This is a genomic window from Corynebacterium lujinxingii (assembly GCF_014490555.1).
Classification (GTDB): Bacteria; Actinomycetota; Actinomycetes; order Mycobacteriales; family Mycobacteriaceae; genus Corynebacterium; species Corynebacterium lujinxingii.
Genome location: NZ_CP061032.1, coordinates 1 through 57671, shown reverse-complemented (window position 1 = coordinate 57671; position 57671 = coordinate 1). Strand labels below are relative to the sequence as shown.

The 57671-nt window shown below is 63.5% G+C and carries 42 protein-coding genes, 3 tRNA genes and 1 pseudogene (1 of these 46 running past the window's edge); 24 read left to right on the top strand and 22 right to left on the bottom strand.

The features are described 5' to 3' along the window. Positions 1-635, top strand: partial view of a globin domain-containing protein gene (locus IAU68_RS00230; RefSeq protein WP_171193098.1) — the 3' portion only. Its footprint begins 538 nt before the window's first position; 635 of the gene's 1173 nt are visible here — the last part of the coding sequence; its start codon lies beyond the left edge, outside the window; it ends in the stop codon at positions 633-635. On the opposite strand, the gene IAU68_RS00225 is transcribed toward IAU68_RS00230, so the two are convergent. After that, positions 632-1315 carry a helix-turn-helix transcriptional regulator gene (locus IAU68_RS00225; RefSeq protein ID WP_171193097.1) on the bottom strand — a complete coding sequence of 228 codons (684 nt, stop codon included), beginning with the start codon at positions 1313-1315 and terminating at the stop codon, positions 632-634. The two genes, IAU68_RS00230 and IAU68_RS00225, sit on opposite strands and share 4 nt — an antisense overlap. A gap of 117 nt (positions 1316-1432) precedes the next feature. Here IAU68_RS00225 and IAU68_RS00220 point away from each other — a divergent pair, with 117 nt between their 5' ends. Next, on the top strand, positions 1433-1816 hold the full coding sequence (locus IAU68_RS00220) for a cupredoxin domain-containing protein (protein WP_187767827.1): 384 nt from the start codon (positions 1433-1435) through the stop codon (positions 1814-1816). On the opposite strand, the gene IAU68_RS00215 is transcribed toward IAU68_RS00220, so the two are convergent. The 3 genes from IAU68_RS00215 to IAU68_RS00205 all read right to left on the bottom strand — a co-directional run bounded on the left by IAU68_RS00215 (position 1794) and on the right by IAU68_RS00205 (position 4528). After that, a complete protein-coding gene (locus IAU68_RS00215) occupies positions 1794-2990 on the bottom strand; it encodes a copper oxidase (protein WP_171193095.1) in 1197 nt (398 codons plus the stop codon). The genes IAU68_RS00220 and IAU68_RS00215 overlap by 23 nt on opposite strands. Beyond that, entirely contained in the window at positions 2983-4362 is a 1380-nt protein-coding gene (locus tag IAU68_RS00210) for an MFS transporter (RefSeq protein WP_171193094.1), read from the bottom strand. The genes IAU68_RS00215 and IAU68_RS00210 overlap by 8 nt, the downstream gene beginning before the upstream one ends. Before the next feature lie 79 nt (positions 4363-4441). Then, positions 4442-4528: transfer RNA gene (locus tag IAU68_RS00205), tRNA-Leu, on the bottom strand. A 166-nt stretch (positions 4529-4694) separates the two neighbouring features. On the opposite strand from IAU68_RS00205, the gene IAU68_RS00200 reads away from it, so the two are divergent. From IAU68_RS00200 to IAU68_RS00160, 9 genes are all read left to right on the top strand, one after another. Beyond that, positions 4695-5588 carry a DUF3662 and FHA domain-containing protein gene (locus IAU68_RS00200; protein WP_231699042.1) on the top strand — a complete coding sequence of 298 codons (894 nt, stop codon included), beginning with the start codon at positions 4695-4697 and terminating at the stop codon, positions 5586-5588. A gap of 16 nt (positions 5589-5604) precedes the next feature. After that, on the top strand, positions 5605-6054 hold the full coding sequence (locus IAU68_RS00195; RefSeq protein WP_171193092.1) for an FHA domain-containing protein FhaB/FipA: 450 nt from the start codon (positions 5605-5607) through the stop codon (positions 6052-6054). Further along, positions 6051-7418, top strand: a complete 1368-nt coding sequence (locus tag IAU68_RS00190) for a PP2C family protein-serine/threonine phosphatase (RefSeq protein WP_171193091.1) — start codon at positions 6051-6053, stop codon at positions 7416-7418. Before IAU68_RS00195 ends, IAU68_RS00190 begins: the two co-directional genes overlap by 4 nt. Then, positions 7415-8755: an FtsW/RodA/SpoVE family cell cycle protein gene (locus IAU68_RS00185; protein ID WP_171193090.1), complete on the top strand. Its 1341-nt coding sequence runs from the start codon at positions 7415-7417 to the stop codon at positions 8753-8755. The genes IAU68_RS00190 and IAU68_RS00185 overlap by 4 nt, the downstream gene beginning before the upstream one ends. Continuing rightward, a complete protein-coding gene (locus IAU68_RS00180; RefSeq protein ID WP_171193089.1) occupies positions 8752-10194 on the top strand; it encodes a penicillin-binding transpeptidase domain-containing protein in 1443 nt (480 codons plus the stop codon). Before IAU68_RS00185 ends, IAU68_RS00180 begins: the two co-directional genes overlap by 4 nt. Next, a complete protein-coding gene (locus tag IAU68_RS00175; RefSeq protein ID WP_171193088.1) occupies positions 10194-11705 on the top strand; it encodes a serine/threonine-protein kinase in 1512 nt (503 codons plus the stop codon). Before IAU68_RS00180 ends, IAU68_RS00175 begins: the two co-directional genes overlap by 1 nt. A 2-nt stretch (positions 11706-11707) precedes the next feature. Further along, positions 11708-13765 carry a Stk1 family PASTA domain-containing Ser/Thr kinase gene (pknB, locus tag IAU68_RS00170; RefSeq protein WP_171193087.1) on the top strand — a complete coding sequence of 686 codons (2058 nt, stop codon included), beginning with the start codon at positions 11708-11710 and terminating at the stop codon, positions 13763-13765. 33 nt (positions 13766-13798) lie between these two features. After that, positions 13799-14074: a cell division protein CrgA gene (crgA, locus tag IAU68_RS00165; RefSeq protein WP_171193086.1), complete on the top strand. Its 276-nt coding sequence runs from the start codon at positions 13799-13801 to the stop codon at positions 14072-14074. A gap of 429 nt (positions 14075-14503) precedes the next feature. Next, the gene (locus IAU68_RS00160; protein ID WP_171193085.1) at positions 14504-15895 is read left to right on the top strand and encodes a hypothetical protein; all 1392 of its coding nucleotides are present in this window, start codon (positions 14504-14506) and stop codon (positions 15893-15895) included. Here IAU68_RS00160 and IAU68_RS11585 read toward each other — a convergent pair. The 3 genes and pseudogenes from IAU68_RS11585 to IAU68_RS00145 form a co-directional block, all read right to left on the bottom strand. Then, positions 15783-16226: pseudogene (locus IAU68_RS11585) on the bottom strand (catalase-related domain-containing protein); the annotation flags it as partial. The gene IAU68_RS00160 and the pseudogene IAU68_RS11585 sit on opposite strands and share 113 nt — an antisense overlap. Positions 16227-16561: 335 nt before the next feature. After that, positions 16562-17224: a rhomboid family intramembrane serine protease gene (locus IAU68_RS00150; RefSeq protein WP_171193083.1), complete on the bottom strand. Its 663-nt coding sequence runs from the start codon at positions 17222-17224 to the stop codon at positions 16562-16564. 94 nt (positions 17225-17318) lie between these two features. Beyond that, positions 17319-17840: a peptidylprolyl isomerase gene (locus tag IAU68_RS00145; protein ID WP_171193082.1), complete on the bottom strand. Its 522-nt coding sequence runs from the start codon at positions 17838-17840 to the stop codon at positions 17319-17321. Positions 17841-18108: 268 nt separating this feature from the next. Here IAU68_RS00145 and IAU68_RS00140 point away from each other — a divergent pair, with 268 nt between their 5' ends. Next, entirely contained in the window at positions 18109-19068 is a 960-nt protein-coding gene (locus tag IAU68_RS00140; RefSeq protein WP_171193081.1) for an endonuclease domain-containing protein, read from the top strand. Between the two features lie 233 nt (positions 19069-19301). Here IAU68_RS00140 and metE read toward each other — a convergent pair whose 3' ends face one another. Beyond that, positions 19302-21554 (bottom strand): 5-methyltetrahydropteroyltriglutamate--homocysteine S-methyltransferase, encoded by a 2253-nt coding sequence (gene metE, locus IAU68_RS00135; RefSeq protein WP_171193080.1) that lies wholly within the window; start codon positions 21552-21554, stop codon positions 19302-19304. 14 nt (positions 21555-21568) lie between these two features. Continuing rightward, positions 21569-22504: a methylenetetrahydrofolate reductase gene (locus tag IAU68_RS00130; RefSeq protein WP_171193079.1), complete on the bottom strand. Its 936-nt coding sequence runs from the start codon at positions 22502-22504 to the stop codon at positions 21569-21571. A 270-nt stretch (positions 22505-22774) separates the two neighbouring features. On the opposite strand from IAU68_RS00130, the gene IAU68_RS00125 reads away from it, so the two are divergent. After that, a complete protein-coding gene (locus tag IAU68_RS00125; RefSeq protein WP_171193078.1) occupies positions 22775-23518 on the top strand; it encodes a hypothetical protein in 744 nt (247 codons plus the stop codon). Positions 23519-23524: 6 nt separating this feature from the next. Here IAU68_RS00125 and IAU68_RS00120 read toward each other — a convergent pair whose 3' ends face one another. Further along, on the bottom strand, positions 23525-24088 hold the full coding sequence (locus tag IAU68_RS00120; RefSeq protein ID WP_171193077.1) for a TetR/AcrR family transcriptional regulator: 564 nt from the start codon (positions 24086-24088) through the stop codon (positions 23525-23527). Between the two features lie 91 nt (positions 24089-24179). Between IAU68_RS00120 and IAU68_RS00115 the strand changes: the two genes are divergently transcribed. From IAU68_RS00115 to IAU68_RS00100, 4 genes are read left to right on the top strand one after another with little or no spacing between them, the layout of a single operon-like run. After that, positions 24180-24794 (top strand): hypothetical protein, encoded by a 615-nt coding sequence (locus IAU68_RS00115; protein WP_171193076.1) that lies wholly within the window; start codon positions 24180-24182, stop codon positions 24792-24794. Beyond that, the gene (locus IAU68_RS00110; RefSeq protein ID WP_171193075.1) at positions 24791-26884 is read left to right on the top strand and encodes a YhgE/Pip domain-containing protein; all 2094 of its coding nucleotides are present in this window, start codon (positions 24791-24793) and stop codon (positions 26882-26884) included. Before IAU68_RS00115 ends, IAU68_RS00110 begins: the two co-directional genes overlap by 4 nt. A 46-nt stretch (positions 26885-26930) precedes the next feature. After that, positions 26931-27350 (top strand): hypothetical protein, encoded by a 420-nt coding sequence (locus IAU68_RS00105; RefSeq protein WP_171193074.1) that lies wholly within the window; start codon positions 26931-26933, stop codon positions 27348-27350. 1 nt (position 27351) lies between these two features. Beyond that, positions 27352-28833 carry a cutinase family protein gene (locus IAU68_RS00100; protein ID WP_171193073.1) on the top strand — a complete coding sequence of 494 codons (1482 nt, stop codon included), beginning with the start codon at positions 27352-27354 and terminating at the stop codon, positions 28831-28833. 43 nt (positions 28834-28876) lie between these two features. Here the strand turns inward: IAU68_RS00100 and IAU68_RS00095 are convergent, their stop codons facing one another. The 4 genes from IAU68_RS00095 to IAU68_RS00080 form a co-directional block, all read right to left on the bottom strand. Then, complete coding sequence (locus IAU68_RS00095; protein WP_171193072.1) at positions 28877-33445, bottom strand: hypothetical protein; 4569 nt, start codon at positions 33443-33445, stop codon at positions 28877-28879. 323 nt (positions 33446-33768) lie between these two features. Continuing rightward, complete coding sequence (locus tag IAU68_RS00090; protein WP_171193071.1) at positions 33769-38145, bottom strand: hypothetical protein; 4377 nt, start codon at positions 38143-38145, stop codon at positions 33769-33771. Positions 38146-38612: 467 nt separating this feature from the next. Further along, positions 38613-38685: transfer RNA gene (locus IAU68_RS00085), tRNA-Ala, on the bottom strand. 16 nt (positions 38686-38701) lie between these two features. Beyond that, positions 38702-38775, bottom strand: a tRNA-Ile gene (locus tag IAU68_RS00080). A gap of 859 nt (positions 38776-39634) precedes the next feature. On the opposite strand from IAU68_RS00080, the gene IAU68_RS00075 reads away from it, so the two are divergent. Further along, entirely contained in the window at positions 39635-40780 is a 1146-nt protein-coding gene (locus tag IAU68_RS00075; protein ID WP_171193070.1) for a hypothetical protein, read from the top strand. Positions 40781-40846: 66 nt separating this feature from the next. Here IAU68_RS00075 and IAU68_RS00070 read toward each other — a convergent pair whose 3' ends face one another. Next, positions 40847-41191, bottom strand: coding sequence for a DUF3566 domain-containing protein (locus tag IAU68_RS00070; protein WP_171193069.1), 345 nt, complete (start codon positions 41189-41191; stop codon positions 40847-40849). A 3-nt stretch (positions 41192-41194) separates the two neighbouring features. Beyond that, entirely contained in the window at positions 41195-43753 is a 2559-nt protein-coding gene (gyrA, locus tag IAU68_RS00065) for a DNA gyrase subunit A (RefSeq protein WP_171193068.1), read from the bottom strand. 61 nt (positions 43754-43814) lie between these two features. On the opposite strand from gyrA, the gene IAU68_RS00060 reads away from it, so the two are divergent. The 5 genes from IAU68_RS00060 to IAU68_RS00040 all read left to right on the top strand — a co-directional run bounded on the left by IAU68_RS00060 (position 43815) and on the right by IAU68_RS00040 (position 47386). Further along, a complete protein-coding gene (locus IAU68_RS00060; protein ID WP_171193067.1) occupies positions 43815-44027 on the top strand; it encodes a CopG family transcriptional regulator in 213 nt (70 codons plus the stop codon). Beyond that, positions 44024-44287 (top strand): TetR family transcriptional regulator, encoded by a 264-nt coding sequence (locus IAU68_RS00055; RefSeq protein WP_171193066.1) that lies wholly within the window; start codon positions 44024-44026, stop codon positions 44285-44287. The genes IAU68_RS00060 and IAU68_RS00055 overlap by 4 nt, the downstream gene beginning before the upstream one ends. 207 nt (positions 44288-44494) lie before the next feature. Further along, on the top strand, positions 44495-46348 hold the full coding sequence (locus tag IAU68_RS00050; RefSeq protein ID WP_171193065.1) for a YPDG domain-containing protein: 1854 nt from the start codon (positions 44495-44497) through the stop codon (positions 46346-46348). 10 nt (positions 46349-46358) lie between these two features. Continuing rightward, positions 46359-46781, top strand: coding sequence for a hypothetical protein (locus IAU68_RS00045; RefSeq protein WP_171193064.1), 423 nt, complete (start codon positions 46359-46361; stop codon positions 46779-46781). Positions 46782-46951: 170 nt separating this feature from the next. Continuing rightward, positions 46952-47386 (top strand): DUF6918 family protein, encoded by a 435-nt coding sequence (locus IAU68_RS00040; RefSeq protein WP_171193063.1) that lies wholly within the window; start codon positions 46952-46954, stop codon positions 47384-47386. Between the two features lie 104 nt (positions 47387-47490). Here IAU68_RS00040 and gyrB read toward each other — a convergent pair whose 3' ends face one another. Beyond that, positions 47491-49608, bottom strand: a complete 2118-nt coding sequence (gene gyrB, locus IAU68_RS00035; protein WP_171193062.1) for a DNA topoisomerase (ATP-hydrolyzing) subunit B — start codon at positions 49606-49608, stop codon at positions 47491-47493. 122 nt (positions 49609-49730) lie between these two features. After that, entirely contained in the window at positions 49731-50315 is a 585-nt protein-coding gene (locus IAU68_RS00030; RefSeq protein WP_171193061.1) for a hypothetical protein, read from the bottom strand. 234 nt (positions 50316-50549) lie between these two features. Here IAU68_RS00030 and IAU68_RS00025 point away from each other — a divergent pair, with 234 nt between their 5' ends. Then, a complete protein-coding gene (locus IAU68_RS00025) occupies positions 50550-51731 on the top strand; it encodes an IS1249 family transposase (RefSeq protein ID WP_171193060.1) in 1182 nt (393 codons plus the stop codon). A gap of 354 nt (positions 51732-52085) precedes the next feature. Here IAU68_RS00025 and IAU68_RS00020 read toward each other — a convergent pair whose 3' ends face one another. The 4 genes from IAU68_RS00020 to dnaA form a co-directional block, all read right to left on the bottom strand. Continuing rightward, positions 52086-52685 (bottom strand): DciA family protein, encoded by a 600-nt coding sequence (locus tag IAU68_RS00020; RefSeq protein ID WP_171193059.1) that lies wholly within the window; start codon positions 52683-52685, stop codon positions 52086-52088. Further along, complete coding sequence (gene recF / locus IAU68_RS00015; RefSeq protein WP_171193058.1) at positions 52669-53850, bottom strand: DNA replication/repair protein RecF; 1182 nt, start codon at positions 53848-53850, stop codon at positions 52669-52671. Before recF ends, IAU68_RS00020 begins: the two co-directional genes overlap by 17 nt. Positions 53851-53859: 9 nt before the next feature. Further along, a complete protein-coding gene (gene dnaN, locus IAU68_RS00010) occupies positions 53860-55059 on the bottom strand; it encodes a DNA polymerase III subunit beta (protein ID WP_171193057.1) in 1200 nt (399 codons plus the stop codon). A 665-nt stretch (positions 55060-55724) separates the two neighbouring features. After that, positions 55725-57290 (bottom strand): chromosomal replication initiator protein DnaA, encoded by a 1566-nt coding sequence (dnaA, locus tag IAU68_RS00005; protein ID WP_171193056.1) that lies wholly within the window; start codon positions 57288-57290, stop codon positions 55725-55727. Positions 57291-57671: the final 381 nt, after the last annotated feature.

Sequence of the window (57671 nt, the reverse complement as noted above, 5' to 3'; positions counted from 1 at the left end):
ACACCGTGACCGCGTTCACCATCGAAGGGGATTTCTCCGCGCCGAAACCGGGCCAGTACACCTCGATCGGGGTCAAGCTCGACGACGGCGCCCGCCAGCTGCGCCAGTACTCGATCATCGACGGCGACGCATCCCACTACCGCATTGCGGTGCAGACGGACGGCGAAGTCTCGTCCTTCCTGCAGAACCGCGTCGCAGTCGGTGACACCGTCGATGCGACGCTCGCCGCCGGCGACCTCGTCCTGCGTCCGGGCGATAACCCGATCGTGCTCATCTCCTCCGGCATTGGTTCGACGCCGCTGACCGGCATCCTCACGCACCTGGTCAAGCACAACGATCCGCGTCGGGTGACCTACGTGCACTCGGACTCATCGGAAGCCACCTGGGCGCAAGCGCAGGAAAGCCGCGACCTGGTGGCCGCGCTCAACGACGGCTCTATCCATCCGTTCTTCCGCGACAGCGGTGAGCGCGTCGACATCGACGTGATCGACGTCGCAGGCGCCGACGTCTACCTCTGCGGCGGGACCGGCTTCTTGCAGTCGCTACGCGACGACCTTGCCGCCCTCCCGGATGACAAGGCCCCAGCGAACGTCTTCTACGAGTTGTTCAGCCCGAACGACTGGCTCGTGTCCTAGTCCTGCCTGGTGAGCCGGGCACCGCACTCCCCCGGCCTGTCGTGGGGGCGCAGTTTCACCTCAATGCCGCCGACGTTCCGGTCGAGGAAGCCCTGGTGCAGCGCACAGATCACGGGCGCGGGCCGGGTGTTCTGCTCGGTGATGAACGGGCACGCGTTCAGGCCGATCTCACGCATCTTCGGCGTGGTCGCCTCCTGGCGTTTCACCGGGTCGAAGCCCATCTCGCGCAGGATCTCGGATGTCTGCACTTCAGCGGTGTCCAGGTCGGTCGCCGGTGCGGCGCCACGGTCTTCGTTGAACTGCTCGGCCCACTGGCGGCCGATGGCGTGGGCGCTGGAGGTGTCGTCGTCGGGAAGCTGGCTTGCCAGCACCTCCACCAGCGCGACCATGGCACGGGACGCGCGATCCGTGCGGGGCACGCGGGCGGTGTAGGCGTGCGACGGGCGGCCGCGACCGCGAGCGGGAATGACGCGGCGGGTGATCACCCCGGCGGCCATGAGCTCGTCAAGGTGCCCGCGCACGGTGTTCGGGTGCATGCCGAGGGATTTGCCGATTTGCGCGACCTGAACGCCTTCCGGGTGGGCCTGGATCTTCTGGAACACGTCGACCTGCTTCGCGCTGAGCTGACCCAACGCGGTGACCAGGTCACCAGCCGGTCGCGGTCCCTGCCTGCGTTCCATATGTGTTCTCCCGGACAATGTTCAAAACAACTTGATCATACGTCTACCTGAGTTGTAGTACAACTCTAAAATGGTGGGCTCTACAATAGTCGTATCAAACAGGAAGGAGCTGTGGCAGTGGCGCGTGTGGATACGGTGGCGTGGGCGGTCGTCGCAACGCTTGTCGCAGGCACGGCATCGGCGGCCGCTGTGGTGCATTCGCGTGCCGACGACATCCCCACCGGCGACGACGTCATCACCGTCGACGTGGATGTGGACCGCATGCGGTTCATCCCCGACCGGGTGGAGGTGCCCCGTGGCACGAAACTCGTGGTCAACCTGACCAACTCCGGTGAGGAGGAGCACGACCTGAAGGTCGGCGAGGGCCACTCGGGCCGGCTCGACCCGGGCGAGACCTCCACCGCGTACTACGGCGAGTTCAACGTGGACGCCCTCGGCTGGTGCACCATCGCCGGGCACAAGACGATGGGCATGACGTTTAAGGTCGACGTGACGCCTTAATCACCGCCACCTGCGCCTTCACCGCGCGGGTCAGCAGCGGGATGAACGCCACGAGCACGCCGAAGGCCACAAACGACAACACGATCCGCGCGTAGGAGTTGCCGACGATCAGCCACGCCAACAGCGCCGCGTTGAATAGGCCGACGCGCAGGTAGGCGCCGCGGTCAAGTTCGGCAAGCCCCGCCTTCACCGCCGTCGGGCCGCCGCCCATGGTGGTCGGCATGAGGTAACTCATCGTGCCGATGAGCAGCTGGGCTGCGAACCCGAGCAGCAGCGGCAGCACCGGGGCGTCGCCCGTGCCGCCGAACAGCAGCACCGCGAACCAGGCCAGCCCGCCGATGAGCCACCCCACCGCGAACAAAGCCGACAGACCGGGGTAGGTCACGCGGCCGCGCGGTTCGCGGAACACCGTGAGCGCGTTAGCCACAAACCCCTGATAGAGCCACACCCAGCCGGCCAGGATCACCACCGTGCCCACACCCGCCAGCCACGACAGGCGCGCGAGCGAACCGGCGGCGGCCACCGCCACGCCCACGCCTGCCAGCATCAGCGCTAGCCCGACGCGGTTGTGCCCGCGGGTGCGCCACATCGCCGGGAACAGGATGCTCAGCGCGCCCATCGCGGCAAACCCGCCGAACCCGCCGACGTTGACAAACATGTGCGCCTGACGCACCGCGCCGTGCCACTGCCCTGGCAGCCCCGCCGCCACCGTTGCGCCGAACAACGCGCCCACCGGCAGGCAGCACGCAGAGGCCACGAAGCCCAAAACGCCGGCGTTGCTTCGCTTCGCGCTTTTTACCTGCCCGGCCAGGACCACCGCGTGCCAGGCCACCATCACCCCGACCACGAGCGCGCCGATCCAGGTCAGCCAGAACCAGCGCGCGACCTGGCCGATCAGCACCGCCACCGTGCCGGCGTTGAAGAGGTAGGTGCGGGTGAGCTGGGCGGGGCGGGCGTCGTCGTCAAGCCTTTGCCCCAGGAAGCGCTCGGTGAGGTTTTGCGACCACAGCAGGATCGAGTTGCCCAGAATGCCGAGGGTGAAGATGTGGATGAGCAGCCAGTTCCCGTCCGGGATGAACGGGTGGGCCAGGCCCGCGAGGATGAACACGGCCATCCAGATGCTCACCGGTTTCGACGCCTTGCGGTGCCAGGCGCGCGGGTTCATGTCAGGCAAGGACTCCTCCAGACTTCGGGTTGCCGCGGAAACACCACACCGTGGCCAGGCACAGCGCGGCGGCGCCGATCGCGAGCACGACCAGCACGTTCACGTACGCGTCAGTATAGGTCGCACCATTGTTCAGGCCGCGCTGCAGCAGCGACCCCGTCAGCGCCACGGTGGTCAGCGTGCCGAACTCGTAGGAGACCTCCTCCACACCCGCCGCCATACCGGAGCGGTTCATCGGTGCCGCGCCAATGATCGCGATCGAGGACACACTCATCACCGACCCCGCCGCCAGGCCCAGCAGCGCAAGCGCGGCCACCTCCAAGGCGATGCTTTGCGACGACGCCCCCACCCCCAACGCCAACGCCCCCACCACAGCCGCCGCGAACCCACCCGAGATCAGCGGCATGAAGCCGATCTTGTGCAAAAACGCCCCGCCGAGCGTCGACGCCGGAATCGCCGCCAGCGCCATCGCAGCGACGGTGGTGCCGGCCTTCAGGGGCGTGAAGTCGTCGATAAGCAGCAGCTTCTGCGTGGTCATCAACTCCGCGCCAGCCATGACGAACATCCCGCCCGCCGCCGCGAGCACCCCGCCGGTGAACATGCGCGAGCGGAAGATGTCGAACGTGAGCAGCGGGTCTTCGAGCCTTGCTTGACGACGAACAAACAACCACGCACCGACCACACACGCCACAACCGCTCCGATGAGCAGTTTCGTGCTTTGTGTGTTGGCGGTCTGTTTGATCGCCATCGTCAGCCCCGACAGGGCGATGAGCGAGTACACCGACGAGATGACGTCCCAGGATTTGCCCGGATCCGGCATGTTCGGCGGCGCGAGCATGAACGTGAGCACGATCGCGGCGGCCACGATGGGCACGTTGATGAGGAACACCGACCCCACCCAGAAGTGCTCCAGCAGCGCGCCGCCGACCACCGGGCCCAATGCGCCGCCGACGACCGCGACCGCGCCCCAAATGCCGATGGCGGTGTTGCGCTCGCGCTCATCCGGGAACGTCAAGCGGATCAGCGCGAGGGTGGCCGGCATCATCACCGCAGCACCCACGCCGAGCAGGGCCCGGGCGGCGATGAGTTCCCCAGTGCCCGGTGCGAACGCCGCCGCAAGTGACGCGGCGCCGAAGATCACGAGGCCGATGAGGAACATTTTGCGGTGACCGACTCTGTCGCCAAGCGTGCCAGTGCCCAAAAGGAGGCCGGAGAGCGCCAGCGGGTAGGCGTTGATGATCCATAGGCCCTCGCTGGGGCCCGCGCCCAGGCTGCGCTCCAGGGCCGGCAGCGCCGTGTACAGGATCGAGTTGTCCAGGCCGATCATGAACAGACCGAGCGATACGACGGCGAAAAAGCCCCAGCGCTGCGCTTTGGTCATGGGCCGATGCTACCGCGGGGATGTGGTGTGTTTGCCCGGGCAAAGCGAAACGCCCCGACCGGGGTGGTCGGGGCGTAAATGGTGCCCGGGGGGGGACTTGAACCCCCACGTTCTTGCGAACACTGGCACCTGAAGCCAGCGCGTCTGCCAATTCCGCCACCCGGGCGGGCGACTTGATCAATATAGAACGCCCTGGACAAAAACTACAAACCCGCAGGATGGACGGGATTTCGAGCGTGATTCCGGCGTTTGCGGATAGGTCGTGTCGTGGTGGGCACCTATACTGTCCGAGTTACTTAAATTCGCATGTGAAGAAAGGAGGTGCGCAGGAAGTGGCAGTGATGGACAGGCTGGCAAAGCTGGATAGTTCGCTGCAGCGTGGCTTGGACAATTCCATGGCGGCGCTGTTCGGCGGCAAGGTTGTGCCGGAAGAGATCGAGGTTCTGGTCAAGCAGGAGGCACAGGACTCGCTGGTGGTCACGGATAGGGACGAGTATGTCGCCCCGAACGTGTACGCGGTGGGTGTGTCTTCGAAGGACCTGGAGAACCTGTCGCAGAACCGTGATCTTCCTGCGGACCTCGCCGATCAACTCATGCGGTTCGCGCGCAATAAGCAGTGGTTCTTGGATGGGCCGGTTGTGGTGCGGATCGCGGAGGAGTCGGGTTTGAGGACGGGCCAGCTCCGCGTGTCGTCGTATATCGACACGATGCCGGATGTGGTGAGCGGATTCGACGCCATTGTGGCGGAGCCGAAGAAGCGTTCCCGCGCCTCACGCTCGCAAGTTAAGGAGGATGCAATGTCCGAGCCGAATACCGCCAACCCTGCAAACGGCGGCGACGCGAATGCCCAGAACGCGACGGTGAGCCTGCTGCTGCAGGATGGCTCGTCGCGCACGTACTTGGTGCACGAGGGGTCCAACATTTTGGGCCGTTCCAACGAGTCGGATTTCCGTCTGCCGGATACGGGTGTGTCGCGTCAGCACGCTGAGATCACCTGGGACGGCCAGGTGGCGGTGCTGGTGGATTTGCAGTCCACGAACGGCACGACGGTCAACGACGAGCCGGTGGATAACTGGATGCTGGCGGACGGCGACGTGATCACGCTCGGCCATTCCAACATCGAGGTCCGCATTGTGGGCGGCCAGGATGAGCTGCGTGTGGATGCGAACCAGCCGGAGTTCACGGATTCGGTGTCGCACCCGAGTACTGAATACTTCCAGTCCTAAAGCCAGAGGAGAAGAGATGGATTCCACGGTGATCCTCAGCGCCCGGTTCGGCCTGCTGGCGCTGTTGTGGGTGTTCATCCTGCTGGTGATGTGGACGCAGCGGAAGGATGTTGTGTCGGTGGGTGGGGCGGCTCGTCGTCAAGCGGTCGCTTCTGCGCCGGCCCCCAGGGAGAAGGCGCGAACCATTGCGGTTGTTGCGGGCCCGTTGAAAGGCTCGCACATGGAGATTGCCAGCTTGGAGGAGTTCACTGTCGGCAGGGCTGGCGATAACGACTTCCAGCTTGGCGACGATTTCGCGTCGTCCCGTCACGCGCGCCTGTTCCGCCGGGGCAGCGACTGGTTTGTGGAGGACTTGGATTCAAGAAACGGCACCTTTGTCAACGGGGTGCGCATTGATCAGCCCGAACGGGTCACTGTGGGCATGGATATGAAGATGGGACGCACGATTGTGAGGCTAATGCCGTGAAGCTCGCGCTAGATTTCGTCGCCGCGTCCGATCGCGGCCTGGTCAGGGGCAACAACGAGGATTCCGCGTACGCGGGTCCGCACTTGCTTGTGCTTGCCGACGGCATGGGCGGCCACGCAGCCGGCGAGGTCGCCTCCCAACTCATGGTGGAGCACCTCGAACACCTCGACCGCGACCCGGAAGACGCCGACATGCTCGCGCTATTGGGCGCGGCGGCGGAGGACGCCAACGCGTCGATCGCGGAGTCGGTCGCGCAGCACCCGGAGCAGGCCGGCATGGGCACGACGCTCACGGCCACCATGTTCAACGGCCGCCAGTTCGGCCTGATTCACGTGGGCGATTCGCGCGGCTACCTGCTGCGCGACGGCAAACTTACGCAGCTGACTGTGGATGACACGTTCGTGCAGTCGCTTGTCGACGACGGCAAGCTCGCCCCCGAGGACGTCTCCACCCACCCGCAGAAGTCGCTCATTTTGAAGGCCTACACCGGCCGCGAGGTCGAGCCGCACCTGGAACTGATCGAGGCAAAGCCGGGCGACCGCATCCTGTTGTGTTCCGACGGGCTGTCGGACCCGGTCACGCGCGAGACCATCCAGGTCGCACTCGGCGACGGCACGCCCGAGATGGCGGCCCAGCGGCTCATCGAGTTGGCGCTGCGCTCCGGCGGGCCGGACAACGTCACCGTGGTGGTGGCGGAAGTCGTCGAGGCCGCCGACGGTACCGCAGCGCCCGCAACCCGCGCCGCGGTGAAAGCTGGCGCGTTGGTGCCGGCGGGTGAGGATTCGCACCCGGATTCGTCGGCAAGTAGGGCGGCCGCGCTGCTGCGCAAGTCCGAGACGATCACCCCGGACTACAACCGCGCGAAGACGCAGGAGGCGAATTCCGCCGACGAAGACGAGGAGTCCCACACACCGGCTAAGGCGAAGCAGCCGGGCACGGTGTGGCCGTGGGTCGTCGTCACGCTTGTGCTGCTTCTGGTGCTGGTCGTCGGCGGCGCGATGTGGGCGAAGGACCGCACGGTGGACGAGTACGCGCTGACCGTGAACGAGGCGAACGAGTTCGTCGTCGAGCACACCTCGCGCTCCAACCCGTTCGCCGAACTCGAAACCGAAGCCCTGCAACACGCGTGCCTGAGCGAGAAGGGCGACCTGCGGGTCATCGCCGCGAACTCCACTCCGGATGACTGCCACGTGTTCAACGTGGGCGACTTGCCGGAGGATCAGCGGGCTTCGCTTAGCGACGACACCTTCACCGGCTCCTACGACGACGTCTTAGGCCGCCTCAACGAGTTGGCCGACGACGCGCTGCCGGGCTGCGTGGATAAGCAAACCCCCGAGGACAACAAGTGCCGGGAGGTCGAATGAGCCGCCTGACCGCGCGCAGCCGTGAGTTGCTGCTGCTTGTCTTCGCCACCGGACTGTTGCTGCTCATGTTGTTCGGGCTGGAGACCAGCCAGGGCCGCACCCTGTCCACCGAGATGCTCTACATCGTCGGCGGGTTTATCGGCGTCTACGCCATCGCGCACGTGGCCATCGCGTTTTTGGCCCCGCATGCGGATCAGGTGATGCTGCCGACCGTCGCGCTGCTCAACGCGGTGGGACTCGTGGTAATTTACCGCATTGATCTGGCCGAACGCCCCGGATATGGGCCCCTGGCGGAGCGGCAGATGCTGTGGTCGCTCGTCGGCGTGGGCCTGATGGTGCTGACGTTGATCGTGGTGCGCGAGCACCAGGCACTGTCGCGGTACTCCTACCTGCTGGGACTTCTGGGCCTGATCCTGCTTGCGCTGCCGCTGGTGTGGCCGCAGCCGGAGGGCACCGACGCCCGCATCTGGCTGTGGCTCGGCCCGTTTTCCATCCAGCCGGGTGAGTTCTCCAAGATCCTGCTGCTCATCTTCTTCGCGCAACTGCTCGCGCAGAAACGCGCACTGTTCACCGTGGCCGGCCGCCGGTTCCTCGGCTTCACCTTCCCGCGCCTGCGCGACCTCGCCCCGATCCTCATGGTGTGGGCGATCGCGATTTTGATCATGGCGGTCTCCAACGACTTCGGCCCTGCCCTCTTGTTGTTCGCCACGGTGCTGGGCATGGTCTATTTCGCCACCGGGCGCGCATCCTGGCTGGCGATCGGTCTGGCGCTGGTGGCCATCGGCGGCTACGCGGTGTACCAGGTCAGCTCAAAAATCCAGGAGCGCGTGGCCAACTTCATCGACCCGTTCTCGGACTTCGAGGGCATCGGAAACCAGCCGGCCAACGCGCTGATCAGCCTGAGCTGGGGCGGCGTGACCGGCACCGGTCTGGGCTACGGGCACCCGGAACTCGTCCCGGTGGCGCACTCCGACTACATCCTGGCCGCCATCGGCGAGGAGCTCGGCTTCGTCGGCATCGCCGCGGTGCTTTGCCTGTTCGCCGTGTTCATCACCCGCGGGTTCCGCACGGCGATGCAGGTGCGCGACACCTACGGCAAGCTGCTCGCCTCCGGCCTCGCACTCACGCTTGCGATCCAGATCTTCGTCGTCGCGGGCGGCGTGTCCTCTATGCTGCCGATGACGGGCCTGACCACGCCGTTCATGTCCGCCGGCGGCTCGTCGGTGATGGCCAACTACATCCTGCTGGGCCTGCTGCTACGCATTTCTAATAGCGCGAACCGCCCGCCGGAGTACGACGAGGCAACCCAGCGACGTGAGGTGGTGGGCGCGCGATGAACAAATCCATCCGCTTCGGCGCGGTCGTCTCGCTGCTGCTGATTCTGGCGCTGTTGGTGAACTTCACCGTCGTCCAAACCATGCGCGAAGACGAATACGCCCAGGATGCGCGCAACTCACGCATCGTTATGGACCTGAAGAAGATCAACCGCGGCAACATCACCGCCGGGGACCTGACGCTGGCAGAGTCCTTCAGAAACGAAGACACCGGCTACTACCAGCGCGCGTACCCGAACATGCCGTGGTCGTTCGCGCCCGTGGTGGGCTACGCCTCGGACCAGTTCGGCACTGCGCAGATCGAGTCCGGGTTCAATGGGGATCTCACGGGTGACAGTGGGTCGTCGTCACGCTTCATGCGCACCGGGCTCGAAGACGCGAAGAAGGGCGACAACGTCCAGCTCACCCTCGACCCGAACCTGCAGGCCTTCGCGTTCGACCAGCTGGCCAAGCCGGGCTACGAAGGCGCCGTGGTGGCCATGCGACCGTCGTCAGGCGAGGTGCTCGCGATGGCGTCGGCGCCGAGCTACGACCCGAACGCGATCGTGAACCCGGCCTCCGCCGGCGACGCGTGGGGCAATGTGAACAACGACCCAGGCAAGCCGTTGCTCAACCACGGCACGCAGGACCAGCTGCCGCCGGGCTCGATTTTCAAGATCATCACCACCGCGGCGGGCTTGCGCAACGGCTACACGCCGGACTCGCCGCTGACCGGTGACGCGCAGATCATGCTGCCGGGCACCGACGTGCCGCTGACCAACTACGGCGGCCAGGCCTGCGCCGGCGGCGGCCAGGTGCCGTTGCGCACCGCGTTCGCCCTGTCCTGCAACACCGCGTTCGTGCAGATGGGCCTGGACATGGGGCCGGACGCGCTGCGCGACGCGGCCGCCCGCTTCGGCGTCGGCCAAAACTACGACCTCGGCCTGCCGAACGCGGCCGGTTCGCTCGGCGACCTGCCCGGCGCGGCCGAACTCGGCCAGTCCGCTATCGGCCAGCGCGACGTCACCATGACCGCGCTGCAGGCGGCCGTGATGGCGGCGTCGGTGGCGAATAAGGGCCAGCGCATGGCGCCGTTCGTCGTCAAGCAAGTGCGCGACGAGGACGGCAAGGTTTTACGTGAAACAAAACCGAAGTCGCTCGGCGAGGCCGTAACGGAAGAGGAAGCGGCGACGATCACCGATTTGATGTTCGGCTCCGAGCGCGCCACCTGGGGCTACGACGGCAACGGGTTCGCCTCGAAGACCGGCACCGCCGAGCACGCCGAGGGCGCCGCGCCGCACGTCTGGTACGTCGCGTTCGACCCGCAGAAGGACGTCGCGGTGGCCGTTGTGGTGAAAAACGGCGGCAACCTGGGCGAAGGCGCCACCGGCGGCCAGGTCTCCGGACCGATCGGCCGCGCCGTGCTACGCGCCGCACCTGCACCCGTGGAAGGAGATAAGTGATGAACACCGAAAACCGCGAGGAACTGCAGAAACTTGTCGGGAGCAACTACGAGCTCCAGTGGATCATCGGCCACGGCGGCATGTCCACGGTCTGGCTTGCCGACGACCACAGCCACGAGCGCGAAGTGGCCATCAAGGTGCTGCGGCCGGAGTTCTCCTCCAACACGGAATTCCTCGAGCGCTTCCGCAACGAGGCGATGAGCGCCCAAGGCATCAACTCCGACAACGTGGTGGCCACCTACGACTACCGTGAGGTGGAAACCGACGGCGGGTTCACGGTCTGCTTCATCATCATGGAGTACATCCGCGGCGAGTCGCTGGCGGACCTCATCGCGCGCGAAGGCCAGCTCACCGAGGACGTCGCGCTCGACGTGCTCGAGCAGGCCGCCCACGGCCTGGCGGTGATCCACCGCATGGGGCTGGTGCACCGCGACATCAAGCCGGGCAACCTCATGATCACCCAGAACGGGCAGATCAAGATCACGGACTTCGGCATCGCCAAGGCGGCCGCCGCAGTCCCGCTGACGCGCACCGGCATGGTGGTCGGCACCGCGCAGTACGTCTCCCCGGAGCAGGCGCAGGGCATAAAGGTCACCTCCGCGTCCGACGTGTACTCGCTCGGCGTGGTGGGCTACGAGATGCTCTCCGGCAAGCGCCCGTTCAGCGGCGACTCGTCCGTCTCGGTGGCGCTCGCGCACGTGTCCGCCGAGCCGCCGGCGCTGCCGATCTCGGTGTCGGCCCCGGCGCGCGAACTCATCGAGATCGCGCTGCGCAAGGACCCGGGCAACCGCTTCCGCGACGGCAACGAGTTCCAGTTGGCCATCGCCCAGGTCCGCCAGGGGCTTCGCCCCGCCCAGCCCGGCGGCAACACGCAGGTAGTCGCCATGGAGCCGTCGGCGACCGCGTCGACGCAGATGCTGGCCAACGTCGCCAACGAGCGCACCTCCCGCCCCGAGGGCTCTTACCCGCCGTCCGCCGCCCGGGCCGTTGCTTCTCGACGACCCCCCGCCGCCCCACAAGCCCCCGTCCGCGCAGCCAACCCGACGCGCAACAGGCCCGAGCAGGAGAAGAAGTCCTCGGCTGGGCCGGTCGTCGCCACGCTGCTGGGTCTTGCGCTGCTCGGCGTAGGTGCCGCGTGGGCCTACACCTCGGGCGCGTTCGACCGCTTCACCGGCACCACCACGCCCACCCCGACCCCGACCGTGGCCACGCAAACCGAAGTCGAAGACGAAGAAACCGAGACCGTGGAGACCACCACGCACCACGAGCGCACGACGATCACCGAAACCCATGCGCCGGGCACCTTGCGTTTCGACGAACCACCCGAGGAGCACAACGCCCCCGAGCCGGCCCCGGTCGAGCCGGAGCCCGAGCAGCCCGCGCCGGTGGAGTCGACACCGGCGCCGGTGCCGTCGGCAAGCGTTGCTCCCGAAACCACGCAGCAGGCCCCCGCGCCTGCACCTGGTATAGAATTGCCAAATCTTGAGAACTTGCTCGGAGGTGGCAGGTAAAAATGCTGATCGCTGACCGGTACGAACTGGGCGACATCATCGGCACCGGCGGCATGTCCGACGTGTACGGCGCCACAGATGTCGCACTTGGGCGCGAAGTCGCCGTCAAAATGCTGAAAATCGACATGGCGCGCGACGAGAACTTTCGTGAGCGCTTCCGTCGTGAGGCGCAAAACTCCGCGCGCCTGAACCACGAAAATATCGTCGCGGTGTACGACACCGGGTCGGTGGAAACCTCCGGTGTGGACGTGCCATACATCGTCATGGAGCGCGTCAACGGCATGAACCTGCGCGACATCGTGCGCAACGAAGGGCCGCTGAGCCCCGAGCGGGCAGCGCGGTTCCTACTGCCGGTCACGCGCGCGCTGCAGGCCAGCCACGACGCCGGCATCATCCACCGCGACATCAAACCGGCAAACATCATGGTCACCAACACCGGCGCGGTGAAGGTGATGGACTTCGGCATCGCCCGCGCGTTGGACGACTCCACCTCCGCGATGACGCAGACCTCCGCCGTCATCGGCACCGCCCAGTACCTCTCCCCCGAGCAGGCCCGCGGCAAACAGGCCGATGCGCGCAGCGACATCTACGCGCTCGGCTGCGTGATGTACGAAGCCGTCACCGGCGAGCCGCCGTTCGAAGGCGAATCCCCTTTCGCCGTGGCCTACCAGCACGTGCAGGAAGACCCGGTGCCGCCGTCGGAACGCATTTCCACGCCGCTGACCGACAACGAGGCCGTCAACGTCGACTCCGTCATCCTCACCGCGATGGCGAAGCACCCGGCGGACCGTTACCAAACCGCCCTGCAGATGGGCGACGACCTCGAGCTTCTCGAGCACGGCAACGTGACCACCGCGGCGCGCAACCACCTCTCCGCGGCCGAGCAGGACGCCGGCCATACGGTGGTTGTGGGCGATGCGGTTCGTGAGCCGGCCCCGGCTCGTCGAGAAGCGAAGGCCCCGGACGCCGAACGCCAGTCACGCTACGCGGACCACCGCGCCGCGCACGAAAAGACGTCGAACAACACCTTGAAGTGGCTCGCGGCGCTGTTGAGCCTGCTGCTTATCGGCTCGGTGTCCTGGTTTGTCTACGACTACTTCTCCGCAGACGACGACCCTCAGGCGCCCGCGCAGGAAAAGATGGTGCAGATCCCGGACCTGACCGGCAAGCCGCGCAACGAGGCCATCGCAGAACTTGAACGTCTCGGCTTCCAGGTCTCCGTGATGGACGAGCCGAACCCGGACATCAAGCGAGGCGACGTCATCTCCTCCAACCCCGCCGCAGGCTCCGAACTGAAGGCTGGCACCCCGGTGAAGCTCACCGTCTCCTCCGGCAGGGAGATGACGGACGTGCCCGACATCACCAACCTCACCACGGACGAGGCGGTCGAGGAGCTGAAGAAGGCCGGGCTCGAACTGAACCCGAACGTGCGCCGCGAAGCCAGCGACAACATCCCCGAAGGCGCCATCTTGAGCCAGCAGCCGGCCGGCGGCACCCAGATTGCCAAGGGCTCGCGCATCGGCATCACCGTATCCTCGGGCCCGGACATGGTGCAGGTGCCGTCGCTGGTCGGCCTCAACGTCGAGCAGGCCACCGCGACCCTGTCGTCGCTGAAGCTGCGCTCCACCGTGACCAAGGTCGACTCCGAACGCCCCGAGGGCGAAGTCCTGGCCGTGGCCGGCGAGAACACCGACGTGGAGACTGGCACCACCGTTGAGCTACGTATCTCCAACGGCATGCTGATGAAGATGCCGAAGATCACCCGCATGGACCCGACCGAAGCCGAGCGCATCATGCGCGACGCTGGCTGGAGCGGCCGCCTCGTTGAAGGCCCGACCGTGGCAACAGGCGCGCTTGTCGACGCCGGCCTGATCGGCCACCAAGAAATCCCCGCCGGCGACGTGGTGCGCAAGGACCAGGCCATCGGCTACAACCTGTGGAAGTTCGACGCCGGCGTCCTCCTGCCGCAAAATAACGCAGCAGGTGCCGGGGCTGATACAGTTTCACCCCAGAACGCAGCAAACGCGGTACGTGGCGTGGAGCGCAGGCTCGGCCTGTAGCCCAGACCCGACACGACGACATGGAGAACAACGATGCCTAAAGCGAAAGTAACTAAGGACGCTGTCCGCCCGGTCAGCAGCACCTCCACCGGCGCGTCCCGCACTCCCGTCAAGGTCAACACCGGCGGCACCCCGATCTGGTACAAGGTCATCATGTTCGGCCTGATGATCCTCGGCCTCGGCTGGCTCATCGTGTACTACCTCGCCGGCGACCAGATCCAGTTCCTAGCCCAGCTCGGCCCGTGGAACTACGGCATCGGCTTCGCAGGCATGATCATCGGCCTGCTCATGACCATGGGCTGGCGCTAGCGCGCGGTCTAGCGCGGGGCGTGGCGGGTTTTCCCGTCGCGCCCCGTTTTTGTTTGCCGTGCTTCGGCCTTGCTCGGCAGATTTCGAACTGTAGTTTTCGAACTCTGCGGGTGTGAGGGCGATTCGGAAGCACGCGACCGGTGCACCGTCCGACCCTGCCCGTTTGGACCCGAACGTGTGGGTACGTGTTGTTTCCCCGGGTCAAGCCGTGAATATAAATACCGCGCCCTGTTGCGATGATCGCACCTATTCCGGGTTGTGGATAAAAGCATGTTGACCGGGGCGTTTGGTCGTCGATAAGCAATTAGTTCGACCCCGGATTGGGTAGATTGTTCAACAATCCTATGCAGTCGTCCTTACAAGGGACTAAGACTTTTATGCGAGAGCACCCGCTCACCTCTGTCCAGTTCCCGAGAAAGGAGCGCCCCCGTGCGCGCAATCCGTTCCGCCGTCGCAGCGCTGGCCGCCATCGCCATCGCAGGCTCCGCCGCGACCGCAACCGCCCAGACCTTCGAGGAGTCCTACCCGGAGACCCCGGCAACCAACTCCGACCTGCCGATCATCCACACCTACCGTGGCTCGGACCACCTCAAGGCCAACATCCTGAACCCGCGCCCGGTGTGCAACTCCACCGAGGACTACCGCACCGTGGTGTACAAGGTGAAGGACAACTTCCTGCCGGTCGGCACCATCTCCACCACCAACCTGTCCGACAACACCATCCCGCTCAAGCAGGACCTGTCGCGCACACAGACCATCGAGGCGTCGGTCAACGGCTCCAAGACTGAGACCCTGACGCTTGGCGGCTCCGGCTCCAAGGACGGCATGCAGGGCAACATCGGCTACTCCATCGCCAAGTCCCTCGGCTGGGACGTCTCCGGCTCCCTGTCCTGGTCCGTCGGCCAGTCCATCGGCCCATACGACGTGCCGGCCGGCAACACCGGCGAGGCCACCTACGGCTTCCGCACCGTCACCATGACCGGCACCCAGCAGCGCTGCCGCCCGAACGGCACCTGGGCCACCCCGACCGCCTGGGTCGCCAACATGCCGGTGAAGAACGAGGTGCGAGTGAAGAACTACTCCACCCCGGCCGGTTCCTGGGCACCGAACAAGGGCGCACAGGTCACCACCCCGGTTGAGAACCCGAACCCGGCGTACAACGAGGACGTCGAGAAGATTGAGACCGGCGCGAACCTCGACGACGTGACCAAGGTCGACGACGAGGCCGCAGCAAACGTGACCAACGACGACATCACCGACGAGGGCACCGCGGTTATCGACGAGGTCGAAGAGACCAACACCGACGAGATCACCGAAGTCATCGACGACCAGGAGGGCGTGGTCCGCGACCTCGACCTGCAGCCGTACTTCACCACCTCCACCTGGAAGGCGTCCGGCTTCGCCGGCTCCGTCGCACTGCGTGTGAAGAACGTCGGCGACAAGCGCTACTGGGGCGAGTTCCCGGCCGTGACCTTCCGCGTCGAGGTTGAGACCTTCGCCGGCCCGGAGGGCGTCGACCGCCTGATTACCACCACCAAGTACAACGGCACCCACGTCCGCGACCTAGGTTACGACTTCGACCGCGGCGTGCGCACCTTCGAGGTCACCATGTCCAACCCGGTCAACTCCGGTGACGACATGCTCCTCGCAGCCTTCTCCTTCGGCGACGGCAAGACCAAGGAAGGCCGCCTGCACAACACCATGAAGGTCACCCAGACCGGCCGCCTGGCTGGTGACACCTCCGCGTACAACGACCAGGAAGTCTCCTCCCTGGACGCGACTGTCTCCGACTTCGGCCGTCAGGTCCGCGGCACCTTCTAAGCCCGCACGTTAAGAAAGCCCGTTGAGTCTGTTGCAGACTCAACGGGCTTTGCTCTTCGACGTCCTGGTTCTTAATCGCCATCATCTTGTTGGTGATGTTGTGCACGAAGCGCTCCTTCTCCGCGTCGTCAAACACGTCGCGGTAGAGCGTGCCAGCCTGGCCGAAGTCGTCGTCCTCGGCGTGCTTGACGTACGCCTCGCGCACCAGATCGGTGTCGTGCGGATCCGGGTTGATGTAGAGGTTCTCCGCCTGGCCGTAGTCGGTGAGGTTGGAGGAGGAATCCTCGTTGTTGTCCAGGTAGCCCGCGCCCTTCTCGGTGCGGTTGGTACTGGGACACATCCTCAGTGATGTGCAGCTCGCCCAACTGCGTGGTGCGGCCCTTGCCCGCGGGGCGCTCGCCCTTTGCGACGATCTCGTCCGCCTCGCTTTGATCAGCCATCAATCTGTCGTGGCACGGACGCCATCCAGCCTAGAGATTTCCATGCGAGCGCGTTCTATCCACACCTGTGGATAACTCTGTGCACAACTCCACAGGACAGGCGCTTGTGCTGGTTCTTATTCGAAAATGCCAGGTTTCTCCGGCGTGTCGCTCGAACTGTTCGACGTGTCGTTCGACTAACAACACCCGTGTAGTTCTCCACATTGTGGACAACTCCTGTGGATAACTAGTACACAGGAGTTGTCGATGGGATCGTCAACCCCCAAATCACCGGCACTGCCAGCACCAACGCGGCCCACGCGGCTATCCACCGGGTGCGCATGCTTGACGACGTCAACGGCCACGCCATCACCAGCCCCACCACAAGCCCACCCATGTGCCCCCACAGCGACACCGACTCCGAGATCAGCGAATACACCACATTCACCGCCACGAGGGTGAGTGGGGCTTTCAGGTCGGTGGATCGTCGATAAGCAACTGCGATGAGCACCGCCATCAGCATGTAGAGCGCCCCCGACGCCCCCGCGGTCGGCGTGGTGAAGTTGAACGCGAGCACGCTTGCCGACGACCACAGCACCCCAGCCCCATACGCCACCGCATACGGGCCCGTGCCGACGAACCGCTCCACCTCCGCGCCAATAAGCACCAGCATGAACATGTTCAGCGCGAGGTGCGTGATGTCCAGGTGGAGGAACCCCGCGGTCAGGGTGCGCAGGTAGCCCCACTCGAAAACCATGGGGCCGAACAGGACCGTGCTCTCCCCCACCGGCGAATCCCAGATCACGTCCGTGATGCTGCGGGCCTGAATGGCGGTGACCACGAAAACCAACGTGCACAGCGCGGCGATGGCGGTGGTGGCGGGCGCGTTCTTCAGCGTGTTGCGGAGCATGCTGTTCAGGGTACTTCGGGCACGGAAAAGCCCCCGCCGGTTGGCGAGGGCTCTTAGGTGCTTGCGCAGTTATGCGGTCTCCGCGGTTATGCGGTTACGCGACCTCGACGGACTCGATCACGACGTCCTCCACCGGGCGGTCCATGCGGCCGGTCTGGACGCCGGCGATCTCGTCGACAACCTTCTTCGACGCCTCATCGGTGACCTCGCCAAAGATGGTGTGGCGGTTGTTCAGCCACGGGGTCGCGTCGACGGTGATGAAGAACTGGGAACCGTTCGTACCCGGGCCAGCGTTCGCCATGGCCAGCAGATACGGGCGGTCGAACTGCAGCTCCGGGTGGAACTCGTCAGCGAACTGGAAGCCCGGGCCGCCGGTGCCGGTGCCGGTCGGGTCGCCACCCTGGATCATGAAGCCCGGGATGATGCGGTGGAAAATCGCGCCGTCGTAGAACGGGCCCTCGTTGGTGCCCTTCGCGTTCTTGGCGGAGTACTCCCGGTCGCCGGTGGCCAAGCCCGTGATGGTCTTCACTGTGTTCGGGGCATGGTTGCCGAACAGATCGATCACGATGTCACCGTGATTCGTGTGCAGAGTCATAGTTTGCGTCTTCTGAGTCATGGTGACCAGGGTACGCGGGTTCGCCCGGGCGGGGGTTCGCCGGGTCGCCGGCGGGGCGTGCTGGGCTGTCTTGGGCGGTCCTGGACTTTGATCGCAAACCCAGCGAATTAGTCCCAGCGAATCGCCGAAAATTGCCGATTCGCTGGGACTGGATCGCTGGAAACTCGATCGGAGCTCTTGGTTAGCGCGTTGCTCTTGTGCATCGGCTCCCCAGCGGATACTTTTGATCCAGCATCATCGACCGGGGGGTCATATGGTTGGGGAAAAGTTGACAGATTTGCTCGTCGGCCAGGCGGTCGCCGAGGCGGAAGCATGCGTGAAGGTTTCATCGCGTCGATACGTGCGCGTCGACGCGTGGAACGCGCTGCGGCCGTACGAGCGCGAGTACTTACGCTGCTACGCAGCAGGTTCATCGGCCCATCGCTCGGTGTTGGTGAGTCGCTCGGCCGCCCGCTTGTTGAACATGTGGACCATCCCGGACGGCAAGGAAGTCATCGAGCTGGCACAATCGCACGGTACGCCACCATCAACGAAAGACTGGCCCGATGGTCTGCTTTACCGTCACATGCGGATCCCCGAATCGGACGTCTACTTCATCCACCGGACCGACCGCATCGGTGCGGACCGGAAAATACAGGTGACGAGTCCAGCGCGCACGGCGATCGACATCGCGCGGTTTCACGGCGTGCGTCAGGGCGCGGTCGCGATGGACTGGCTTCTGCGCTTCGGCACCCTCCACGACAAGCGGAGACAATGGGAGACCATCCAAGCGAAAATTACCCGTCTCAAGGGAAAACGCGGGATTGCGAACGCACGGCAGGCACTCGAACTTGCGTCTCCTTGGTCGGAGTCACCGTACGAAACTCTCTTGCGTGTGATTCTCCACGAAAACGGCATCGAGGTGGAGATGCAACTGTGGATCGGACCCAATTACCGAGTCGACCTGATCTGGGGGACCCTCGTTATTGAGATCGATGGCCTCGATAAGTTCGAGAACAAGCCTCATGACGCCGTCCTCTCTCAACTCAGGCGCGAAACTTGGATTCGTGAGCAGGGATACGAGGTCATCCGATTTTTCACACGGGAGATACTCCGGAATCCAGAGGAATGCGTCCGCCGGATACGGGAGGCAAAAGCACGAGCAGACAAGCGCGGCGAGCCCAAAGTCGCCACGACCCGGGAACGCCCAGGGCAACGTCCGGGGCAACGTCCACCCCGATTTCCGTAGAGCGTGCCACCCCGCACCCCTGAAACGAAAGAAACCAGCGAACTACACCCAGCGAATCGCGCATTTCGGGCGATTCGCTACGACTAATTCGCTGGAAACTTCACAGCGGGGGGCGCGGGGCGCGGCGGGGCGGGGCACCGGGGGCGCGGGGCGCGACAGGGCGCACCGCACCGGGGGCGCACCGGGGGCGCGGCGGCCCACCGCAGCGCGGCACGCCCCACCGCGACCGGGACCTACAGGCCTTCGACGACCTCGTCGCGGGCGGCGACCAGGTTACGCAGCGACGGGTCGACCTCGGCGTAGCCGCGGGTCTTCAGGCCGCAGTCGGGGTTGACCCAGAGGCGCTCCGTCGGCACGTTCTGGAGGGCGGCACGCAGCAGACCTGCGATTTCCTCCTGGGACGGCACGCGCGGAGAGTGGATGTCCCACACGCCCGGGCCGATCTCGGAGTGGAAGGACTCGTCGAGGTCTTCCAGCAGTTCCATCTTGGAGCGGGCGGCCTCGATGGAGGTGACGTCGGCGTCGAGGGCGGCGACGGCATCGATGATCTGGCCGAACTCCGAGTAGCACAGGTGGGTGTGGATCTGGGTGCCCGGCTCGGCCTTCAAGGACACGAGGCGGAAGGCGCGGACGGCCCAGTCGAGGTAGGCGGCGCGGTCGTCGGCACGCAATGGCAGGAGCTCGCGCAGCGCCGGTTCGTCGATCTGGATGACCTTGATGCCGGCTTCTTCGAGGTCGCGGACTTCGTCGGCAAGCGCGAGTGCGATCTGGTCAGCGGAGACGGACAGTGGCACGTCGTCGCGCTTGAACGACCAGGCCAGGATGGTGACCGGGCCGGTGAGCATGCCCTTGACCGGCTTGTCGGACAGGGATTGCGCGTACGCGGACCAGTCGACGGACATGGCCTCCGGGCGGGAGACGTCGCCGACGACGATCGGCGGACGGGTGCAGCGGGAGCCGTAGGACTGGACCCAGCCGTTCTCGGTGGCGACGAAGCCGTCGAGAAGTTCGGCGAAGTACTGGACCATGTCGTTGCGCTCGGCCTCGCCGTGGACGAGGACGTCCAGGCCGATCTCTTCCTGGAGCTCGATGACCTGCTTGATCTCGTTCTTTAGCGCCTCCTTGTAGTCGGCGTCGGAGAGCTCGCCTTCGCGGTGGTCGGCACGGGCCTTGCGGATCTCATCGGTCTGCGGGAAGGAGCCGATGGTGGTGATCGGCAGCTTCGGCAGGCCGAGCTCCTCGTGCTGGATCTTGTTGCGCTCCTCGAACGCCGGCTCGCGCTTGACGGCGCCCTCCGGCAGTGCGGCAACGCGGTCGGTCACGGCCTTGTTGTGGATGGTGGTGGACTCGGCGCGGGTGCGCACGGCGCGGTCAGACTGGGCGAACGCCTCGGTCGCGGCGTCCGGGCCGGCGACGAGCGCCTGAATCTCGGCGAGCTTCTCGTCGGCAAACGACAGCCACGGTGCGACCTCGACCGGCAGGTTGCGCTCGGCCTTGAGGGTGTGCGGCACGTGCTGCAGGGAGGTGGAGGTGGACACGGAGACCTCGCGATCGCCAAGCGACTCGAGCACCTCGGTGCGCTCGCGGAGGTTGGCGGCCCAGACGTTGCGGCCGTCGATCAGACCAGCGACCAGGTGGGTCGACGCAGGGATCGTCTCGGCTACCCGGGAGGCGTAGTCGCCGTCGGCCTCGAGCGTCCACGGGGACAGGTCGACGTGCACGGCCTCGAAGCCCAATTCGGCGATGACCGGGAGGGCCTCGCGGGCGGAGCCGTACGGGGTGGTCAGGTACACGTTCGGGCGGTTCTCCGCGGCCAACAAACCAGACCAAGCCTCGCGCAGGTGCTTAGCGATCTCCGCGTCCGGGGTGGACAGGTCAGCGACCACGGCCGGCTCGGCGATCTGGATCCACTCCACGCCGGCGTCCTTCAGGGCGGCGAAGACCTCGGCGTAGGCGTCGACAAGCGCGGGAAGCAGCGACCACTCGGCCGGCTTGGACAGGGCGATCAGGGTGACCGGGCCGACGAGGAACGGGCGGACCTTGTGGCCGGCCTCGGCGGCTTCCTCCACGATGCGCACGATGCGCTCCGGCACCGCCTTAATCTCCTGGCCAGCCTCGACCTCCGGAACGAGGTAGTGGTAGTTGGTGTCGAACCACTTGGTCATCTCGAGCGGCACGCGGGTGTCGTTGCCGCGGGCGAGGGCGAACTCCTCGTCCAGATCAACGCCGCCCGGCACGAGGCCGACGGTCAGCGCGGTGTCGAGCACCTGGTCGTACAGGGCGACGTCCGCCGGGATGGCGTAATCCTCGGTCAGGCCGAGGTCGCGCAGGTGGTTGTAGTTGTTCACACGCAGGGCGCGGGCGGTGGAGCGGAACGTGTCGGCGTCGATACGCCCTGCCCAGTAGCTCTCGAGCGCGCGCTTGAGCTCGCGGTTCGCGCCGATGCGCGGGTAACCCTCGATGGTTGCCTTGGGGAAGGTGGTCATTGTTCGTCCTTTATCTATTGGATGCCGATGCGGTCCAAAAAGTCCCGCGTGACGGCCAGGTTGTTGTGGGTGTACACGTGGAGCCCGCCCGTGCCGGCGTCCAAGATCTCCCGCGCAAGGTTGGCGGTGAGTTCCATGCCGGCTTCGTACTCGTCGTCAGCTTCGAGCAATCGCTTCTCGACGACCTCAGGCACCTCCAACCCCGACAACTCCCCCATCCGGCGCACGCGCTTCAGGGAGGTCATCGGCATAATCCCCGGGATGAGCGGAATGCGCACGCCCGCCAGACGCGCCACCTCGACGAACTCCAGGAAGTCCTGGGCCTCGAAGAAGAGCTGCGTGATGGCGAAGTCCGCGCCCAGGCGCTGCTTGGTCAGCAGCACGTCCAGGTCGTGGTCGAAGTTGCGCGATTCTTCATGCCCCTTGGGGTAGCACGCCACCGACAGGGCGAGTTTGCCGCCGGCGAGGCGGAACGCCTCTTCCTCCTGCACTTCCTCGATGAGGTTGAGCAGGTCGGTCGCGTACGGCATGTAGCCGTCCGGCAGGCCGGTCTCGGGCAGGTCGCCGCGGAGGGCGAGGAAGCCGCGCACGCCGGCGTCGATAAGCGTGCGGATCCACTCCGTGAGTTCCTCGCGCGTGCCGGCCGTGCAGGCCAGGTGGGCGATCGTCCGCAAGTCTGTGGTCTGCTCGATGCGCGAGATCACGGACGCGGTGCCTTCGAGCCACTCGCTGCGTCGCGACGACGTCACGGAGACGTAATCCGGGTTGTAGGAGGCCAGACCCGCGATGAGTTCGTCCATCTTCGCCACGTCATCCGTGGGGCGCGGCGGGATGATCTCGAAGCTCAACGCGGTGCGCTGGCGCGGGCGGGGGCGGCGGATCACCGGCGCGCCCTCGCGGTCGATGGGCGCCGAGGCGGAAAGCCGGGTCGAAGGGGAGGCTTCGAACATGGCGTGACCTTTCACTCGGCTGGCTGTCATCGGGACTTGTTGCACCGTGGTTAAACGGTGACTTGAAACTTATGTGGCGTGTTTATGGGTCTCAATCAGCTCGGTTTCCGTGCGCTGTCGTTGCTGGTCAAGGCCGTCGTTTTCGTGAATGTAATTACCGCAAAATGAACCGCTTAGTCCGTTTTTGCGTAACGCTTGGTACAGAGACGCTGTCCAGCAGCTTCGCTACCCTTGGAACCTGTAAACCCAACACAGATGAAGGAGACCCCCATGAATCTGAAGATGGTCGGCATCGCCTACACTATCGCTAACCAAGCCGTGAAGTACTTCCGCGACCAGAACGACAAACGCGAGCGCGGCATCTACGACTCCCTCCTGGAAAACCTCAAGGACGGCGACTTGGACGACATCCGCGAAAACCTCGACCCCGACCAACTCGAGGAACTGTTCGGCACCGCCCGCGCCCAGGCCGGCGAGCTCACCCGCCAGGCCCACGACCGCCTCGACCGCCGCCGCGCCGCCTTCAACGCCGACGCGCCCCTGCGCAAGCAGCGCATCGACTTCCTCGAGGCCCATGCGAAGGAAAAGAAGGACGAGGGCCGCGGCGTGCTCGGCACCATCGGCGCCGTGATCAAGTGGACCACCCTGGCAGCCGTCGCCGGCGGCGGCGCCTGGGCCGCGTGGGAGTTCTGGCTCAAGGACAAACTCGGCGGCGAAGAGCCGGTGAAGACCTACCGCCCCGCGCCGACCCGCACCGAGACCTCCCCGTCCGGCTCGTCCACGCTCGTCTACTCCACCCGCACCGAGGACGAGCGCTCGCTTAACGACGACACCACCACCGACACCACCGGCAAGCACGCCCTCACCACCGACGCCACGGGCACCGCGGCCGCCACTACCTCCACGGACGACGAGCTCACCACCCTGGACACGCTCGACGACGACCAGCGCAGGGCCACCGACGCCACCCACAACACCGATGGTTCCGACGGCGGCCGCCACGAGCTGAAGTAGCCCGCCCTACACCTCGGCGCGCCAGCCCGCGATGAGGTGCCGCACAAGCCGGTCGCGCACGTCGGGGAGGAACTCGGCGAGCGGGGAGGCCATCGGCCGGGTGGCGACGGTGAGTTCGGAGGCCAGCTGCAGTGCGGTTTGGCCGGGGGCGACGATGCCGTGGGGCACGGCTTCGTCGATAAGCAACTGCACTTTGTGCATGAAGGCGTCGCGGCGCTCGACGATGATGCGGGGGCCGTCGGCGGAGGGTTCGGCGGCAAGTGCGGCGGCGAGCATGCCGACGCCGGAGTCGACGATCGCCCACACGAATCGCTCGAAACTGCCTTGGGGGTCGGCGTGGAAGCCGGCGAGGGTGGCATCGAGGAGGGTTTCGAGGCGGTCGATGTAGACGACGGCGCAGGCGTCGTAAAGCGAAGAACGCGACGGGAAGTGACGGTAGAGCGTGGCGATGCCCACGCCGGCGTCGGAGGCGATGCCGTTGAGCGTGATTTCGGAGTTGGGGCGCGTCTGGATTTGGTGTAGCGCGGCCGTGATGATCTGGTCGCGCTTCCTGCGGGCATCCGCGCGCATGGCACTCCCCACTCTGCGTTTGACAGTGACTTATTTAGGGAGCACCATATCACGAGTTAAGTGATAGTCCACCCTACGGTTAAGGGACCACATGACTGCAATCCTCAGCGCGCAAGACCTCGTGGTGCGCAGGGGCGACGCTCCGGAGACATTCGACATCGGCCGGGGGCTGACCCTGCTCAACACCAGCCGAGAGTCCGACTCGACCCTGCTCAGCCTCACGCTGGCCGGGCGTCATCGTCCCCACGGCGGCACCATTTTGCTTGACGACGAACCCTCGTCGCACCGCGAACGCTTCAAGCAGATCGCGCTCGCGGGCGTGCAGGAGATCGACTCGCTGGACCGCCTGGTGCGCGTGCGCGACGTGGTGCGTGAGCAGATCGCCTGGTCGCAAGGCTTTTTCCGCCGCACCCCGCACACGTCCGAGGCGATTAAGTCGCACAAGCATGTGGAGCGCTGGCTGGAGCCGCTGCAGCTGGAGGACATCGACCTGACCGAGCAGGTCGGCGAGATTTCCCCGCTGGATCGCTTCCGCCTGCGCGTCCTGCTGGCGCTGATTTCGCGCCCGGAGGCGACGATGCTGATTGTCGACGACATCGACCAGGTCCGCGACATGGACCTGCGCAGGCAGCTTCTCGACGACCTGCGCGGCGTTGCAGTCCACCTTCCCGTCATGGTGAACACGGTGAATGAGGAGGGGCTATGAGCGGCCTGCACATTGGTACCGATTTCCGGAAATTTCTCCACGGCAAGCTCCCGCCGCTTGCCCTGACCGCGATCATACTGCTGCCGCTGCTGTTCGGCGGCTTGTTTGTGTGGTCGTACTGGGACCCGCTGGGCAACCTCTACAAGTTGCCGGTCGCCTTGGTGAACTCGGACGAGGGCGAGAACGGCGACGAGGTTGTGGACCAGTTGCTGGAGCAGCGGCCTCTCGACTTCCGGGTGGTTAGCGCCGAGGAGGCCAGACAGGGCATCGCCGACGGCACCTACTACCTGGGTTTGGAGGTCCCCACGGACTTCTCCGACGCGGTGACCAGTGTGAATTCGGATAATCCGCACCCGGCGAAGATCAACATCACGTTGAACGAGACGAACGGCTTCATCCCGACCGTGCTGGGCGATAAGGCCGCAGACGCGATCGCGGCCGCCGTGTCCAACTCGGTGGGCGCGAAGGTGGTCGACCAGCTGTTTGTGGGCATCAACACGCTTTCCGACGGCGTGCAAAAGGCCTCCGACGGCGCCGAGCAACTCGACGAGGGCGCGAATTCGGCCCACGACGGCTCGGAGAAGCTCAACGAGGGCGGCACGAAGCTCAACGACGGCATCCAGCAGTTGAACGACAAGGTGCAGCAGATGCCGGACGCCGTGAACAAGCTCGACGGCGGCGTCGCCCGCCTGCAGGACGGCGCGATTCAGTTGAACGACGGTTTGACCACCGCCTCGGGTGGCGCATCGCAGCTTTCCGACGGTATGAACCAGTTGCAGTCCGGCACCCAGCAGTTGGGCGAGGGCGCGACCCAGATCGCCGGCGGCGTGGACAAGATCACCGGGTTTGCGGGCAAGTTGAACGACGCCCAGGCGGCGTTGGACGACATCAACGCGAACCTGGACCGCGTGATCGCGGACCTGGACCGCTCCCCCATCCCGGGCTCCACCGAGCTGGCCAACCAGGCCCGCGGTGTGAAGCTGCAACTCAACGGCGGCCCGCTGCAGGCGCTGCAGGGCAACGACTTGGTCGGCCAGTTGATGCAGCTGCAGTCCGGCGCGCACGAGTTGGCCACGCAACTTTCCGACCCGAGCGCGAAGTACCGCGGCGGCGTGGACGAGGCAACCGCGGCCGCAAAGAAGCTCGCCGACGGTCTGGCGCAACTCCAGGACGGCTCCGGCACGCTGCTGGCCGGTATTACGACGCTGAAGGACGGCACGTCGAAGTTGGTCGTCGCCGCGAGCACCGCCACGGACGCCACGTCGCGTCTGGCGGACGGCTCCAACCAGTTGGTGGTCGGCCTGGGCGACTTGAACGACGGTCTGGTGAAGCTTTCCGACGGCACCGGCGAGCTCTCCATGAGCCTCGCCGACGGTGCCAAGAAGGCCCCGAAGTGGCAGGGCGAGCGTCTGGACAAGGCCATCGACGCGGCGGCGGAACCGGTGACCACGCAGCATGTGGGCGACGGCTTGACCTTCTTTGGCAAGGGCCTGAGCCCGTTCTTCCTGGCCCTGTCGCAGTGGTTCGGCGTGCTGATCACCTACATGATCATGAAGCCGTTTAACCGCCGCGCGATCGACTCGGGTGTCAGCCCGTTCCGCGTGATGCTCTACACCATGATCCCGTCGGCGATCATCGGCTTCTTCCAGGCCGTGGCCCTGTGGGTCATGCAGGTGGGCGTGCTGCGCGTGGAGCCGGAGCACCCGCTGACGCTGTTCGGCGTACTGGCGTTCGTTTCCTGGGTGTTCATCTGCGCGATCATGGCGCTTAACACCGCGCTCGGCCCCGCGCCCGGCCGCTTAGCAACGATGGCGCTGATGTCCCTCCAACTCGTCGCCTCCAACGGCCTATACCCGCCTGAAGTACAGCCGGAGTTCATCCAGTGGGTGCACAAGTTCGACCCGATGAGTTACTCGGTGGATCTGGTGCGCTACGCGCTGTTCGACACTCCGTCCTACGATCCGCGCATGTGGACCGCGGTGACCGCGCTGCTCTTCGTGGCTGTGCTGGGCATTGTGGTCTCGTCGGTGGCGCTGCGCGCGCGCCGCACGATCCCGGTAAGCGATCTCCACCCTGAGCTGTCGGTGTAATCCGTACTATGGGCGGAGCGAATCCACTTCCCCCTGAAAGGACATCATGTTCAAGAAGACCAACCGCCTCGCATCCGCTGCACTTCGCATCCCCACCGGCGCGTACATCCTGAACGCCGGCCTGGGCAAGTTCAACTTGGACAAGGAGGGTGCCGAGGGCCTGCGCGACATGTCCACCGACGGCATCCCGGCACTCGGCCAGATCGAGGCCGAGAACTTTGCCACCGGCCTGGCCGCCGCGGAGACCGCCCTGGGCGCCGCGCTGCTGTGCCCGCTGCTGCCGAACCGCCTCGTCGGCCTCGGCCTGACCGCCTTCGGCTCCGGCCTGCTCACCATGTACTTCGGTGGCGACCAGTACACCGAGGACGACGGCATCCGCCCGTCCGATGCCGGCAAGGCCATCGCGAAGGATTCCTGGCTCGTCGGCATCGGCCTCGCGCTCGCTTCCCTGCCGAAGAAGAAGTAGCGTGCGCCGCGCCGCAGCCCTCGCGCTCGCCGCTGCCCTGATCCCTCTCGCGGCGGCTCCCGAAGCCGAGGCGCTGCAGCTGCGCTGTCACCCCGTCCACGTCGTGCAAGCGGCTGGGTCGGGGTTTTCTCATTCCTGGCACCCTGTCGCGCGCGAGTCGCTTTTTGACGACGACTCCTCCCCCGCCGACGACCTCCAAGTCCGGTTCGGCGCTCGCACGGTGTCCACGTTCCAGGTGAAGTACCCGGCGTCGCTTGGCCGCTTCAGCGTGTTCGGCACGTCCGGCGTGGTTCCGGAGGGCACGGAGGCCGCCACCTACGGCGAGTCGGTGCGCTACGGCCGCGACCAGGCCACTCTGGAGATGGAAACCGTCGCCCGCCACTGCCCCGGCACCCGGTTCATCCTCATCGGCTACTCGCAGGGCGCGCACCTAATCGGCGACGCCGCCGCGTTCGTGTCCGCAGACAAAGTGCAGGGCGTGCGTGCCGACGACATCGCCGCCGTCCTCCTCTTCGCCGACCCCGCCCGCGCCCCGTTGGAACCCGGTGCCCCGAAACCTGCGCGCCTCTATGCCGCCCCGCCGAAAGGACTGCGCGGCGCGAACGGCGAGACGGTCCAACCCGGCGGCACCGCGCTCGACCCCACCCGCGTCGGCATGGCCGGCACCCGCAACCTCGGCTTCCACGGGTTGGAGGGCAAGGTACTCTCCCTGTGCAACGGCGCCGACATGGCGTGCGCGACGGACCCGGACAGCATCATCCGTACGCTTGCAGACGTCGCCATGCGCGACGTGGTCCCCGGCCCCTTCAACGCCATCACCGGCATCCGCATCGCCCGCCTCCAAGAGTTGCTCGGCCAGGGTGTGCCCCCGCGCGTGGCGTTCGAGCAATCAGGGCTATCGCTTATCGACGCCACCCTCGCCCCACAAATCATCATCGAACTCGCCACCGCCGGGAGCGCCCTGCACCACCACGCCACCACCGCCAGCACCACACCTGTGGACCAGCAGGTCGCCATCGCGTTGCTCGCCGCCCTGCCCGAACTGGCGAAGGAGGGGGTGACGTGGCCATGGCTGTTGCCCGCGCTCAATCAACTCATTCCGGACGCGGAACTCCTGCTCCAAGTCTTCCGGACCATCGAAGCCGCGGAACGGATCAACTGGCAGTTGGAGCGCCTGGGTGTCATCCCCCACACCCCCACCGGCACTGAAGGCCGCCAGGCCTGGGCGCATGCGACCGTGACCGCGCTGTGCGAGCGCATCATCGACGCCGCCGGCCTACGGGAGGCATTCGACGACCCGCAGAACGCGAACCTGATTGCGTCCGCTCGCCTGGCCGGCGATTTCGGGCCGCGGCATATGTCCTACTACAAGCTCGGCTACACCGACATCCCCGGCGGTTTCAACGTGGACGGGCAGACCGGCTATGACTACGCGATGGGGTGGCTGGATGAGGTTGTGCGTGGGGTCGTCGCAAAGCAATGAGCCCGCCAGGCACAATGCCTGACGGGCTCAGCTCAACCGGGGGTTACTTCTCGGAGGAAGCAGCCTTGTCCTCGGTGCCCTTCTGGGAGCTGCCGGAGGAGCCGTTCATGAGCGTCTCGTTGTCGATCGCCTTGCCGAACATGTAGGAGGAGGTGTACTCCTCAGCGCCGCATGCGCGCATGACACCGTCGACAGCGAGCAGACCCAGGGTGATCGCACCCAAAGCGCCAGCCGCGAGGCCGAGAGCCTGCGGGTTCTCGATGGAGAACGCAGCCTGGAGGTCAGCCGCACGGGACGCACGATCCTCGTTGTAGATGCCGAGGCCGCGCTGAATGCGGTTGTTGGCGTCGCGGATCGCAGCGTTGACCTGCGCGGAGACACCCTCAAGGCCCGGAATCTGGACCTGGGACAGGATGCCCAGCGGGATCGCGAGCAGCAGCGGCGCGGTCAGGCCGACGATGCCGGCGATGCACTTGCCGTCGAGCTCGGAGGAGCCGGACTGGGTGTCCTGGTTGTTAACCACGTGCTTGGTGAACTTGATGTTGTAGTGGCGTTCCAGGGACTGGTTGCCGTTAGCATCAACGACCACGTAGCCGAGGTCACCCTGGAAACCATCCTTGAGCTTGAGGGTGTACTTGCCCTCACCCGTCTGGATGATCTCCTCGATCTGATCACCGTTCTGCGTCGGAACGAAGTCCTTCAGACCCTCCGGCAGTTCAATCTTGATCTCACCGGTGGTGGTGCTGTTATCGATCTTGATCTGCGGCAGGTCGTTGTTGTACCCGGTGCTTGCACCAGACTCAGTCAGCGGGCCGGACTGAGCAGTATCAGACGGAACGATGTCGAGGGTGATCGTGCGCAGAACGTCGCCGTTGTCGTTGAGCTCCTCAACACGGACAACCTTGCCGACGGTGTCTGGCTTGGCGGTGACGCGGAACTCGCCGTCCACCGTGCTGGTGGTGACGTACTCGTTACCGGAAACGACGATGAACTTGCCACCGTTGTTCATTGCCGGAATGTCGGTCCAGCCGTTCTCCGGGATGACGGAGCGCTGCTGACGGGTCGTGAGGACCTTGCCCTTGATGATGTTGACCGTGTAGCGGTTGATCACGTCGCCGTTCTCGTCGCGTTCCTCAACCACACCGGACTTGCCAGCGGCATCCTGCTTCGGCTGAAGGATCCACTCACCGTTCTCGGTGCGCGGGTCCATGAAGGACTCGCTGCCGGAAACCAGCAGGAAGGAGTTCTTACCCTCGGCGATCGTTGCGCGGAACTGGGAGTTCGTCGCAACGGTGTAGGTGGCCTCACCCTTCTTCGGCTCGACGATATTCAGGCGGTACTCCGCCCAAGCGCCGCGGCCGTCCTTCACCTTGATCACTGCAAGGCCAGTCTTACCCGGCACCGGCTTGATAACGAACTGGTCGTTGGCCTCGTCGCGGGTGACGTTGACGAGGTCCTTGCCCTCAGTCACCTCAGCGTTGTCGTCAGCGGCACCCGGGATTCGTGCAGTCGCGTTCCAGCCCATCTCACGCTCGAGCGGCTTGAAGTTGGCGTCGCGACCCGGGGTCACGTCGATCGTGTAGCGCTCGAAGACGAAGCCTTCATCGGTCACGTTCTCGAGGATTAGCTGGCCGTTAGCATCGCGGTTGAACTCGAGTTTGACGGACTTGGACTTGTCGGCTGGGACGTCGCCGGCGAGCAGTTTCTTCGCCTCTTCGGCATTCACCACTCGCAGGTTCGTGCCAGAAAGGTTGAGGATGTTGTCGGAGGTGACGTCGTAGTTGAGCTGGCGCACCGGTGCCGGGGAGACGTTGTAGGTGTACTCGGTGATCGGGCGGTAGTCCGCGTTGTCGTCCTTGTCGAAGAACGGCTGCTGCTCGATCACCTTGACCGTACCTTCAGCGCCCGGCTTGAAGACGAGCTGCCAATCGCCATCCTCACCAAGGGTGGACTTCTCAAAGTCGATGATGCCCTCGTACTCAGTCTTGTAGTGCTCGATCATCTCGTCGTACGAGTCGAACTTGCCCTCAGTGTCGAACGTGAAACGGTTCGGATTTGCACCGTCGTTCTCGGTGTCCTTAAAGCCGAGGTACAGATCCACGATGGAGCGATCGACGATATCGCGCTCAATCGACTTGACCTCGTACTGGTCCTGGTTGATGCCCGGGTTGACCTGGATATTCCAAACACCGACCAGCGTGCCGGTCTTCTTGTCAACAACGTGGATCACAGCCTGACCGGTGAAGCCGTCACGCGGCTTGACGGTCCAGATGTTGGTGTCATCGCCGTTCTCATCAAGCTTGCCGGTGGTCGACTCGACGTCAACGTCGCCGCTGATGACCTTGATATCCCACTCGTCACGACGCTCGATCTTGACGGTGTCGCCGTCCTGGCCGTCGCTGCCCGACTGGATCTCGTAGTTACGGATGACCGGGCCGGAGTTCACGTCGTTCTTGATCTCGATCGTGTAGTTGTACTCCACACCGTTCTTATCGGTGAAGACGATCTCAACCGTGCCCTCGGTGTCCTTGTCCTTCGGCTTGATGACCCAAGTGTCATTTTCACCCTTGGTGATCTCAACGAGTTCTTCGCCCGACTTGATCGTGAAGTCGCCACCGCGGCGCTCCACGATCGCGGTGGAGGTGCTCAGAATCTCGCGGACAACATCGAACTTCGAGGTGGTGTTCTCGATGGTGACGATGTTTTCGCGGACGTTGCCGGACTCTTCGACGATCTTGACGACGACCTGGCCACGCAGGTTCGGGTTCGTGACCTCAACCTTGACCTGCTGCTCGTCGTCGAAGACATTGATGCCACCCGGAAGAACGTCGTGCTCGTTGCCGTCGGCGTCGATCCAAACCAGCTCAGTCTTCTCACCCGGGTTCTTTTCGATGACCTTGATGCGGTTCTCGCTATCCGGGTTGATCGTATAGAAGAAGTTGTTGACCTTGACGTTGGTCTGAGTCTGCACGGTGATCGTGTCGGAGACCTTGACGCGGTAGATGTACTGGTTGCCCAGCTCGTCCGTGATCAGGATCTCGACGTCGCCCTCGCCCTCAAAGTCTGGGCGCGGGGTGATGTTGAGCTTGCCGTCCTCGGTACGCTCGACCACGACGATGTCGCGGCCCTTGATGACCTCGAAGGTCCAGGAGCCCTTCACACCGTCCGGCAGCTCGATGGTCTTGGACTTGTCGTTCTTGGTGAAGCCAGCGAAGTAGTAGTACTCGTGGACCTCCTTCACCGACTCGTACACCTTCTCGGTGTAGTAGTTCTCGGTCACCGGAATCACGCGGGTAGAGGTGACCGGTTCCGGGGTGATGGTCTTCGTCTCGGTGACGACGCCACCCGGCACGTCCTTTACAGTCGTGCGGGTCGGCGTTGCCCAACGAGTTGCGGTGACGGTGGAGGCCGGCTTAGTGACAACAACCGGGGTGTCCGACACGGTTTCAGTGACGGTCGTCGGCTCGCCCTCACGGGTGGTCGTGACGACCTTTGCCGGCGGGGTCTCAACAACCGTCTTCTCGACCGGTGTACCCGAGACGGTTTCAGTGACAGTCTTGGTCACCGGGGTGACCTTCTCGGTCTCGGTCACGGTCTGGCGTGGGCGGGTGACCCGCACGGTCTCGTACGCCTTCGGCAGCGTAGAGCGCTCGGTAACGGTGACCTCAGGGTGCGTGTACGTCTCCGTGACGGTGCGCGGAGTTTCAGTAATGCGCTCGGTCGTCTTCGACGCGGGGCGGGTTTCCGTAACCGTCGTGGTGACCGCCGGCTGCGTAACCTTAGTGATCTCAGTGATGGTCTCCTTGCCCGGCGTCGGCTTGAAACCCGGCAGCCCCGGCTGCACAACGGTGACGATGCGCTGGAACGTCGGGTTTTTCTTCGGGTTCAGGTTGAGGTTGTAGTTCTTCGGCACAAGAACGGTGATGTACTCACCCTCGTTGTAGTTTTCCTCAACCGTCTTGAAGTACTTGTTCTTGGTGAAGACGTAGTTCGGCGTGCCATCGCCCCTAACGTCCTGCTTCTTCCAGTGGATGTCAAAACCAGTCATGGTCTGGAACATCGTCTGGTTGAGTTGCCCGTAGTAGAAGCCGCTGCGCATCTCGTTCAGCGCACCAAGATTGTTCGAAAGCAGAGCCTGCAGGATGCGGTTCTCCTGCTGGATCTTGTAAAGCCGGTCCGGAGACGGCTGCTTCTGGTAGGCCTGGAAATCCGCAGTTAGAGACTTGGTGACGTTGATTGCGGCGAGCAAAATATCCTCGTTGATGCGCAAACCGTCACCGACACGGCCCGAGGCGCCGGTGAGCTTGCGAACCTCGTAGCCGCCCGGTTCGTTATTCCACGGGTTGTCGATACCCCAGTCGATGCACCAACCCGGGCCACGGTCAGTCGGCAGCACGAAGGTTCCGTTGCTGTACGAGGTCGGCTTCTCAGCGGCGAAGTACTGGCGAAGATCCTCTTCGCTCAGGCGCTCGTAGGCGTTAACAATCTGGGCCTGGGAGCCCGTGTAAGTCAGCGCTTCCGCGCTCGGGGCAACGCCGGCCACGCCGCCAGCGATGAGAGTGCTCGAAATGAGCGCGGCCATAGCGCGCTTCTTCAAGTTTGCGTTCTTCAACGGCTTCATTCCTTACAAGTCGGAGGAGATATTCGAAGCAGCCTTGAGATCACCTGAACACGGATCTCCAAACTGATAACTACACATTTAATCGCAAGATCGCCTTGGAGGACAGTCCAAAACACCTCACAGCCAACCAAAACACCTAATAACCTTTGAAAACCCTAAAACCCGCGTCGCTGACCTCCACCTTTAGTCAGCACTAAATAAGAAAACCGCAAGGTGATCTTCACCACAACCCGAGCGATTGTTCAACAAAACCTCGAAGAACGTCAAAAGCCCGAAGCCGTGGTGGCTTCGGGCTTTTAAGGCGCTAGAGCGATTTACTTCTCAGCATTCGAGCTTCCCTCTGCGGAGGAGCCCGAGGAGGACTCGGATGCGTTGGCAGCAGCATCCTCAGCCGGCTTGCCGGAGGAGCCGTACATCAGCCAGTCCTGACCGGTTGCCTCGCCGAGCTTGTAGGAGGAAGTCATCTCCTCCTTGCCGCAGGCACGCAGCACACCGTCAACCAGGAACAGGCCGATGGTGATCGCAGCCAGTGAGCCACCGGCGAGCTGCAGCATCTCCGGGTTCGCAACGTTGAACGCACCCTGCAGGCTCGCTGCACGCTGTGCGCGGTCGTTGTCGTAGATGCCCAGACCACGCTGGATGCGGTCGTTGGTCTCGCGGATAGCGTTGTTCACCTGAGCGGACAGACCCTCCAAGCCCGGGATCTGGACCTGGGACAGGATGCCCAGCGGGATCGCGAGCAGCAGCGGCGCGGAGAGGCCCACCAGGGAGGCGATGCACTTGCCGTCGAGCTCGGAGGAGCCGCTGTTGGTCGTAGCCGAGTTATCAACCACGCGATTGAATTCGATGTCGACGTATTTTTTCTCGTCGAGGATGCCGTTCTTGATCGGCACGACCACAATCCGGCCACCGGGGACAACGCCTGCTTCCACCTCGAGGTGGTCGCCCTTGTCGACGATCTTGTCGCGCGGCACGATCGTGCAGGAGCCGTCGGCGTCGCAGACCCTGATCTCGACGTTGTTGGCGCCACCCTCGAAGTCAACCCTGAACTTGTTGTCCGTGTTCGGTACGCGTTTGATCGACGGTTTCGGCTCCGGGATCACACCCTGCTCAGAATCCGGAACAACCGCTTCGACAACGCGAACGAGGTTGCCCTCCGGGTCGCGGATTTCAATGGTGGCCTGACCACGCTTACCCGGCTGCGCGGAAATCTGCAGCTTGCCCGACTCCGTCGGCTCAACCGTAACAACATCGTGACCACGGACGACCTTGTACTCGTACTTCTCGCCGTACTCGATATCGTCCTTGATGTCCTTGTACAGAACAGTGCGGATTTCTTCGAAGTTCAGCGGTTTGGTCTCCGGGAGGACCTCGATGTTGTAGCGCTTCACAACAACGTCGCCACGGGTCTCGATCACCTTGATGGTCTTACCGATGGAGTCCGGACCCTTCGGGACCAGCACCCACTTGCCGTCATCTTCGGTCCACTTAACCCACTCCTCGCCTTCAACGATCTTGATCGGGTTATCGTTGATACGGGTGATGGTGAAGCGGCCGTCGACGCTCAGCTTGTAGTCGTCCGAGCTAGCGGTCTGGCCGTCGTTCTTGCCCGGCACGACCGTGTAGATGTAGCGCTCGATAACCGTGCCGTTCTGATCCTTGATCTCAACGGTCTCGGTACCGGTCTTGCCTTCCTTCGGCGTGATCAGCAGGGTGTCGCCCTCACGCTTCACGTCGATGACGTCGTCGCCCTTCTCGTCGAAGGTGAACTCCGACTCGTTCATGGTGATCGAAGACTCGGACTTTGGGGTCAGCTCGAAGCGCTCTTCACGTACACCAGACGGGGTGACGTTGAAGATCCGGCGTTCGAACACCAGGCCACGGGAGTTCCGGGACTCGATGACCACACGGCCCTGCGCACCCTCGACGAACTCGAGCTTGCCACCGTTCAGGCCATTCTTAAGCAGGTCTTCGCCCTCGACGACCTTCAGATCCTTGCCGGAGAGACCGACCGTAGCGCCAGAAATGACATTCATGACCTTCTCATCAACCTCACCCGGGGTGACGTTGATGGTGTACTCGACGAGCTCGGTGCCCTGGAACGTCTCAGCGATGACGATCGTGCCGTCGGTACCCGGCTTCGGCAACACAATCCAGTTGCCGTCCTCATCCTTCTCGTAATCGAAGAGGTCCTCGCCTTCCTTGATCACGAATTCATTCTGCTCGGTGCCGCGGGTGAGCTTGATCGTGTTTCGGTCGAGGACGTCCTGAGTGACCTTTGCGGTCGGGTACTCGGTTGCCTCTACCGGCTTTGCGACGATGGTGTAGGTGCCCACAAGCACGCGACCGTTGTCGGTGTCCTTGTAGACGTTGAAGACGAGCGTGCCGTTCGTCTTGTTCGTGATCTTCCACCCGTCAGTCCCGTCCCACTCGCCGGTTTTGGAGATGATCTCCTTGGTGTAACCGTCGTCGTGGCGGACCTCGACAGAGTCACCTTCGTTAATCTGGTACGTCTCGTTGTCCACAGAGACGTTGGTGCCGTGCTGGATCTTCAGGGTGTAGGTGTAGGTCTTGCCGTCCTTGTCCTCAGCCTTGATCACAACATCGCCGGTTGCGCCCTCCTTCGGAACGACAACCCAGAAGTTGCCGCGCTTCTCGATCTTTTCGATCTTGTCCGCGCCTTCGACGATCTCCGGCTTCTTCTCAACGTTGGGAGCGTCGAGCGTGAAGGAGTTGAGATTGCCGATGATGCGGGTCTGCGAGTCACCGGTAGCAGTGGTGTCGATCAGGTAGATGTAGTTGTTCTCGGCGCCAGTTGCCTTGCCGTCAACGGTCTCGAAGACCTTGACCTTGATCTCACCCTGCTTCAGGCCGTCAACGACCTTGAGCTTGTACTGGGTGGAGGAGCCTTCGACCTTCTCCAGGCTGCCTGGGCCCTCAACCTCGTAGTCCCAGCCAGCCGGAACGGTGATGGTCTGGTCGAGGTTGGAGACGCCAACGTTGAAGTAGTGGTTGTTGACGGTGACGTCGTTGACCTTGACGTCCTCAGTCTTCTGGTTGACAACGTTGACGGTGTACTCGTGACGGTTGCCGTCAGAGTCAACGATCACGAAACGGACAGTGCCCTTGCCCTCGCGCTTCGGGACGATCTCGATGACGTACTTGCCGTCCTTCTCAACCTTCTTGATATCAACGAGACCGTTGGAGTCGTCGATGACCTCGAGCGACCAGTCGCCCAGACCCTCGACGTCGATGGTCTGCGACTTGTTGGTCTCAGAGAAGGCAAACGCGTAGGTGAAGTTGCGGATGTAGCGCTCAGTGACGGAAGTGCGCTCAACCGTCTGGACGTTCTTGTTGGTGACCGTGGTCTCGACAACCTTGGTCTCCGGGGTCGCAGTCACCGTGCGGGTTTCCGTGCGCGGAGCAGCGGTCTGACGAACGGTCTCGACAGCGGTCGCGGCCGGCTCGGTGACGTAGACAGTCTCGGTTGCGCCATCGACAGTGTCAGTCGACTGAACCGTGGTGTACTCGGTAACAACCTTCGGTTCGCTCTTCTCAATGGTGACGGTCTTCTGCGGAGCGGTAACCGTCGTGGTTTCGGTTTCGCGCGGCAGTGTGGTCTTCGCGGTTGCGGTGACGACGTCCGGACGCTGAGTGGAGGTAACCGTAACGTTCTCAGGCGTCTCAGTGACGAGCTCCTCGACAACCTCCTGGTAGTGCTCCGTCTTGGTGACGGTCGGGCGGACAGTCTCGGTGACGGTGGAAGCACCCGGACGAACCGTGATGGTCTCCGTGGAGGTGGTGCCCTCGACGGTCTTGGTGACCGTGGACTGCTCCGAAGGCTGAACGGTCTCGGTGACCGTGTCACGGACAACATCCGGCTTGTAATTGTCCAGACCCGGCTGCGCGATGATCAGGATGCGCTGTTTCGTCGGCTCCCTGCGCACGTCCTGGTAGACGTTGTAGTCGTCCGGAACCAGAACGGTGAGGTACTCGCCCGGATTCACATTGAGCTTGCTGAACTTCGTGGAGTCCTTCGCCAGGTAGTAATCCGACTGACCCACAGTCTTCGACGCCGTGCCACGGATGTCAAAGCCGGTCCAGGTGGAGAATTCCTGGATCGAAAGAGCCGGCGGTTTGGTGGCCCAACCGAAACCGTAAAAGCCCGGTTCAGGCTTGACTTCGCCCAGGATGTAGCCACGCATCTGGTCCAGGATCTGCTGGTTGTTGGAAACCAGTGCCTGCATCGCGAGGGCCTTCTTCTTTGCTGCCTCGGTACGACCGGCGTAGTAGTCGTCCAACATCAACTTGGTCAGGTTGATGGCTGCCTTCTCGATGTCCGGGTTAATCGAGTAGTCGCCACCGCTGACAAGGTTAAAGCCGTAAAGGCCGGAAACGCCGCTGAGCTGGCGCACCTGGTAGTTGGTGTAATCCTCCGGCGCCGGCAGAGCGGCGTCGATGCACCAACCCGGCCCATACTGGGTCGGGAGCAGATCCATCCTGCGATCCAGCTTCTGGGTCTTGTTGTACTGCAGTGCAGCCTGGGTAGCGTCGCTCGGCAGAGCCTTGTACTCGCTGGTTACCTGTACGTCAGCGTCCGCGGTCGGCGCAGCCACTGCTACACCACCAAAAGCCACCGTGGCGGAAACCATGGTGGCCAGGACGCGCTTCTTCAAGTTTGCGTTCTTCAACGGCTTCATTCCTTACAAGTCGGAGGAGATATTCGAAGCAGCCTTGAGATCACCTGAACACGGATCTCCAAACTGATAACTACACATTTAATCGCAAGATCGCCTTGGAGGACAGTCCAAAACACCTCACAGCCAACCAAAACACCTAATAACCTTTGAAAACCCTAAAACTCGCGTCGCTGACCTCCACCTTTAGTCAGCACTAAATAAGAAAACCGCAAGGTGATCTTCACCACAACCCGAGCGATTGTTCAACAAACAGGTTTCTGGGTGCCTGGTCGCCTCGAAACCGTGATTCCCCGCTGGCACTTCAGCGCGTTCTCAGCCCAGATCAAGCTTGGAGGGGTGGGGGCAGAGTGTCGTCGTGAAGCAATGCACCTAAATAGATAGGCATCCGACCCAACTGCAGTGATCGCGTAAATGCTAAAGGCCAGACCCTGGGAAGGATCTGGCCTTTATGTTCCTTGTGGAGCATAGGAGAATCGAACTCCTGACATCCTGCTTGCAAAGCAGGTGCTCTACCAACTGAGCTAATGCCCCGCGCCCTTGCGGGCTGTGGGCCTAGCAAGAATCGAACTTGCGACCTCATCGTTATCAGCGATGCGCTCTAACCGACTGAGCTATAGGCCCTTGGAACGAATAGGAATATTACAGAGCCACATGGGCACCACCAAATCGCCAGGCTGCGCCGGGTTTTGGGCGCGGCGGTTGTGTGGCGGTTGTGTGGCGATTGTGTGGCCAGTTGTGCCGCAAGCCGATCGTCTAGTTAGACGTTCGACCGAGCTAGACGATGCGGCGTGGCGCTTTGCGTTTCTCCTGTTGGTGTTGGCGCACATTTTCGATAGAGAGCGAATCGTCTGGTTGGACTACAGGCGAGCTAGACGATTCGGCTGCAGACGCGGTCGTGGAAGCGGCCGCGGAAGCGGCTGCGGAAGCACTGCGGAAGCACTGCGGAGGCGGTTCGCGGCGCTGAAAGACCGGCAACAAAACCCAAGCTCCGCCACCACGCAACTACCGGGGGTAATTTGCGGGGGTAGTCACTGAGGGCAAAGTGGTGAACAATCCGGGGCGAGCTCGGAAAATGCGCCTCGGCGACGGGAATTAACACGGTTTTATGCGGGTTTTTATTGTCAGCAAACGGAAAGTGCCCAGGTGAGAGCCCCTTTCGTAGATATATTCCTATCTTCATGCCGAGGAATGCATAGTATGCATGCATAGCGGATTGTTCAACTATCCGGGTTTCGAGCCCCGGGTATCGTTCAACAACCGGACCCGGAGCACAGAAAACGGAGGGGGATTGATGAACAATCTGCACCTAAATCGCGGTCGAAACGTTGAACAATCCGGAATAAACGTTGAACAATCTGGCGTGAAACGGCGCTGAAAACCGACAGGTTTACGGACGTATACCGAGTGCATAAACTCGTCACCATCAAAGCCAACGCGGTGATCGCCGCACGAACACCGCACACACAAGGAGCACAAGACAATGCGCGCAGCACTTCGGAACGGAATCGCAGCAGCACTGGCCGCCACCGTTGCACTCGGCGGCGTTACCCCGGCACACGCTTTCGAGGCCGGAGTGAGCGCTGGCGCACCGGTTGAACAGGGTGCGCTCGTCGACACGGATAACGACGGCCTGCCCGACGAGTGGGAAGAAAACGGCGTCGTGCTCAGCGACGGCACCTTCCTCAACCTGCCGGCTTACGGCGCCGACCCGCAGCGCCCGGACATCTTCCTCCAGCTCAACTGGATGAAGTCCGACGAGGAGGATTACGGCCTGGAGTCGGAGAAGATCCAGGACATCGTGGATCTTTTCGACGACCACGGCATCGCCATGCACATCGACGCCGGCGAGACCTTCAACAACATCCCGGGCTACGAGGCACGCGGCGGCGAGACCGTCGAGTACTCGCAGTACTACTTCGACGGCACCACCCCGGCGTTCCAGCTGCTGAACAACATCAACGACTTCCTCGGCCCGCGCCAGAGCGTGTTCCGCATCGGCGTTATCGGCGACCAGATCGACGAGAACAACCTGGCCACCGGCGCGTCGCTGGTTAACGACAACTCCTTCTTCGTGGCCAACCACCGCTTTGTCAACACCCAGGACAAGCTCCGCAACGCTGTGCTCCACGAGCTGGGCCACACCCTGGGTCTGCGCCACAACGGCGCCCACGAGGCAGTCCGCAACGTCGGCGAGGCGCAGCCGGTCAATGGCGAGTACCGCTCGGTGATGAACTTCCTCTACCGGTTCACCACCTTCAACTACTCGGAGGAACCCTACGAGGTGCAGACCGCCGAGGGCGTGGAGACCATCCCGGCCGACTGGGACTCGCTGGTGCTCAACACCTCGCGCATCGGCGTGAACGGTGAGACCGCCACCAAGCAGGCGCAGCCGACCACCATCACCTGGACCGAGAAGAAGCCGGTCGAGGAGGCTGGCGAGGCGCCGAAGGTGCAGGAAGCGCCGAAGACCGAGACACCGCAGGAGCCGAAGCCGGCACCGAAGGCTGAGGCCGACGTCAACGTCGCGGCCATCGTCGCGCCGATCGTCGCAGTGGCTGCAATCGCCGGCATTGGCTTTGTGCTGGCGAACATGCAGGGTCTCACGATCCCGGGCCTGGCCCTCTAGGCCGAAGCGCCCACAACGAAACGCGCCCCGGAGGATCATCCTCCGGGGCGCGTTCGTCGTTAAGCGCTACCGTGCCCGATTGGACATGGTGTAGCGGATGCCGCCGACAAGATCCGCGACGGCGTTGTACAAAATCGCGGTCAGCGGCGCCATGATGGACATGAACACCACGCCGACCAGCCCGAGCAGGCCCGCGGCGGACATGGCGAGTTTCATGTCCACCACCTGGTCACCACCCACGCCGCCGATCAGCGAGTTCACCGACTCAACCACCCCGGCGCGCTCCAGTGCGTAATACACCAGCGCGGAGGCGGCCATCCAGGCGATGAACCCGAGCAGCGCGAGCAGCGTCGCCACCTTGAAGACGGACCCGGCGCTCACACTCCGGATCGTCACTTTGCGGGCGGCCACGGGTTACTCCTCGCCCTCATCGCTTACCGACGACGCCGAGCTGGTCACATCCTGCGCCTCCTCGAGCGTCTTCTGGCCGGTCGCCACAGCGGTGGCTTCCTCTTCGCCCTCGTCCTCGACGTTGCGGTCGATGGCCAAAAGTTCCACGCCGTCGTTCAGGTCCACCAGACGCACACCCATGGTCGCGCGCGACGACGGGCGGATCTGGTCAACCTCGGTGCGGATCACGCCGCCGGCGGAGGTGATGGCGAAGATCTGGTCCTCCTCGCCAACCGCCAGCGCGCCGATCAGCTTGCCGCGCTTCGGGGTGTACTTGAAGGTCATCACACCCATGCCGCCGCGGCCCTGCGGGTTGTACTCCTCGATCGCCGTGCGCTTGCCGTAGCCGCCGGAGGTGGCCACGAGCAGGAACTCGCCGTCTTGGACGACGGTCATGGCGAGCAGTTGGTCGTCGCCACGGAAGCGCATGCCCTTCACGCCGGCGGTCGCGCGGCCCATCGGGCGCAGCTGTTCGTCGTCGGCGGAGAAGCGGATCGCCTGGCCCTGCTCGGAAACCAGCAGCAGATCGTCGTCGTCGCCGACCAGGGATGCGCCGATCAGGGCGTCGCCTTCGTTGAGGTTGATGGCGATCAGACCGGAGGAACGCGCGGACTCGTAGTCGGTCAGGCGCGACTTCTTCACGCGGCCGTCGCGGGTGGCCAGCACCAGGTACGGCGCATCTTCGTAGGTTTGGATTTGGATGACCTGAGCGATCTTCTCCTCCGGCTGGAACTCCAGCAGGTTGGCCACGTGCTGGCCGCGGGCGGTGCGGCCCGCCTCCGGCAGCTCATAGGCCTTCAGGCGGTAGACGCGGCCGAAGTTGGTGAAGAACAGGATCCAGTCATGCGTGGAGCAGATGAAGAAGTTCTTCACCACGTCGTCCTGCTTCAACTCGGCTCCGCGCACGCCCTTGCCGCCGCGCTTCTGCGACTTGTACGCGTCGACCTTGGTGCGCTTGGCGTAGCCGGTGGAGGTGATCGTGACCACAACGTTCTCGCGGGCGATCAGGTCCTCCTCGGTCACGTCGCCGGTTGCGGCCACGATTTGGGTGCGGCGCTCGTCGCCGTACTTGTCCACGATCTCGCCGAGTTCTTCGCCGATGATCTGGCGCTGACGCTCAGGCTTGGCCAGGATGTCCTTGTAGTCGGCGATCTGCTCTTCGATGGCGGCGAGGTCGTCGATAATCTTCTGGCGCTCCAGGGCTGCCAGGCGGCGCAGCTGCATCGCGAGGATCTCGTTGGCCTGGATCTCGTCGACGTCCAGCAGGTTGATCAGGCCCTGGCGGGCGTCGTCGACAGTCGGCGAGCGGCGGATCAGCGCGATGACCTCGTCGAGCATGTCCAGCGCCTTGACCAGGCCGCGCAGGATGTGGGCGCGCTTCTCGGCCTCGTCCAGGCGGTACTGGGTGCGTCGGACAATGACTTCGATCTGGTGCTTGACGTAGTAACGCAGCATCTGGTCGAGGCGCAGCGTGCGCGGCACACCGTCGACGATGGACAGCATGTTCGCCGAGAAGTTCGTCTCCAGCGCCGAGTGCTTGTACAGGTTGTTCAGCACCACGCGCGGCACCGCGTCGCGCTTCAGCGTGACCACGATGCGCATGCCCACACGGTCGGAGGATTCGTCCTCAATCTTGGAGATGCCCACCATCTTGCCGTTGGTGACCTGCTCCGCAATGTTGTGGATGAAGTTGTCCGGGTTGACCTGGTACGGCAGCTCGGTGATCGTGATGACCTGGCGGTTGCCGATCTCCTCAATCTCCGTCACACCGCGCATCCGGATCGAACCACGGCCCGTGGTGTAGGCGTCCTTAATGCCCTGGTCGCCCACGATGAGGCCGGCCGTCGGGAAGTCCGGGCCCTTCACGCGCTCCATCACCGCGTCGAGCGTGCTCTGCTCGTCCGCGTCGTGGTTGTCCAGGATCCACTGGATCGCGTCCGCCAGCTCGTTCAAATTGTGCGGCGGGATGTTCGTGGCCATACCGACGGCAATACCGTTCGAGCCGTTCATCAGCAGGTTCGGCACACGCGACGGCAGTACCGTCGGCTCCTGCGTCTTGCCGTCGTAGTTCGGCGCGAAGTCGACGGCGTTTTCGCGGATGTCGCGCACCATCTCCATCGCCAGCGGAGTCATCTTGCACTCCGTGTAACGCATCGCCGCCGGGCCGTCGTTACCCGGCGAGCCGAAGTTGCCCTGGCCGTCCACCAGCGGGTAGCGCATCGCCCACGGCTGCGCCATGCGCACCAAGGTGTCGTAGATCGCGATGTCGCCGTGTGGGTGGTAGTTACCCATGGTGTCCGCCACCGGCTTCGCGCTCTTCACATAGGAGCGCTCCGGGCGATAGCCGTTGTCGTACATCGCGTAAATAATGCGGCGGTGCACCGGCTTCATGCCGTCCCGCACGTCCGGGAGCGCACGACCCACGATCACGCTCATCGCGTAATCGATGTAGCTGGTCTGCATCTCCTCGTTAATGTCGATTGGTTGAATGCGGTCGATGCCGCTCGAGGTCTCATCAGCCATAGTTGCGCAGTTTACCGGGCCTCTGCGCCTTTTCACGCTAGCCGCGTGGTATCAAAGTGGTATGGCGATGACTCTCCGACTTACCGACGACGAGGACAAGGCACTCGTTTTACTGGCTTCGGCCTGGGGGTGCTCGAAGCAGGAGGCCGCCAGGAGAGCGGTCGTCTCCGCCGCGTCGCGTTTGCTTGACGACGCCACCGTCACCGACCTCGCCCGCTCCCTCATCCCCACCTATGCCGGGATGGAGTCGCGCATCCGGCAGGCCCGATCGTGAGGGGCCTCTCCGCCGAGCAGTTGCTAGCCATTGCCGACGAATACTGCTCCTTCCACGGCTGCCACCTCCGCTCTTTCGGGTTTCTCACCGCCTGCGCCGCCGTCCCCGGCGCGCGTTTGCACGGGGTGCCGGTATTTGATTCGGTTTCCGCTGCCGCCACTGCCCTGTCCTCCGCCATCGTTGCGTTGGAGCCGCTGTCTGACTCCAACGCCGGGTTCGCTGAGGTCGCCGGGGAGGTGTATCGGAGGTGGGCGGGGTAGGTCCCCTCGGTGGCGCCTCTTCCAGTATTTCTGTGACAGATCGCACCTCCACCCGGCGCAACATTTGTCACTTTCCCCAGGTCGCCGCTTCCGCCGACGCACGATCTGTCACAACATCCGGCAGCGCCGTCGCATTCAGAACCTGAGCTTGACCGTCTGAAAAATATATAATCCAGGTGCTACCAATTGTTTTCCCGGAGGCCTCACATGAAGTTCAGCCGTGCCGTCGTCGCCATCGCCACCGCCGCAGCGGTGTTCACCGGCGGAGTCACCGTCCCCCAATCGCTCGCCGAAACCCGCACAACCCAAGAGGCCAACCTCCACTGGCCCACCGCGCGCGTCGTCCCTGGCGACACCGTCGAAGTGAAGCCCGAGGGCTCGTTCTCAAGCACCATGCGATTCTCCGGCGAGGAGGACTACCTGGGCTACCGCTTGACGACGAACCCCGTCACCGGCGTCGCCACCATCACCGTTTCCGATGATGTGATCCCTGGGGAATCGATCCGGTTCAATATCACAACTACCGATGGTGTGCGCGAGCTGGATTACGACCTCGACGTGACGGTGGTTGAATCGCTCGGCACCATGGCACGGGATTCGGATCTGGATTACCCCTTGGCGCTTGGTGCCGTTGACTATGTAGACGAGGTCAAACCTTTCGGTGATGTTCCAGCGGGTACGACCTTCGGCGTCGTGTCTCCCGAGCACTTCGATGCAACTATCTCCGACGATGGCACGCTTTCGGTCAAGCAGCTCGATGAGCTGCCAACCAGCTCATCCTCCATGGTCGCAGTTACCGCAACGTTCGCCGACGGTTCAGCGCAAACGTTTGGTGTGCCTGTCCTGGTCTCGACGTTCGAAGATGGCAAGCGCCCAGAACTGGCAAACCTGACAGTCGAGGAATATTACGACTTCCTCATTGAAAACCGGTTCAAGCCCGAATGGGAAGTCGCAAACATGGCAGGCGATGAGCCCGGGTATGCAGAATACGCCGGCGAGTTTGCCGCAGGTTCGAAGTTCAAGCTCCGCGATGACCTCGTCCCCAATCTCCGCTACTTCGGTGATGTCTCCGTAGATCCGGACGACGGCACAGTGACGGTCAGACCGAAGCGCCCGATCAAGGGCTATCGACGATTCGAGGTGCCGGTTGAGGTGGAGGGCCCGGATGGCCGGGTAGGCGTTGGTTCCGCCGAGTTCTTCATTGACGAGCCAGGTCGGTGGCAGGCCGAAAAGGCAATCGTTGAGTACGCCGACGTCAGTGCTCCGACGCCAGGGCCGTTTAGGTCGAACCCATATACGGAGGTCCCAGAGGGAACATGGTTTGAAGTTTCCGGTGAAGCGCCGGAGGGCACGGATGTGGATGTCAACCGCGAAACCGGAGAGATCACGATACAAACACCGGATCGCACAAAGCCGGGTACCACCTTGATTTTGCCGATCCTCGCCCACTTCCCAGACGGTTCCAGAAAGTCCACCGACGCAAAATTTATCCTGACAGAACCGGAAGTGCCAGAGGCGAGCACGACACACGTCACGTACCCGACCCAGACGATTAATCCTGGTGAGACCGTTACCATCCGCCCGGATAATCTGCCGGAGGGTGCAGCGGTGACCGTCAACGAAACATTCGGCCACGGAAGTTCAGTGTCGGTGGATGAAAAGACCGGTGCTGTGACAATCGCTGCCACGGAGGACGCGAGGCGTGGATCAGCAGGAGCAAAACTTTGGGTCATATTTAAAGACGGGTCCTATCACGAGGTATGGGCTTATGTGGACATCGAAAAACCCACCCCCACCCCGACCCCAGAACCGTCGCCCGAACCCACTGAGCAGACTGCGCCCGAACCGCAGACCGAGACCACCGAGGAACCCACCCCGGACGTGTTCGAACCGATCGATGTGACCGAAGACGAGTCAGGTTCGGCCGAGGGCTCCAGCACCGGCGGCATTATTGCCATCGTGCTCGGTGTCCTTGCCGCGCTTGGCGGCCTAGCGTTCGCCGCCAAGCCGCAGTTAGAGAAGATGGGACTCTGGCCGGACTTGCCGTTACCCACCGCCTAACATATCCCCCATGAAGAAGACCGCCACTGCCGCCACGGCCATCGCCGTCGCCGTCGCTGCCACCACTGCCCTGCCCGCCCACGCTGAGCCGGCTATCACCCAGCTCTCCACGGCGCTGGGCTCGAGCGGTTCGTCGAAGCCGAACTACGACAACCTGGACTCTGTCGAGGGCTCCCCGGACAAGCGCCTGTTCGAGGGCTCGTACACGGGGTCGGCACCGATTAGCCTGACCATTGCGTTCGTCGCTACGGCGGTGGCCATCCAGGCGATCGTCGACTTCGTGCCGCCGGTGCGCGAGGCCGTGGATAAGTACGCGGAGCAGTTCAATCTGCAGCACGTTCCGGGCTCGTCCGAGGGCAACCGCATCTTCCCCGCTGAGGAGATTAAGGCGCAGGTCAACCAGGCTATTCAGGACTTCCAAGCCCAGTTGTAGCACCGCCTGCGACCCTGTGTTACGGTTGTGAACCGTTGTGGTTGCAGTGACTTGTGTGGCTAATGTGACTTAAGCCCGAACTGCGGTGGAAGGGCTGCAACCGAAAACGGCCGGTCGTCGATAAGCGACGCGGCCGTTTTGCTGTTCCAGTGGCAAGTAAGATCGCACCCATGACTGATCTTTCAAACCTGCTTGATTCCGCGAACCGCCCCAAGGTCGTCGAGGAGATCTCCAAACTTATCGACGACACCGTCGCCAACCAGTCCGGCCTCACCGGCATGGCCCTGAAATCCGCCGTCGCGGCCGGCAAGAAGGCCGACGCCGACGCGATTTCCAAGGGCGTGAACAAGTTCCTCCCACAGATCGTCGACGAGCTGAATCCATATTGGAACGCCTTCAACGCCAGCGACGAACAGAACTTCGGCCAGTTCCTCTCCGCGCGCGAGGACGAGGTGGTCAAGTCGATGCTCGACGCCGGTGACAGCGCCGTCGACTCCATGCCCGGTCCGGTGAAGAAGGTCTACTCCACGCTGCGAGGCAAGGCCGCCAAGATCGTCGGCCCGGCGCTGCCAGAGTTGGGTAACATCGCGGAGCGTCACGCTTAACGACGACCCCGGATTGCAAGAGTTGACACGGGCCCGGCATTTCCCCAGGTGGGGGTTGCCGGGCCCGCGTTATTTGTCAACTTTTGCACAAAGGAGGGCGCGAACTACACGTCCAGGAAGCGCACGTCCTTCGCGCGGCGGGTGATAAACGAGCGGCGGGCTGCCACGTCGTCGCCCATGAGGATGGAGAACAGCTCGTCGGCACGCTGGGCGTCTTCAAGCTCCACCTTGCGCAGGATGCGCGTGTCCGGGTCGAGCGTGGTTTCCCACAGCTCCTTGGCGTTCATCTCGCCGAGACCCTTGTAGCGCTGGATGCCGTCGTCGGTGTTGATTTTGCGACCGGCCTCCAGGCCCTCCGCCAGCAGCGCGTCGCGCTCGCGGTCGGAAAATGCATAACCCGGCTCGCCCTTGCCCCACTTCAGCTTGTACAGCGGCGGGTTAGCCAGGTACACGTGGCCGTTTTCCACCAGCTCCGGCATAAAGCGGAACAACAGCGTCAGCAGCAGCGTCGCGATGTGCTGGCCGTCGACGTCAGCGTCGGCCATGAGCACGATCTTGTGGTAGCGCAGCTTCGAGATATCGAACTCTTCGTTGATGCCCGTGCCCAGCGCGGTGATGATGGCCTGGACCTCGGCATTTTTGAGCACGCGGTCCATGCGGGCCTTCTCCACGTTCAGGATCTTGCCGCGCAGCGGAAGAATCGCCTGGTACATGGAGTCGCGACCGCCCTTGGCGGAGCCGCCTGCGGAGTCGCCCTCCACGATGAACAGTTCGGACTTGATCGGGTCCTTGGAGCGGCAGTCCGCAAGTTTGCCCGGCAGGCCGCCGAGATCCGTGGCGGACTTGCGGCGCACCAGGTCGCGGGCCTTGCGGGCGGCCTGGCGGGCCTGGGAGGAAGACACCGCCTTGTTCACGATGACCTTCGCCTCGGCCGGGTTGGCGTCGAACCAGTCGGACAGGTTCTCGTTGATCGCGCGCTGGACGAAGCCCTTGACCTCGGTGTTGCCCAGCTTCGTCTTGGTCTGGCCCTCGAACTGCGGATCGGACACGCGCACGGACACGACGGCGGCGAGGCCCTCTCGGCAGTCGTCGCCAGTAAGGTTCGGCTCCTTGTCCTTGAGCAGTTTGTGGTCGCGCGCGTAGCGGTTCATCAGCGAGGTTAGCGCCGCGCGGAAGCCCTCCTCGTGCGTACCGCCCTCGTGGGTGTTGATCGTGTTGGCGAAGGTGTGGACGGACTCCTTGAACGAGCCGTTCCACTGCATCGCCACCTCAGCCTCGAGGCCGTCGCCCTTCTGGTCGAAACCGATGATCGTCGGGTGGATCGCGGTCTTGGACTTGTTCAAGTACTTGACGTAGTCGATCAGGCCGTCCGGGTAGTAGAAGGTGACCTTCTTTTCCCGCTTCTTCTTTACGTCCGGGGCGACCTCGTCGCCGACCTCGGCCGGGTTGCCGTCGCCGTCCTGGTCCACCTCGGAGGCGTCGACGGTCTCGGTGGTGTCGTCGAAGGAGTTGCCCTCGATCGCCGCGGCGGTGTCGCCCTCCTCGGCGATGGCTTCGAGCTCGAGCTCCTCGTCGGAAACGCGCTCGTCCTTCAGGGTGATGGTCAGGCCCTTGTTCAGGAAGGCCATCTCCTGCAGGCGGCGCGCGATGGTGTCGTAGTTGAAGTCGACGGTCTCGAAGATTTCCGGGTCCGGCCAGAACCGGATCGTGGTGCCGGTGCCGCGGGCGTTACCGCCCTCCTCCAGTTCCTCCGGGATGGCCATCGCGAACTTCTGGTACCAGTGCTTGCCGTCGCGCTTGATGTCCGCCTCGACACGGGTGGACAGCGCGTTGACCACGGAAATACCGACACCGTGCAGACCGCCGGAGACGGCATACGAGTCGGAGTTGAACTTGCCGCCGGCGTGCAGCTGCGTCATCACGACCTGTACCGTCGGGGCGCCGGACGGGTGCATCTCCACCGGGATACCGCGGCCGTTATCGACGACCTCAACGCCGCCGTCGGCAAGCAACGTGACATCGACGCGGTCGGCGTAGCCGGCCATCGCTTCGTCGACCGAGTTGTCCACGACCTCCCACACCAGGTGGTGCAGGCCGCGCACACCGGTCGAACCGATGTACATGCCCGGGCGCTTACGCACCGCCTCGAGACCTTCGAGGATGGTAATCGACGACGCGTCGTAATGGGGTTGCTGTTCAGCCACTGCGGGACGCTCCTCCATGCGTGAATAGGGGCTCTAGGCCCGTTGAACCTGTCTCATCTTACACGCCGAGGGGGATATAACGGGCACCTGTCCGACCCGCGAGAGGGCGTTTCACGCGCGGATTTCGGCCGTGACGGCTCTCAAAGGATGGTCAACCCGTTAAGGAAATCTCGCTGTTGGCCCATCGCAGAACGAAAGCGGTTGTTGTCATCGATAATGCCTGCAACCTGTTCGTCGATGTAACCCGCTATTCGAATTATGTTTTCCGCGTCCTTCATTAGATTGCGGCGACCGAGAAGATGCTCGTGATGTGCTATGCGGTTACGAAGCTTTGCGAACCGATTCAGTTCGTCTCTCAACTGGGATCGTTTACCGTCGTAATTTGGAAAGGCATCAATTAGGCATGGGTTCCACAACGTCTGTTCGTAATTTAGGTGTCCCCGTCCTGGACCCGAGTCCCCGTTATTCAACAGGCTCAACCACATTCCCAAAGAAACCTTGCCAACAAAGAAATCTCCTGAAATAGGAGAACTTCGTGCTTTCCGCCCTATCTCATTCAGCTTGAGTTCGAACGCTAGATAGTCCTTGTTCGTCAGGAGTATGTACTTTTCCTTGAGCCGATTGCCTTCCTCAGCGGATGAGATAGATTCTTCACCGTTTCTGACGAGTGTGTGCCATCCATCTTCGTGTCTTACGTCGAAGTAATCGCACAGTTCGTCGTTCATTGCATTGCGGACAAGAACCTCAACCAGAGCAACCGCAGGCCACAATGACCCCGCAATCTGCGAATCCCAAAAATGGGTTAAGGGTCAAAATGTGTGTCCGGATTCGTCGATTTGTTTGGGATGATCAGGCGAAATCCGGAAAATATATGCTCCTGGGGCTTATATCCGCCCCAGGACTGCGAAATACCGAGGTGTGACAGCAGCGTGTGGTAGGAGCCGGTGTTGGCTTGATCAATGCCGAAGAACCGACCCCGCTGCCAAGTGTGCGGCGGACAGATGAAACGCAACGGAACCACGTCCAAGGGCACCACTCGGTGGCGATGCAAAACCTGCGGTGCATCAGCCACCAAAACCCGCAGCGACATCACCCACGCAGCGGTGTTTCGACAATTCATCGAGCACTGCACATCGACCACCGCCCTGAGGCAGATCGCAGGAGACGCCGGAATCAGCCGCTCCACCATGAAACGGCAGTTTTCGTGGTGCTGGCTTGTCGATGTGCCTGATCCCACGATCGGACACGAGGGCCGGGTCTACGACCAGGTCTTCCTTGACGGCACCTACACCGCAAGCGGATGCTTGATTGTTGCTGCCACCTTAGATCACGTCATCGCCTGGCACTGGTGCACCCACGAAACCACCCGCGACTACCAACTCCTCCTTGAACGTATCCCCGCACCCCTGATCGCCGTCATCGACGGCGGCCAAGGCGCCGCCAGCGCGATCAAGACATGCTGGCCGGGCACCAAAATCCAGCGCTGCCTCGTCCACGCCCAACGCGTGGTACGCCGCTACACCACCTCACGCCCACGCACCGACGCGGGACGAGCGATCTACCAACTCGCGCTCAACCTCACGAAAATCACCGATCTTGACGAGGCGGCCGCGTGGGGTGCACAGCTGCACGAATACGGCACTATCTACCGCGACTGGATGAACCAGAAAACGTGGATCACAGACCCACTGACGAAACAACGCACCTGGTCATGGACCCATGAACGCACCCGCAAGGCCTACAACAGCCTCAACCACCTATGGCGCAACCAGCTGTTATTTGTCTACCTCGACCCACCCGACGGTGTGCTCGATAGCAGCCGGATCAAATCCACCACCAACAGCTTAGAAGGCGGCATCAACGCCCAATTGAAACTGCTGGCCCGCACCCACCGCGGCAGATCCGGGGAGCACCAGCGCCGGATGCTGGAGTGGTGGCTCTACCTCAAAACAGAACTGCCTGACGATCCAGTTGAGATCGCCAGGCGGTCCAACTGGGGCCAGGACCAACTCGCCAAAGTATCCACCCTGCCCCACAACGAGAACCAAGCCGACCACGAAACCGGACGACCAGCCCTCTACGACAACGCTATCGACACCAACTACACACACTCAATCGGCATCCAAAAAGGCCACATCTAACCCCGCGACACGCCGACACCAGACACACATTTTGACCCTTAACCCCCAAAAATATAGACGGCTCGCTGCTCGAGTTACCCGCTCCGGAAGATCCAGATGCATTTCAGAATCAGGGAGCAAATCAACGGGAGCTTTCTGCCCGTTTCGTCCCGGAGTTACGGCGTATTCACGAAACGTCTGCATTCTCGGCGGGGAAGCGATAAGCCCCAAATCCAAATCACTAAACTGCATCTCCACCCCCTGGAAACTTCAAATGCCCCGAGCGTCCTGAAAAACAGAACCTTCGCCGGAACCGGCTCAATCTGCGGGGCTTACGCAAACGAGATTAAGCGAAGGTCGTTTCCTGCGCAAGCCCTACCCGTACGTATCCCGCGGCCCGCGGCCCTTGACGTGCAGTGGCCCGTAGCGCCAACTTTTCGTCTTCGGTCCGTAGATGTGCAGTTTGGTCACCACGTCCGGCCCGACTTTGTCCGCAATCGCGCGCAGCACCTCGCGCTGCATGTACTTCATCTGCGTCGCCCACGCCGTGGAATCACAACTGACGTGCACTTCCCCGCCCTTGATCATCTCCACGGTCGTGTGCTGCGCAATCTTCTCCCCCACCAGTTCATCCCAGTGCCCCATGACCCAGCCGTGCGCCATCTTTTCGGTCCAATCGCGCTTGCGGATCTCCGTGCCGAGCAGGTTGCTTAACGACGACACCTTGTAACTCCTCGGCAACGCCCTCCCGTCCAGCCCAGTCGGGATCCCGCGCACATCCGCTTTGCGACGACCCCCCTCCGGCAGGTCGAGACCAGGAACGGTGATGTCGGGGCGGGGGTCGTCGGTAAGCGAGGGCCTGTTGCGCCGCGGAATCACACTCGTGCCTTGGCGGCTGAGGTCCGGCAGGCGGCCGCCGCGTTTGCGGGCGGTGGCGCGGAGGTTGTCGAAGGTGGCGCTAATCAGATCGCTCAATGGAGCTCACCCCGTCCTCCATGGTCACGGTGTAGCGCGCGGTGACGGCGTCGTCGAGGTTGCCGGGCAGGTCGTCGCCGACGGCCGCGGTGATGAGCACCTGCTCGGCCCCCTCGGCAACATGCACGAGGCGCTCGCGGCGCTTGGCGTCCAGTTCGGCGAAGACGTCGTCGAGGATGAGCACCGGGTCGGAGCCGTCGCTGGTGAGCAGCTGGTACTCGGCCAAGTGCAGCGCCAGCGCGTACGACCAGGTCTCGCCGTGAGAGGCGTACCCCTTCGCCGGGTTGTCGCCGAGCATGAGCGAGAAGTCGTCGCGGTGCGGGCCGACGAGTGTGACACCCCGGTCGATCTCGTCCTTGCGGCGCCGGCCGAGTTCGGTGAGCATGGCGGCCTCGAACACCGCCGGGTCCCTGCTTGGGCCCCCAGCCAGCTCCCTGACCGCCTTGTCCAGCGTGGAGCTATAGGCCACGGCCGCGGGGCGGGACTCAGGCGCGACGGAGTGGTAGGCGCTGGTGGTGTGGGGCGAGAGGTCGTCGATAAGCGAAAGCCTGCCCGCGACCACCTGGGCGCCGAAGTGAGCGAGCTGACCGTCCCAGACGTCGAGGGTGCTCAACGCGGTGGCGCCGTCGTCGTCGGAGTAGCCGCGGCGCAGCGCCATGTTGGAGTGTTTGAGCAGGGCGTTTCGTTGCCGCAGCACGCGCTCGTAATCCGCGCGGGCGCCACCGAGACGCGGCGTACGCAGGGCGGCGAGGTCGTCGAGGAAGCGGCGGCGCTCGGCCGGCTCACCGTTGATCAGGCGTAAATCCTCCGGCGAGAACATCACGGTGCGCAGCACGCCCAAGATCTCGCGGGCGGATTTCAACTTTGTGCGGTTGATCTGTGCCTGGTTCGCGCCTTGCGGCTTAATCAGCAGGTGGGTGGTCAGCTCCCGGCCCTCGTTGACCGTGGTCACCGACACGCGCGCGTTCGGCTTGCCCGCAGCGACGAGCGGGGCGTCGGTAGCTACGCGGTGGCTCGACAGCGTGGAGGTGTAGTGCACGGCCTCCACGATGTTCGTCTTGCCGTGGCCGTTGCGGCCTGCGACGACGGTGACGCCGGGCTCGAGCTTGAGGTTTAGCTCAGGCCACGAGCGGAAATCGCGCAGATCGAGCTCGCGGACGTGCATGCTTTGCGATTAGCCCGGCAGGCGAACCGGCATGAGCAGGTACGTGAAGTGTGTGTCCGGCGTCGGGAAGGAACCGGACTCATCGGCCTCCGGCAGCTCGTCCGGCTCCGGGATCATGATCGCCGGGCGCGACGGCTCGGTGAATCCGAAGACCACGCGGTTGGTGCCAATCACCGACAGGCCCTCGCGTAGGTAGCCGGCGTTGAAGGCGATGAGGAGTTCATCGGCACCCGTGAACGCAGCCGGGATCGTTTCCTCGGCCGCGCCGGAATCCGCGCCGGAGGAAAACAGGGTGAGCTCGCCGTCCTTGAAGTGCAGGCGCAGCTGCGCGTTGCGGTCCGCGACCAGGCTCACGCGACGAATCGACTCCATCAGCGGGGCAACCTCGACGGATGCGATGGAGGTGTGGGCCTTCGGCAACAGCGGCGCGACGTTCGGGAAGTCCGCGTCCAGCATGCGAGTGGTGGTCTCGCGGTTGCCCATGTGCAGACCGAACAGGCCCTCGCCGCCAATGTTGTCCTCGGCGCCGACGGCGATCTCCACCGGCTCGTCGATGCTGGTGTCCAGCGTGCGCGCGTTGTCCAGCAGCGTCTTCGCCGGGATCAGCAGATCAGCGTTGACGTTCGGGCTGGCCGGATCCCACTGCAGGTGGCGCTGCGCGAGACGGAAGCGATCTGTCGCGGTGAGTTTCACGTCCTTGCCGTCGATCTCCACGTGGATGCCGGTGAGCATTGGCAGGGTGTCGTCGCGGCCGGCGGCGGCAGCGACCTGGGTGACTGCGCCCGTCAGCGCTGCCGGCGAGATGCTGCCGGTGACCTCCGGCAGGCTCGGCAGCTGCGGGTAGTCGTCGAGCGACATCAGCGGCAGCTCGAAGCGTGCCGACGCCCCCTGCAACACCATCTTCTGACCATCAGTAGTCACCTCGACCGGCTTGTTCGGCATGTTCGCCACGATGTCCGCAAGCAGCTTGCCGGCCACGGCGACGCGGCCAGGGTTAGCAACCTCGGCGCCGATGCGCACACGCGTGGAGACTTCGTAGTCGAAGCCCGCGAATTCCAAACCGTTGTCGTCCGCGGTGATCACCACGGCGCGGAGGACCGGCTGGGTGTTCTTCGTCGGCAAGCTACGCGCCACCCAGGCAGCAGCATCCGAGAGATCGTCGCGTTCAACGCGGAACGACACGTTGTTGTCACCGTTGATGTCGACCATGGCGGCTCGGACTCCTTGCACGTGGGTAGGGGCCAGGACTTCGCGGGCGCACGAAAACTGCGCGCCGAAGCGTGTAATTACGAAACCACTCTAGGCGGGCACCCCGACACGCGCCATTGCGGGGTCAGGCGTCGGCGGCGAGTTCTGCACACCCTCCGTTTCTCTTTGAAGAATTACAAGTAAAAGAAGGGGAACAACAGTAAGTCCTGGGGAATCTGTGGATCACGGCCCATTGGTGCCGGTCATCGCGCGGATCATTGTTGTGATTCGGGGTGTGGATAACTTGTGGATAACTCGGGGTGTCTGTGGATAGATTTTTGCGGTTCTTCAAATTACACATTCTGTCCCGAGCTATCCACGCTTTGCTCACACCATGCTCCCCAGCCGGTCACACGCGTTTTGTGATGGATATCTCCGAATTACACGGGCGTAATTACACAGGTGTGGATAGAGCTGTGGATAGGTCGTACGGCGGAAAAGTTCCCAGGTTGCGGCGGTTTTCGGGAACTATTTTGAGGTTGGTGGAGGCCGTCCTGGGGGTTTAGGACGATTTGGCATTTGAAATCGAAGAAAGTTCCCCGGCCGGGGAACTTTTTCACCGCGGGGGCGAACAGGGCACAAAAGGGAGCCCGCCCAACAGGTGGACTCCCCTCACCGCAGAAGAACTACCGCGCGCGGGCCCTGTTCTTCACTATCTGCGTCAGTTCCTGGATCTCGTCGTAGGTGCCGCGGTTTTCGGTCATCTCCTTGCGGATCTTCCGGTCGGCGTACATGACGGTCGTGTGGTCCTTGCCGCCGAACTCGTCGCCGATCTTCGGCAGCGACAACTCGGTCAGTTCGCGGCACAGGTACATCGCGATCTGGCGGGCGTGCGCCACCTGACGCGTCTTACCTGCGCCAACGAGTTGGTCGGGGGAAACCTCGAAGTACTCCGCGGCCGCTTCTTTGATGGTGGCGGCGTTGATGTTCACGTCGCCTTCGTCGGGAAGAATGTCGCGCAGTGCAACCTGGGCGACCTCCATCGTGATCGGCTCGTTGATCAGCGACGAGTACGCCGACACGCGGATCAGCGCGCCTTCGAGCTCGCGAATCGACGACTCGAATTGCGACGCGATGAGTTCCAGCACCGCGTGATCCACCTGGGTGCCGTCGGCGGCGGCCTTCTTCATCAAAATGGCGATGCGAGTTTCCAGGTCCGGCGGCTGCACGTCGGTGATCAGACCGCCCTCGAAGCGGGTCCGCAACCGGTCCTCCAGCGTGGTCAGCTGCTTCGGCGGCCGGTCGGACGACAGGATGATCTGCTTGTTCGCCTGGTGCAGCGCGTTAAAGGTGTGGAAGAACTCCTCCTGGGTGCCTTCCTTGCCCTCGAGGAACTGGATGTCGTCGACCATCAAGATGTCTAGGTTGCGGTAGCGCCGCTTGAAGGATTCCTGGCGGTCGTCACGCACGGAGTTGATGTAGTCGTTGGTGAATTCCTCTGACGAGACATATTTAATGCGCAGCCCCGGCTGCAGTACGCGCGCGTAGTTGCCGGCGGCGTGCAGCAAGTGTGTTTTGCCCAGGCCGGATCCGCCCCAGATGAACAGCGGGTTGTAGGCGCGGGCCGGGTTTTCGGCCACGGCCACGGCGGCGCCGTTGGCGAAGCGGTTCGACGAGCCGATGACGAAGTTTTCAAACGTGTACTTCGGGTTCAGGCTGGCTTCGCGGTCCGGGTCGTGGGCAGGCTTTTCGCGCGGGATCCTGCGATCCACGGTCGGGTGGGCGCTTGTTTCTCTGCGGCGCCCCTCCACCTGCGCGGCATGCATCCGCGCGAGCTCGTCGAGGCCCATGGGAATCTGCTCGCCGGCGGCGGGCCGGTCCACGTCGTACTCCCCCGCCACCGATTGGGTCGGCGCCCAGGACGGCGCCTGCTGCTGTGGCGGCTCCGGGGCCGGTTCTGGTTCCGGTTCCGGCGCGGAGACGGAAACCGCAAGGTTGTAGGGCTGGCCGGTGTGTGAGGACAACAGCGCGGTGATGTGCGGCGCGAGGGACTCCTCCACCACGTTTTTGGCGGCTTGGTGGGGTGCGGACAGGAGCGCGTAGCCGTCGACAAGCACTACGGGCTTCATGAGCCGCAGGTAGGCTCGCTGCTGTGGGGTGAGTGTGGGGACGGACGAGGATGCTTGCTCGGAGAGGCGGAGCAGCTCGTCGACGATGCCGCGCCAGAGGTCTTCGAGGTGTTGGTCAGCCAACGTCCGCTCCAGTTCTGTCAGAAACCTGTAATTCCAAAATCAACACCTGATCCACAAGTGTTGAGGATGTCCGGGCTGGCTCTCACCTGCCGGTCCACAATGTTATCCACAGGTGTGGATAGCTCCGCACTGGGTAGTTATCCACAAGTAGCAACCCGCCTGTGGATAACTGTGTGAAGTTAGAATGGTGTCCCTGGCCTGCACTTTCAATGCTGAAATTACAAAACCCTCAACCATTACTTCACAGTTATCCACAGGGCTGTGCATGCTTAGCCTGTGTAATTGTGTTGTCGGTTTATTGTTACCCGCAGCGACCTCGGGCTGTCTAACGTTTTGTCATTCGCGAAGCTGTGGACAACTCGCTGCGTCGAACATCTGTCC

Coding starts and splice junctions, on each gene's coding strand:
- IAU68_RS00045 (WP_171193064.1), top strand. CDS start 46,359: ATGAAGAAGACCGCCACTGCCGCCACGGCCATCGCCGTCGCCGTCGCT.
- IAU68_RS00075 (WP_171193070.1), top strand. CDS start 39,635: ATGCGCGCAGCACTTCGGAACGGAATCGCAGCAGCACTGGCCGCCACC.
- dnaN (WP_171193057.1), bottom strand. CDS start 55,059: ATGGTCGACATCAACGGTGACAACAACGTGTCGTTCCGCGTTGAACGC.
- IAU68_RS00175 (WP_171193088.1), top strand. CDS start 10,194: ATGAACACCGAAAACCGCGAGGAACTGCAGAAACTTGTCGGGAGCAAC.
- IAU68_RS00185 (WP_171193090.1), top strand. CDS start 7,415: ATGAGCCGCCTGACCGCGCGCAGCCGTGAGTTGCTGCTGCTTGTCTTC.
- IAU68_RS00210 (WP_171193094.1), bottom strand. CDS start 4,362: ATGACCAAAGCGCAGCGCTGGGGCTTTTTCGCCGTCGTATCGCTCGGT.
- metE (WP_171193080.1), bottom strand. CDS start 21,554: ATGACCACCTTCCCCAAGGCAACCATCGAGGGTTACCCGCGCATCGGC.
- IAU68_RS00125 (WP_171193078.1), top strand. CDS start 22,775: ATGAATCTGAAGATGGTCGGCATCGCCTACACTATCGCTAACCAAGCC.
- IAU68_RS00110 (WP_171193075.1), top strand. CDS start 24,791: ATGAGCGGCCTGCACATTGGTACCGATTTCCGGAAATTTCTCCACGGC.
- IAU68_RS00130 (WP_171193079.1), bottom strand. CDS start 22,504: ATGTTCGAAGCCTCCCCTTCGACCCGGCTTTCCGCCTCGGCGCCCATC.
- IAU68_RS00115 (WP_171193076.1), top strand. CDS start 24,180: ATGACTGCAATCCTCAGCGCGCAAGACCTCGTGGTGCGCAGGGGCGAC.
- IAU68_RS00105 (WP_171193074.1), top strand. CDS start 26,931: ATGTTCAAGAAGACCAACCGCCTCGCATCCGCTGCACTTCGCATCCCC.
- IAU68_RS00225 (WP_171193097.1), bottom strand. CDS start 1,315: ATGGAACGCAGGCAGGGACCGCGACCGGCTGGTGACCTGGTCACCGCG.
- IAU68_RS00120 (WP_171193077.1), bottom strand. CDS start 24,088: ATGCGCGCGGATGCCCGCAGGAAGCGCGACCAGATCATCACGGCCGCG.
- gyrA (WP_171193068.1), bottom strand. CDS start 43,753: ATGGCTGATGAGACCTCGAGCGGCATCGACCGCATTCAACCAATCGAC.
- crgA (WP_171193086.1), top strand. CDS start 13,799: ATGCCTAAAGCGAAAGTAACTAAGGACGCTGTCCGCCCGGTCAGCAGC.
- IAU68_RS00030 (WP_171193061.1), bottom strand. CDS start 50,315: ATGAACGACGAACTGTGCGATTACTTCGACGTAAGACACGAAGATGGA.
- IAU68_RS00145 (WP_171193082.1), bottom strand. CDS start 17,840: ATGACTCAGAAGACGCAAACTATGACTCTGCACACGAATCACGGTGAC.
- gyrB (WP_171193062.1), bottom strand. CDS start 49,608: ATGGAGGAGCGTCCCGCAGTGGCTGAACAGCAACCCCATTACGACGCG.
- IAU68_RS00195 (WP_171193092.1), top strand. CDS start 5,605: ATGGATTCCACGGTGATCCTCAGCGCCCGGTTCGGCCTGCTGGCGCTG.
- IAU68_RS00050 (WP_171193065.1), top strand. CDS start 44,495: ATGAAGTTCAGCCGTGCCGTCGTCGCCATCGCCACCGCCGCAGCGGTG.
- IAU68_RS00060 (WP_171193067.1), top strand. CDS start 43,815: ATGGCGATGACTCTCCGACTTACCGACGACGAGGACAAGGCACTCGTT.
- IAU68_RS00150 (WP_171193083.1), bottom strand. CDS start 17,224: ATGCTCCGCAACACGCTGAAGAACGCGCCCGCCACCACCGCCATCGCC.
- IAU68_RS00040 (WP_171193063.1), top strand. CDS start 46,952: ATGACTGATCTTTCAAACCTGCTTGATTCCGCGAACCGCCCCAAGGTC.
- IAU68_RS00025 (WP_171193060.1), top strand. CDS start 50,550: ATGCCGAAGAACCGACCCCGCTGCCAAGTGTGCGGCGGACAGATGAAA.
- IAU68_RS00180 (WP_171193089.1), top strand. CDS start 8,752: ATGAACAAATCCATCCGCTTCGGCGCGGTCGTCTCGCTGCTGCTGATT.
- pknB (WP_171193087.1), top strand. CDS start 11,708: ATGCTGATCGCTGACCGGTACGAACTGGGCGACATCATCGGCACCGGC.
- recF (WP_171193058.1), bottom strand. CDS start 53,850: ATGCACGTCCGCGAGCTCGATCTGCGCGATTTCCGCTCGTGGCCTGAG.